The organism is Paenibacillus cremeus (assembly GCF_007786445.1).
Lineage (GTDB): Bacteria > Bacillota > Bacilli > Paenibacillales > NBRC-103111 > Paenibacillus_G > Paenibacillus_G cremeus.
Genome location: NZ_VNJI01000012.1, coordinates 1 through 57,671 on the forward strand (window position 1 = coordinate 1; position 57,671 = coordinate 57,671).

Annotated in this window: 46 protein-coding genes, 2 pseudogenes and 2 riboswitches (1 of these 50 running past the window's edge); of the genes and pseudogenes, 10 read left to right on the forward strand and 38 right to left on the reverse strand. The window is 55.6% G+C overall.

Annotation, left to right across the window (positions count from 1 at the left end; translation table 11 throughout):
• Nucleotides 1–195: 195 nt before the first annotated feature.
• The 7 genes from FPZ49_RS35675 to FPZ49_RS11520 all read right to left on the reverse strand — a co-directional run bounded on the left by FPZ49_RS35675 (nucleotide 196) and on the right by FPZ49_RS11520 (nucleotide 7,300).
• Nucleotides 196–363 (reverse strand): hypothetical protein, encoded by a 168-nt coding sequence (locus FPZ49_RS35675; RefSeq protein ID WP_186445776.1) that lies wholly within the window; start codon nucleotides 361–363, stop codon nucleotides 196–198.
• Nucleotides 364–385: 22 nt separating this feature from the next.
• Nucleotides 386–1,348 (reverse strand): ABC transporter permease, encoded by a 963-nt coding sequence (locus FPZ49_RS11495; protein ID WP_144846675.1) that lies wholly within the window; start codon nucleotides 1,346–1,348, stop codon nucleotides 386–388.
• A gap of 1 nt (nucleotide 1,349) precedes the next feature.
• Nucleotides 1,350–2,426, reverse strand: a complete 1,077-nt coding sequence (locus tag FPZ49_RS11500; RefSeq protein WP_144846677.1) for an ABC transporter permease — start codon at nucleotides 2,424–2,426, stop codon at nucleotides 1,350–1,352.
• A gap of 4 nt (nucleotides 2,427–2,430) precedes the next feature.
• Entirely contained in the window at nucleotides 2,431–3,969 is a 1,539-nt protein-coding gene (locus tag FPZ49_RS11505; protein ID WP_144846679.1) for an ABC transporter ATP-binding protein, read from the reverse strand.
• A gap of 93 nt (nucleotides 3,970–4,062) precedes the next feature.
• On the reverse strand, nucleotides 4,063–5,106 hold the full coding sequence (locus FPZ49_RS11510; RefSeq protein WP_144846681.1) for a BMP family lipoprotein: 1,044 nt from the start codon (nucleotides 5,104–5,106) through the stop codon (nucleotides 4,063–4,065).
• Nucleotides 5,107–5,452: 346 nt separating this feature from the next.
• Nucleotides 5,453–6,472, reverse strand: a complete 1,020-nt coding sequence (locus FPZ49_RS11515) for a Gfo/Idh/MocA family protein (RefSeq protein ID WP_144846683.1) — start codon at nucleotides 6,470–6,472, stop codon at nucleotides 5,453–5,455.
• A 51-nt stretch (nucleotides 6,473–6,523) separates the two neighbouring features.
• On the reverse strand, nucleotides 6,524–7,300 hold the full coding sequence (locus tag FPZ49_RS11520; protein ID WP_144846685.1) for a sugar phosphate isomerase/epimerase family protein: 777 nt from the start codon (nucleotides 7,298–7,300) through the stop codon (nucleotides 6,524–6,526).
• Nucleotides 7,301–7,443: 143 nt separating this feature from the next.
• Here FPZ49_RS11520 and FPZ49_RS11525 point away from each other — a divergent pair, with 143 nt between their 5' ends.
• Nucleotides 7,444–8,241 carry an AraC family transcriptional regulator gene (locus FPZ49_RS11525; RefSeq protein WP_144846687.1) on the forward strand — a complete coding sequence of 266 codons (798 nt, stop codon included), beginning with the start codon at nucleotides 7,444–7,446 and terminating at the stop codon, nucleotides 8,239–8,241.
• 56 nt (nucleotides 8,242–8,297) lie between these two features.
• On the opposite strand, the gene FPZ49_RS11530 is transcribed toward FPZ49_RS11525, so the two are convergent.
• The 17 genes from FPZ49_RS11530 to FPZ49_RS11605 form a co-directional block, all read right to left on the reverse strand.
• Entirely contained in the window at nucleotides 8,298–8,525 is a 228-nt protein-coding gene (locus tag FPZ49_RS11530; protein ID WP_144846689.1) for a 3-dehydroquinate dehydratase, read from the reverse strand.
• 132 nt (nucleotides 8,526–8,657) lie between these two features.
• The gene (locus FPZ49_RS11535) at nucleotides 8,658–10,022 is read right to left on the reverse strand and encodes a sensor histidine kinase (RefSeq protein WP_144846691.1); all 1,365 of its coding nucleotides are present in this window, start codon (nucleotides 10,020–10,022) and stop codon (nucleotides 8,658–8,660) included.
• Nucleotides 10,023–10,028: 6 nt separating this feature from the next.
• Nucleotides 10,029–10,739 carry a response regulator transcription factor gene (locus FPZ49_RS11540; protein WP_144846693.1) on the reverse strand — a complete coding sequence of 237 codons (711 nt, stop codon included), beginning with the start codon at nucleotides 10,737–10,739 and terminating at the stop codon, nucleotides 10,029–10,031.
• 137 nt (nucleotides 10,740–10,876) lie between these two features.
• Nucleotides 10,877–11,710: a carbohydrate ABC transporter permease gene (locus FPZ49_RS11545; protein WP_391563815.1), complete on the reverse strand. Its 834-nt coding sequence runs from the start codon at nucleotides 11,708–11,710 to the stop codon at nucleotides 10,877–10,879.
• Complete coding sequence (locus tag FPZ49_RS11550; protein WP_144846695.1) at nucleotides 11,707–12,585, reverse strand: carbohydrate ABC transporter permease; 879 nt, start codon at nucleotides 12,583–12,585, stop codon at nucleotides 11,707–11,709. The genes FPZ49_RS11545 and FPZ49_RS11550 overlap by 4 nt, the downstream gene beginning before the upstream one ends.
• Before the next feature lie 98 nt (nucleotides 12,586–12,683).
• On the reverse strand, nucleotides 12,684–13,997 hold the full coding sequence (locus FPZ49_RS11555) for an ABC transporter substrate-binding protein (protein WP_144846697.1): 1,314 nt from the start codon (nucleotides 13,995–13,997) through the stop codon (nucleotides 12,684–12,686).
• Nucleotides 13,998–14,097: 100 nt separating this feature from the next.
• On the reverse strand, nucleotides 14,098–15,663 hold the full coding sequence (locus FPZ49_RS11560) for a response regulator transcription factor (RefSeq protein WP_144846699.1): 1,566 nt from the start codon (nucleotides 15,661–15,663) through the stop codon (nucleotides 14,098–14,100).
• Nucleotides 15,660–17,435: a sensor histidine kinase gene (locus FPZ49_RS11565; RefSeq protein WP_186445777.1), complete on the reverse strand. Its 1,776-nt coding sequence runs from the start codon at nucleotides 17,433–17,435 to the stop codon at nucleotides 15,660–15,662. The genes FPZ49_RS11560 and FPZ49_RS11565 overlap by 4 nt, the downstream gene beginning before the upstream one ends.
• On the reverse strand, nucleotides 17,399–17,641 hold the full coding sequence (locus FPZ49_RS35680) for a hypothetical protein (RefSeq protein WP_186445778.1): 243 nt from the start codon (nucleotides 17,639–17,641) through the stop codon (nucleotides 17,399–17,401). The genes FPZ49_RS11565 and FPZ49_RS35680 overlap by 37 nt, the downstream gene beginning before the upstream one ends.
• Before the next feature lie 229 nt (nucleotides 17,642–17,870).
• Nucleotides 17,871–18,803, reverse strand: a complete 933-nt coding sequence (locus FPZ49_RS11570) for a carbohydrate ABC transporter permease (RefSeq protein ID WP_391563816.1) — start codon at nucleotides 18,801–18,803, stop codon at nucleotides 17,871–17,873.
• Nucleotides 18,804–18,855: 52 nt separating this feature from the next.
• Nucleotides 18,856–19,722, reverse strand: coding sequence for a carbohydrate ABC transporter permease (locus FPZ49_RS11575; protein WP_144846705.1), 867 nt, complete (start codon nucleotides 19,720–19,722; stop codon nucleotides 18,856–18,858).
• Nucleotides 19,719–22,052, reverse strand: a complete 2,334-nt coding sequence (locus FPZ49_RS11580; RefSeq protein ID WP_144846707.1) for a DUF5696 domain-containing protein — start codon at nucleotides 22,050–22,052, stop codon at nucleotides 19,719–19,721. Before FPZ49_RS11580 ends, FPZ49_RS11575 begins: the two co-directional genes overlap by 4 nt.
• The gene (locus FPZ49_RS11585) at nucleotides 22,049–24,172 is read right to left on the reverse strand and encodes an SMP-30/gluconolactonase/LRE family protein (protein ID WP_144846709.1); all 2,124 of its coding nucleotides are present in this window, start codon (nucleotides 24,170–24,172) and stop codon (nucleotides 22,049–22,051) included. The genes FPZ49_RS11580 and FPZ49_RS11585 overlap by 4 nt, the downstream gene beginning before the upstream one ends.
• 77 nt (nucleotides 24,173–24,249) lie before the next feature.
• Nucleotides 24,250–25,152 carry a carbohydrate ABC transporter permease gene (locus tag FPZ49_RS11590; protein ID WP_144846711.1) on the reverse strand — a complete coding sequence of 301 codons (903 nt, stop codon included), beginning with the start codon at nucleotides 25,150–25,152 and terminating at the stop codon, nucleotides 24,250–24,252.
• Nucleotides 25,152–26,138 (reverse strand): carbohydrate ABC transporter permease, encoded by a 987-nt coding sequence (locus FPZ49_RS11595; protein ID WP_144846713.1) that lies wholly within the window; start codon nucleotides 26,136–26,138, stop codon nucleotides 25,152–25,154. Before FPZ49_RS11595 ends, FPZ49_RS11590 begins: the two co-directional genes overlap by 1 nt.
• Nucleotides 26,128–29,130: an extracellular solute-binding protein gene (locus FPZ49_RS11600; protein ID WP_144846715.1), complete on the reverse strand. Its 3,003-nt coding sequence runs from the start codon at nucleotides 29,128–29,130 to the stop codon at nucleotides 26,128–26,130. The genes FPZ49_RS11595 and FPZ49_RS11600 overlap by 11 nt, the downstream gene beginning before the upstream one ends.
• Nucleotides 29,131–29,159: 29 nt before the next feature.
• Nucleotides 29,160–30,281 (reverse strand): ABC transporter ATP-binding protein, encoded by a 1,122-nt coding sequence (locus tag FPZ49_RS11605; RefSeq protein ID WP_144846717.1) that lies wholly within the window; start codon nucleotides 30,279–30,281, stop codon nucleotides 29,160–29,162.
• A 291-nt stretch (nucleotides 30,282–30,572) separates the two neighbouring features.
• On the opposite strand from FPZ49_RS11605, the gene FPZ49_RS11610 reads away from it, so the two are divergent.
• Together FPZ49_RS11610 and FPZ49_RS11615 are read left to right on the forward strand one after the other, a co-directional pair.
• Nucleotides 30,573–32,540 carry an ABC transporter ATP-binding protein gene (locus FPZ49_RS11610; RefSeq protein WP_144846719.1) on the forward strand — a complete coding sequence of 656 codons (1,968 nt, stop codon included), beginning with the start codon at nucleotides 30,573–30,575 and terminating at the stop codon, nucleotides 32,538–32,540.
• 48 nt (nucleotides 32,541–32,588) lie between these two features.
• A complete protein-coding gene (locus tag FPZ49_RS11615; RefSeq protein WP_144846721.1) occupies nucleotides 32,589–33,563 on the forward strand; it encodes an aldo/keto reductase in 975 nt (324 codons plus the stop codon).
• Nucleotides 33,564–33,729: 166 nt separating this feature from the next.
• On the opposite strand, the gene FPZ49_RS11620 is transcribed toward FPZ49_RS11615, so the two are convergent.
• Genes FPZ49_RS11620 through FPZ49_RS11640 form a run of 5 tightly spaced genes read right to left on the reverse strand, consistent with a single transcriptional unit; the run spans nucleotide 33,730 to nucleotide 37,835 of the window.
• Nucleotides 33,730–35,193: a sensor histidine kinase gene (locus tag FPZ49_RS11620; protein WP_144846723.1), complete on the reverse strand. Its 1,464-nt coding sequence runs from the start codon at nucleotides 35,191–35,193 to the stop codon at nucleotides 33,730–33,732.
• 3 nt (nucleotides 35,194–35,196) lie between these two features.
• On the reverse strand, nucleotides 35,197–35,880 hold the full coding sequence (locus FPZ49_RS11625; RefSeq protein WP_144846725.1) for a response regulator transcription factor: 684 nt from the start codon (nucleotides 35,878–35,880) through the stop codon (nucleotides 35,197–35,199).
• The gene (locus FPZ49_RS11630; protein ID WP_186445779.1) at nucleotides 35,855–36,433 is read right to left on the reverse strand and encodes a ferric reductase-like transmembrane domain-containing protein; all 579 of its coding nucleotides are present in this window, start codon (nucleotides 36,431–36,433) and stop codon (nucleotides 35,855–35,857) included. Before FPZ49_RS11630 ends, FPZ49_RS11625 begins: the two co-directional genes overlap by 26 nt.
• A gap of 20 nt (nucleotides 36,434–36,453) precedes the next feature.
• Complete coding sequence (locus FPZ49_RS11635; RefSeq protein WP_144846729.1) at nucleotides 36,454–37,449, reverse strand: FAD:protein FMN transferase; 996 nt, start codon at nucleotides 37,447–37,449, stop codon at nucleotides 36,454–36,456.
• Nucleotides 37,449–37,835: a hypothetical protein gene (locus FPZ49_RS11640; protein ID WP_144846732.1), complete on the reverse strand. Its 387-nt coding sequence runs from the start codon at nucleotides 37,833–37,835 to the stop codon at nucleotides 37,449–37,451. Before FPZ49_RS11640 ends, FPZ49_RS11635 begins: the two co-directional genes overlap by 1 nt.
• Nucleotides 37,836–38,030: 195 nt before the next feature.
• Between FPZ49_RS11640 and FPZ49_RS11645 the strand changes: the two genes are divergently transcribed.
• Nucleotides 38,031–39,416, forward strand: coding sequence for a dipeptidase (locus tag FPZ49_RS11645; protein ID WP_144846735.1), 1,386 nt, complete (start codon nucleotides 38,031–38,033; stop codon nucleotides 39,414–39,416).
• 28 nt (nucleotides 39,417–39,444) lie between these two features.
• Here FPZ49_RS11645 and FPZ49_RS11650 read toward each other — a convergent pair whose 3' ends face one another.
• Entirely contained in the window at nucleotides 39,445–41,325 is a 1,881-nt protein-coding gene (locus FPZ49_RS11650) for a PAS domain S-box protein (protein ID WP_222429903.1), read from the reverse strand.
• A gap of 159 nt (nucleotides 41,326–41,484) precedes the next feature.
• On the reverse strand, nucleotides 41,485–42,003 hold the full coding sequence (gene msrA / locus FPZ49_RS11655; protein ID WP_144847008.1) for a peptide-methionine (S)-S-oxide reductase MsrA: 519 nt from the start codon (nucleotides 42,001–42,003) through the stop codon (nucleotides 41,485–41,487).
• A 239-nt stretch (nucleotides 42,004–42,242) separates the two neighbouring features.
• Here msrA and FPZ49_RS11660 point away from each other — a divergent pair, with 239 nt between their 5' ends.
• Nucleotides 42,243–43,151 carry a GNAT family N-acetyltransferase gene (locus FPZ49_RS11660; RefSeq protein ID WP_144846740.1) on the forward strand — a complete coding sequence of 303 codons (909 nt, stop codon included), beginning with the start codon at nucleotides 42,243–42,245 and terminating at the stop codon, nucleotides 43,149–43,151.
• Nucleotides 43,152–43,530: 379 nt separating this feature from the next.
• Here the strand turns inward: FPZ49_RS11660 and pdaA are convergent, their stop codons facing one another.
• Entirely contained in the window at nucleotides 43,531–44,277 is a 747-nt protein-coding gene (pdaA, locus tag FPZ49_RS11670; RefSeq protein ID WP_144847010.1) for a delta-lactam-biosynthetic de-N-acetylase, read from the reverse strand.
• Nucleotides 44,278–44,438: 161 nt separating this feature from the next.
• Between pdaA and FPZ49_RS11675 the strand changes: the two genes are divergently transcribed.
• Nucleotides 44,439–45,191: a 3'-5' exonuclease gene (locus FPZ49_RS11675; RefSeq protein ID WP_144846744.1), complete on the forward strand. Its 753-nt coding sequence runs from the start codon at nucleotides 44,439–44,441 to the stop codon at nucleotides 45,189–45,191.
• A 98-nt stretch (nucleotides 45,192–45,289) separates the two neighbouring features.
• Nucleotides 45,290–46,519: an MFS transporter gene (locus FPZ49_RS11680; RefSeq protein ID WP_144846747.1), complete on the forward strand. Its 1,230-nt coding sequence runs from the start codon at nucleotides 45,290–45,292 to the stop codon at nucleotides 46,517–46,519.
• A gap of 59 nt (nucleotides 46,520–46,578) precedes the next feature.
• Here FPZ49_RS11680 and FPZ49_RS11685 read toward each other — a convergent pair.
• Nucleotides 46,579–47,146: pseudogene (locus FPZ49_RS11685) on the reverse strand (DNA alkylation repair protein).
• A gap of 170 nt (nucleotides 47,147–47,316) precedes the next feature.
• Between FPZ49_RS11685 and FPZ49_RS11690 the strand changes: the two are divergent.
• Complete coding sequence (locus FPZ49_RS11690) at nucleotides 47,317–47,499, forward strand: hypothetical protein (protein WP_144846750.1); 183 nt, start codon at nucleotides 47,317–47,319, stop codon at nucleotides 47,497–47,499.
• A 207-nt stretch (nucleotides 47,500–47,706) separates the two neighbouring features.
• On the opposite strand, the gene atzF is transcribed toward FPZ49_RS11690, so the two are convergent.
• The 4 genes from atzF to FPZ49_RS11710 are packed head-to-tail and all read right to left on the reverse strand — an operon-like array spanning nucleotide 47,707 to nucleotide 54,528.
• On the reverse strand, nucleotides 47,707–49,458 hold the full coding sequence (gene atzF / locus FPZ49_RS11695; protein WP_144846753.1) for an allophanate hydrolase: 1,752 nt from the start codon (nucleotides 49,456–49,458) through the stop codon (nucleotides 47,707–47,709).
• Nucleotides 49,418–53,095 (reverse strand): urea carboxylase, encoded by a 3,678-nt coding sequence (gene uca, locus FPZ49_RS11700; RefSeq protein ID WP_144846756.1) that lies wholly within the window; start codon nucleotides 53,093–53,095, stop codon nucleotides 49,418–49,420. The genes atzF and uca overlap by 41 nt, the downstream gene beginning before the upstream one ends.
• An 18-nt stretch (nucleotides 53,096–53,113) precedes the next feature.
• Nucleotides 53,114–53,764 (reverse strand): urea amidolyase associated protein UAAP2, encoded by a 651-nt coding sequence (locus FPZ49_RS11705; RefSeq protein WP_144846759.1) that lies wholly within the window; start codon nucleotides 53,762–53,764, stop codon nucleotides 53,114–53,116.
• Complete coding sequence (locus FPZ49_RS11710) at nucleotides 53,761–54,528, reverse strand: urea amidolyase associated protein UAAP1 (protein ID WP_144846762.1); 768 nt, start codon at nucleotides 54,526–54,528, stop codon at nucleotides 53,761–53,763. Before FPZ49_RS11710 ends, FPZ49_RS11705 begins: the two co-directional genes overlap by 4 nt.
• Before the next feature lie 73 nt (nucleotides 54,529–54,601).
• Nucleotides 54,602–54,726, reverse strand: a riboswitch (guanidine-I (ykkC/yxkD leader).
• Nucleotides 54,727–54,918: 192 nt separating this feature from the next.
• Nucleotides 54,919–55,024: riboswitch (guanidine-I (ykkC/yxkD leader) on the forward strand.
• A gap of 68 nt (nucleotides 55,025–55,092) precedes the next feature.
• Here FPZ49_RS11710 and FPZ49_RS11715 point away from each other — a divergent pair.
• Nucleotides 55,093–56,436 carry an APC family permease gene (locus tag FPZ49_RS11715; RefSeq protein ID WP_144846765.1) on the forward strand — a complete coding sequence of 448 codons (1,344 nt, stop codon included), beginning with the start codon at nucleotides 55,093–55,095 and terminating at the stop codon, nucleotides 56,434–56,436.
• A gap of 70 nt (nucleotides 56,437–56,506) precedes the next feature.
• Here the strand turns inward: FPZ49_RS11715 and FPZ49_RS11720 are convergent.
• Nucleotides 56,507–56,910: pseudogene (locus FPZ49_RS11720) on the reverse strand (phosphorylase family protein); the annotation flags it as partial.
• Between the two features lie 298 nt (nucleotides 56,911–57,208).
• On the opposite strand from FPZ49_RS11720, the gene FPZ49_RS11725 reads away from it, so the two are divergent.
• Nucleotides 57,209–57,671 carry the 5' portion of an HD-GYP domain-containing protein gene (locus FPZ49_RS11725; RefSeq protein WP_144846768.1) on the forward strand. The gene runs 620 nt beyond the window's last position, so 463 of the gene's 1,083 nt are visible here — the first part of the coding sequence; its start codon is at nucleotides 57,209–57,211; its stop codon lies off the right edge, out of view.

Consider the following 57,671-nt stretch of genomic DNA (forward strand, 5'->3'; position numbering starts at 1 on the left):
TTTTTTTATAACCGAAAGCGCTCCAACAGCACGATTGGCTACATGTCACCGGCGCGGTTCGAGGAGCAGTACTACAGGCGTGAGGCCTGAGTTACGGGTGTCCACTTTCTTGACAGAAGAGCATTTTCCGCTTTACGCGCTACCGCCTTAAACAAAAAAACGGCAGCCAGGTTTCACCCTAACTACCGTTTCTCCCTACCTTTTTCTCACCCCGAACGGCTTCGGCTGCCCGAACGTCGTCTTCTTGCGCCTAACGTCCGGCGTGCCTGGAGGCCGCCAGCGGTCATCGTCGTCGTCCAGATACTCCTCGTAATCCTCCAAGATCGTATCCGTACCGATCTGCTTCTCCTCATAGGCTTGCATGGCCGCACCTCACACTTGCATTTTACCGTTTGCCCGGATCATAGGGCTCGCCCAGCGAGGACGGTGGAACCGCTCGCCCTACGGCACCCGCTAATACAAGGATAGTCAAAATATAGGGCAGCATATACAGGAATTCGGCCGGCACGTTTTTGGAAAAATCGAACAGCTGCACGAAATTCCGCAGTGCCTGTGAGAGCCCGAAGAAAATCGCCGCCCCCAGCACGCCCACCGGATGCCATTTGCCGAAAATCATCGCCGCCAAAGCGATAAAGCCCTGCCCCGAAATCGTGTTGTGCGAAAAATTGCTCGTCGTCGTCAGCGTAATCGTCGCCCCGCCGAGGCCAGCGAGCGCACCGCTCAGCATGACCCCGATATACCGGTAACGCGACACGCGAATTCCCATTGTGGCCGCTGCACTAGGATGCTCACCCACCGAGCGCAGCCGAAGGCCGAAAGGCGTTTTGAACAATACATAATATGTTACCGCTACGAGAATGAGTGCCAGATACGTGGTAGGATAGGCCTTAAACAGTGCCTCTCCAAGGAATGGAATCGAAGACAGCACGGGAATTTCCACTTTGCTGAACACCGCGCCCAAGGTCTCCGTCTGACCGGAGCCGTCGTACAGCAGCTTGACCAAATACAACGTCATCCCCGCCGCCAAAAAGTTAATGACCACGCCGCTAACCACCTGATCCGCCTTGAACGTCACGGACGCCGCAGCGTGAATTAGCGAGAACAGCGTGCCGAAAATCATCGCCGCCAGCAGCCCGAGCCACGGCGCCAAGCCGGTTAGCCCCGCTTGCTCCGCTCCGTGTGTGGCCACCGCCGCAGCAAACGCACCCGAAACCATCAGCCCTTCGAGGCCGATGTTGACGACACCCGAACGCTCGGAGTAAATCCCGCCCAAAGCGGTAAAAATCAACGCAGTCGAGAACACCAGCGTCGTATTCACCAGCTCGCCCATTACGCGAAGAAAATCCATTTTAAGCCGCCTCCTCTTTCTTCCGCTTGGCATAGACCGGTTTCAGCACATACCTCACGATCCCGTGTGCCGCCACGAAGAAAATGACCGAGCCGATCACCACCCGGATAATTTCCGGAGGCACGTCGGCGGCAAAGCTCATTCCTGCCGAGCCGTAGGTAAGCGAACCGAACAGGATCGCAGCTAGCACGACGCCGATCGGATTGTTGCCGCCGAGCAGCGATACCGCGATGCCGTCGAAGCCATAGCCTGGAGAAGCAGCCATTACAACCTCATAATGGAACACGCCGAGCACCTCAACCACGCCCGCGAGACCCGCGAACACTCCGCCGATGAACATCGCTTTGATGACGCTGCCGCTGACATTCATGCCCGCATAGCGCGCCGCATCCGGATTAAGGCCGACGGCGCGGAGCTCGTAGCCTTGCTTTGTTTTCCACAGAATGATGTAAAATACCGCCGTAGCCGCCATCGCAATCAGCGTGCCCCAATGCATCCGAGCATTGCTCATGAGCTCCGACAGCCAGCCGATCGAGATCGAGGCTGAGTCATGGATCATGACCGAACGCTGCTGCCCCGGCTGAAGCAGGAATTGATTGAGAATATAATTAGATAAAAACAACGCGATCCAATTGAGCATGATCGTCGTAATCACCTCATTGACGCCCCGCTTCGCCTTCAAATAGCCGGCAAGCGCGCCCCACAGGCCGCCCAGCAGTGCTCCAACAACAATCGCAAGCGGTGCGTGAATGAACCACGGCAGATCCAGCTTGACCCCGATCAGGGTAGCCCCGGTCATTCCCGCAATGAACTGACCCTCCGCTCCGATATTGAACAGACCTGTCCGAAAGGCAAAAGCAACCGACAACCCCGTCAAAATGAGCGGCGTAATTTCCCGAATCGTCTCGCCGAAGTCGTAGGGGTTGCCGAACACTTTGCCGACCAGTGCGGTATAGGCCGTGATCGGGTTATAGCCGCCCGCGAGCATGACTAATGCCCCGAATAGCAGCCCCATCACAATCGCCGTAACAGGTACGAGCGCGGATTCTTTGGTCATGATTTTGATCAATTTATTCATGGATTTAGCTTTGCCCCCCTTTCCCTGCCCGTGCACTTCCGGCCATCAGCAGTCCGAGCTCTTCGTCGTTGGTATTTTCCGGCAGTACCTCGCCAACAATTTGCCCCTCATAGATGACCGCAATCCGGTCGGACACATTCCGAATTTCGTCCAGCTCGAAGGAGATGAGCAGCACCGCTTTCCCTTGGTCCCGGGCCTCGATCAGCTTTTTGTGCACGAACTCGATGGCTCCCACATCCAGCCCCCGCGTCGGCTGTGCCGCGATGAGCACGTCCGGAGCTTTATCCAGCTCGCGGGCAATGATCGCCTTCTGCTGATTCCCCCCGGACAGCGACCGGGCCTTGTTGTAAATGCTCGGCGTACGCACGTCGAACTCGCGAATCAGCTTCTCGGCATGCTTATCGATCGCCTCCGCGTTCAGGAACATCCCCTTGCTGAATTTCGGGTTGTAGTACGTCTCCAGCACCATATTTTCGCTCATCGTAAAATCCAGCACCAGCCCGTGCTTATGCCGGTCCTCCGGTATATGGGACAGGCCGCTTTCGGAAATGGCGCGCGGTGTCGCATTCGTGAGCTGGGTGCCGTTCAGCCGGATCTCCCCGCTTTGCACCTGCCGCAGGCCGGTCAGCGCCTCGATCAGCTCGCTTTGTCCATTGCCATCAACGCCGGCGAGTCCAAGAATTTCACCCTTGCGCACTTCAAGCGACAGTCCGTTCAGCGCCAGATTGCCGCGATTGCCCGTAGCAGTAAGCCCCTTCACGCTAAGCACGGCGCTGCCGGGCTCGGCCTTTTTCTTTGCCACCTCGAAAATGACGCTGCGGCCGACCATTTTCTCCGCCAGCTGCTGTGGATTCGTCTCCGCTACGCTGACCGTGTCGATGACTTTCCCGCGACGGATGATCGTGACCGTGTCGGCCAGCGCCATAATTTCCTTCAGCTTGTGGGTGATGAGGATGATCGATTTCCCTTCCCCCGCCAGCTTTCGCAAAATCTCCATCAGTTCCTGAATCTCCTGCGGCGTTAACACGGCGGTCGGCTCGTCGAAGATCAGGATGTCCGCGCCCCGATACAGCGTTTTCAAAATCTCCACCCGCTGCTGCATCCCCACCGAAATGTCCTGGATTTTCGCCTTCGGATCGACGCTGAGTCCGTACTGCTCCGACAGGCTGCTCACCTTGCTCTGTGCCGATTTATAATCGATGGCCGCGCCTTTGCGGGGCTCGCTGCCGAGAATAATATTTTCCGTCACGGTGAACGGTTGGACCAGCTTAAAATGCTGATGCACCATCCCGATCCCGAGCTCAATTGCTTTCTGCGGACTGGTGATTGCCTCCTTGCTGCCTTTGACCCAAATCTCGCCCTCATCCGGCTGATACAAGCCGAACAAAATGTTCATCAGCGTCGATTTACCCGCCCCATTCTCGCCGAGGAGCGCGTGGATCTCGCCTTTGGCCAGCTTGAAGCTGATCGCATCGTTGGCGGTAATGCCAGGAAACCGCTTGGTAATGCCGCGCAGTTCAACCATCGTTTCTGCTGAACGCATAACTCTCCCCCTTTAACACACAAACGACAAGGCCGGTCCATAACCAGCCTTGTCGGGTATTTGATCGCGCTATGTGGCAGCTACATCTGAAACTTATTTATCCGGAACCTTGATTTCGCCTTTAACGATCTTGTCCTTGTACTCTTGAACCTTCTTCAGCACGTCTGGAGCCACGTTCTTGCTGGAGGTTTCCGGCAAGCCTACGCCGTCTTCTTTGAGGCCCAAGGTTACGATTTTGCCTGCTTGGAATTTCCCGTCGATCGCATCGTTCGTTACACGGATCACCGCTTGGTCAACGCGCTTCATCATCGAGGTCAGCGTTACATCGTCACCGAACTCCAGCGATTGGTCTTTGTCGACGCCGATAACCCAAACCTTTTTGCCGGCTTTCAAACGGTCCTTCGCTTCGTTGAACACCCCGTTACCTGTTGCGCCCGCTGCGTGGAAAATGATATCCGCACCGTCGTTATAGATCGTAGCCGCCGCTACTTTACCCAGGTCCGGCTTATCGAAGGCGCCGGTGTAGTTGATCGTGACCTTAGCATTCGGGTTCACTGCAGCAACGCCCGCTTTGAAGCCTGCTTCAAAACGCTTGATAACTGGAATATCAAGACCGCCGACAAAACCGATTTTGTTTGTTTTGGTTGTCAGTCCCGCTACAACACCAGCCAGATACGAACCTTCGTGCTCAGCAAAAGTAACGGACTCTACGTTCGGTGCTTCTACTACGTTATCAATGATGGCAAATTGCGATTTTGGATTTTGAGCGGCTACGGTTTTGACCGCGTCGCCCATCAGAAAGCCGATGCCCCAAGTCAGGTTGTAGTTGTCCTTGACGAATTGGTTCAGGTTCGGAACGAAGTCGGCATCGCCTTTACTTTGCAAATATTTTACTTTTGCGCCGGTGTCCTTCTCGATTTGTTTCAGACCCTCCCATGCGCTTTGGTTAAACGACTTGTCGTTCACCCCGCCGATATCGGTAACCATCCCGATGTTGAACTTCTCGCCCTTCTTGCTGCTTGTTGCCGCCGCGCCGCCTGCGGCCGGCTTGGAATCCGTGCCCTTGCTGCCGCAGCCGGAAATAACCAGCGTCGCAGCCAGCATAAGACCCGCCGTTGCTTTGACCCATGTTTTCATTTGTATACGCCCCCTCGTGTTAGAAAATCATACATCTAATGTTATTCTAAAGTTATGTATGAAATGCACACTTATTATAAAGCCTTTTTTGACCAGCGTCCAGTTAAAATATTGTAAAGATTGGGAGGGCGCCAACTAGGGGAGATTTACCTCTCTCGCTGTGGAGTTCACGCGCCGCGGGCACTGGTGAGGTACATTTACTCCTCTTTCCGCCACAGCCACGCGCAACGACCACATGTGCGGGATATTCCCCGCTCTCCCGCCCGCTCCACCCACCGGCACCGCCCCGGCGCCACAACAAAAAAACAGCCCACCCGATAGCGGGTGGACTGTCTTAGCTCAAACCTTACAGTGCTATAACCTTGCCGGTAGCCTGGGACTCGAACGCAGCTAGGATCACCTGCAGCGAGCGAAGCCCCTCCTCGCCGGAGATGCTTGGCGGCGTGTTCGTGACGAGGCAGTTCACGAACTCGTTGATAACGCCGCTGTCCGTTTGCTTCTCGTTCGTCGCCATCGCGCCGACCTTGTAGGTCTCGACACTGCCGTTGCGCAGCTTCACTTCAACCTGATCGCCGGCGCCCGTACCAATCTCCATCACGCCGTTCTCGCACCACAGAACCGTGCTGTTGTCGCCGCCTTTGTATTGCGTCCAGCTAGCGACTAAGGTGCCGATCGCGCCGCTCTTCATTCGCAGGATGCACGTCGCGTTATCGTCGACATCCGTGCCTTCCTTATGGATCGTGCCGACGAATGCGGCAATGTCCGCCACTTCGTCATTCAGCAGGTAGCGAATAAAGTCGGACTTATGTACGCCCAGATCGCCCATCGCGCCCATAATCGCCTCTCCCTTGCGGAAGAACCAGCTGCCCTTCCCGTCTACGCTCCAGCCTTCCGGTCCTGGATGACCAAAGGAGGTGCGGAACGTGAGGACGCGACCGAGCTTGCCGCTGTCCAAAATCTCCTTCGCCTTCACATGCGGAGGCATCAAACGCTGGTTATGGCCAACCATCAGGTACACGCCATTGCGGCTAGCCGCTTCGATCATGGCGCGGCCTTCCTCAGCGGAGCCGGCCATCGGCTTCTCCACGAGCACGTGAGCGCCTGCATTCGCAGCAGCAATCGCAACCGCCGCGTGCAGCGCGTTCGGCGTGCAGACGCTAACTGCGTCTACTTTTTCCTTCGCCAGCAGCTCTTTATAGTCCGCGTAAGCCTTAGCACCATGCTTTTCGGCATACTTTTCCGCACGCTCAATCACTGGATCGCAGAAGGCTACCAGCTCGACGTTCGGGTTTTGCTCATATTCAGGAATGTGACGGCGCTGTGCGATTGCACCGCAGCCGATAACAGCTACTTTAATTTTGCTCATGGAAAAAAGAACCCCTCTTCTTTAGGTAATAAAAGATTTACGCTCTAAATATTAAGCCAGCTGGGACAAATAATTTTGCTTCACCCAGTTCAAGCTGTTCGATACGCTTTGCAGCGGCGGATTCTGGTAGCAGTGGTCCTGCTCCACGATCAGCCACTCCACACCTGCGTCGGATGCAGCTGCGATGACGCCCTGCAATTGCACGTCGCCTGTTCCCACCTCAAGTGTCTTCATTTTGCCTTCCTCATCCTTGGTGAAGTCCTTCAGATGAAGCAGCGGGAGACGGCCGGCATAGCGCGGGATGTATGCCAGCGGATCTTGTCCAGCAAATTGAACCCAGCACACGTCCATTTCCACTTGCACCGCTTCCGGTGTCGTCTGCGAATACATCGCGTCAAACACGAACTCGTCGCCTACATTCACTTCAAATTCAAACGCGTGGTTATGGTATGCGAATACTAGCCCTTGCTTTCTCGCTTCCGCCCCGATCTCTTGGAAGAATGGAAACAGGCGCTTCCAGCTCTCTACATCACGCTCTTCCACCGCCACGAACGGGCAGATCAGATACGTTCCGCCGATCGTTTTCAAATAATCGATCTCGCCTTGGAGATTCTCACGCAGGTTCTTCAAGCTGACATGCGCACCGATGGCCTTCAGGTTCAGCTCCTGCAGCAAAGCTTTGAGCTCCTCGGCTGCGAGTCCTCCGTAGCCTGCAAATTCCACGCCTTCATATCCGAGCTCAACGACTTGGCGAAGCGTCCCAGCGAAATCCGCGGCAGTTTCATTGCGAAGCGTATACATCTGCAAACCGATTCCCATTCTTCTCATCGACAAAAGCACTCCATTCATTGTTGGTTTTGATTTGTTGTATTTGATTCCATACTACCAGCAAATCGGCTAAAATGAACATATCCGATCTAATCACAACCTGTACAATTTGGCTATTATTTCGTGCTCAGGAGCGAACGGTCATGACGGCAAACCTACTCACCTGTGGTTACTCTTACCATAAAGAACGATTTTATAACCAGTTTAAAAGCGGCCTGCTCACCTACTTGTTCCGTCTGCAAACCGAGGGCTCAAGCGTCGCAGTCATCAACGGACAAACGCTCCAATTAGGCGTGGGCGATCTGCTGCTGCTGAGTCCCGGCGACAAATACGAGCTCACCGTGGAGGAGCGCGAGGTGACGGCCAAGGGCAACGTCATCGCCAGCGGCGACTACTATATCTTTTGCGAAGGCAGCTGGATTGATGAGTGGTGGAAACGAAATGGCAAGCGCTCCATGGTGCGAATTGACCCGGACGAACGGCTGCTGGCCCTATGGCGGCAGCTCGTGCTGGAGCAGCGGCGCCGGCAGCAGGAGAACAACGAGGAGCTGATCGGCTATTTGCTGCGCTCGCTGTGCCTGATGCTGGACCGCGCGGCCCAGGAAATATCGCCGGCTACCGGGCCCTCGTTTACCGCGGCGCGCCTGAAACGGTTTATCGAGGAGCATGCCACGCTCACGTTCAAGGTGGAAGATGCCGCTAAGCAAGCCGGACTGAGCGTCTCCCGCGCCGTGCACCTGTTCAAAGCCTGCTACGGCAAAACGATGATGGAGTACGCGCTCGACATCCGGCTCTCCACCGCGCTGGAACGGATGAAATATACTGCCATGACGCTGGAGCAGATCGCCGAGAGCTGCGGCTTCGGCAGCTATTCGTATTTTCACCGGGTGTTCAAGGAGCGGTACGGCGTCTCCCCCGGCAGCTATCGGAGCGACAGCTAGCAGCATAATGCAAAAAAGAACCTAGCGGCCGCTAGGTTCTTCATGTATAGATGGCCTTAGTACAACGACAGGGCCACCGAATCTCTTTCGTTCAAGGCATGCAAAATCGCTTCGCACCCAACCACTTCGATGCTGATCAGAGATTGCAGGGATTGCTTCATGACCTTACGGCCCTTCTCCACCTTTTTATCCAAGGCCGACTTCAGGAGTTTAAGCGTTTTTTTATTCAGGCTGTCGGCAAACACGGGAATTTGTTTATTTTGGATCGTGACAAAAGCTTTCATCCGAAACACCGTCCCTATATATCCATTTTTACTTTGTTGGTAGTCATATCCGTCTCTAATAGTTTAAATTACGATTATTAAAATAAGCTTAAAATAATATTACAATTTGTGAACAACTTTCGAAAAATAAGCTTAAAGATGGTTCATCGACTTGTATGTATTGGGAATCGTAACCCGGAACTGCGAGCCGATGCCCAGCTCACTATCCACCTCAATGACACCTTCGTGCGCCTCCACCAGCGCCTTGGCGATGCTGAGCCCGAGACCGACGCCGCCACTGAACCGCGAACGGGACTTGTCCACCCGGTATAATCGGTTGAATACATAAGGCAGATCCTGCGCCCCGATCCCAATGCCCGTGTCTTGGCAGTAAATAATCGTCGCCTCCGGCTGCCAATCGACGCCGACCGTGATCGTACCCCCATCGTTCGTATATTTGACCGCATTGGACACAATGTTGGACACGACCTGGATCAGCTTATCCCGATCCACTTCGGCATAGCAGGGCACGTTCGGGTTGTTGAACCGCAGCTTGATGCTCTTGCTCTTGGCCATCGGCAGGAAGTTTCGATACACCTGCTCCGCCAGCTGCACCATATTCTCCCGTTTGATGTGAATCGTAAACCGCGCCGCCTCCGCTTCCGAGAGCCGCTCCATGTCCGTCATGAGACGCGTCAACCGAATCAGCTCGTCGTACACCTGCTGCAGCCACTCCACGTTCACTTCATAGATGCCGTCGATCATCGCTTCCAGCTGCGACAGCATGGAGGTAAGCGGCGTCCGCAGCTCGTGGGTCAAATCCTCCATCAGCGCATGCCGCCAATCCTCCTGGATCTTGAGCTCGGCCGACAGCTCGTTGAGCGTGAGCGCCAACTGCCGCACCTCCTCGGGGCCTTTGATCGGCGCGCGCACTTGGCGGTCACCGGTCCGAATAAGGCCTGCGGTTTCCCTCAGCCGCTGCATATGTGCCGACAAGAGACGCGACACAGTAATGCTGACCACGATGGACAGCAGGGCCGCGATACTGTACAGCAGCGCCGAGCGCTCCTGCATCACCTTCTGGTAGGCGACATAGCTCGGATCGAGCTGATTCATTTGCTTGTTGAAGGCAATTTGCAGCAGCCCCCGATTTTGCCCCTTGGCCACGACCGGAAATTCTTGGATGTCGGCGTCTTTCATATTCGGGATGCTCCCGAACATGTCGAACCAAACCTCTTGCCGGTCCGCGCCGTACCGAATCAGCACGCCGTACAGCATCGCCCGACGGGTCAGCCACGCTTTTTGCTCAGGAGAATAAGGACCTACGCTGAGGTCCTCGTTACGGATATCGTCCATCATTTTGAAGGCGTTGACCTTAATTTGCTCCTCTTGGTAGCTCTGGAAAACGTCTTCCCAGTTGTAGTTATACCCGTAAGCGATGATCGTCAAGATGACGAGGAAACAGCCTTGCAGCGTTAAAAATAAAATGACGTTCGTTTTTCGCAAAAAGCGCAGCATCGTGCATTAATCCTTCTTCTGATCCGCTTCCGCGGTAAATTTATAGCCGGCCCCTACCATCGTTAAGATGTATCGCGGCTCTTTGGTGTCTTCTTCAATCTTCTTGCGCAGGTTCTTCACGTGCGTATCGATCGAGCGACTGTCCCCATGAAACCGATAGCCCAGCACCTGATGGGATAAGTCCATCCGGCTGAAGATTTTGCCCGGCTTCTCGGCGAACACGGACATCAGCTTAAATTCGGTCGAGGTCAGGTTCGCATGCAGACCGTTCACGAGCAGCGTCTTCGCCTCCAAATCCAGCACCAGCCGGCCTTTGTCGAACGTTTGTACCGCTGATTTTTGCGGCTCCGGCACGAACGCCTTGACCCGGCGAAGCAGCGCATGAATGCGCGCGATCACTTCCTTCACCCGGAATGGCTTATGGATGTAATCGTCCGCGCCCAGCTTCAGCCCTTCAATCGTATCGCTCTCCCGCGATTTGGAGGTCAGCATAATAATCGGCACGATCGACTTTTGGCGAATTTGGCGGCAAACCTCTTCCCCCGGCAGTCCTTCCAGCATGAGATCGAGAATGACCAGATCATAGGATCGGCTCGAGAACCACTCCACCGCCTCCAGCCCGTTCGGGGTACAATCGACCTCCCACCCCTCGTTGCGTAAGTAAGCGATTAACACCTCACGGATTTTCGGTTCGTCCTCCACTACTAAAATCTGCACATGTCTCACCCCCGGACGCCTTGCTCTATGGTACCATCATACCTTGTCCGCTGAGCTTGCTCAAGCTATTTTATAAGAAATGGAGCCGCATCAAAAGGACCCCCACGACTTCAATCGCGGAGGTCCTATTTTTACACTTACCCTTTGACTGCACCGGCTGTAATGCCCTGAATAATATACCGCTGCATCGAGAGGAAAAAGATAATGATCGGGATTATAGCCATCGTCAGCGCCGCCATCGCGAGGTGCCACTCGTTCGTATACTGCCCGAAATAAACGGAGGAGGCCAGTGGAATCGTTTGATTTTTTTTGGAGCTTAACGTAATGAGCGGCAGCAAGAAATCGTTCCAAATCCAAAGCGAGTTCAGAATCGCCACCGTGGTGGTAATCGGCTTTAGGAGTGGAAGTAAGATGCGGAAGTACACCCCTGCGGTTCCGCTGCCGTCGATCAAGGCCGCTTCCTCCAGCTCCCTTGGGACCGACTTGATAAAGCCGTGATACAAGAACAGCGCAAACGGTACGCCGAAGCCCCAATACATAATGATGATGCCGTACAGCGTATTGATCAGCTTGAGCTCCTGGGCGACCTTCACCAGCGGAATCATCATTGTCTGGAACGGGATGACAAGCGATGACAGGATGGCTAGAAAAATGATTTGACTGACCAGGCCGGGACGGCGCACCAGCTGAAAAGCGGCTGCCGAGCTGACAAACAAAATACCGGCCACGGATGTGACGGTAATGATCAGGGAATTCATGAACACCCCGAGAAAGTTGATTTGCTTCCATACGACCGCAAAATTTTTGAACTGGAACACCTGAGGCAGCGCCAAGGTGGAGGTCGCCACTTCGTTGTAGGTTTTAAACCCGTTAACAAAGGTGATATATAGAGGGACAAAGACCATCAAGGCAAGCACAATCATCAATATCTCAATTATGAGCTTGCCGGCGGAATAACGGCCGTGATTCACAGCTCCACCTCCCGGCGTTTCATCACAGCCACCTGCACCAGCGTAATGGAGGCCAGAACGAGGAAAAAGACGACGGACTTAGCTGCTGCATAGGTAAACAGGTTTTTCGTAAACGCGTCCAAATAAATGTGAAACGCCAGCGATTCGGTCGTCCCGAACGGTCCGCCTTTGGTGAGCGCGAAGTTGAGGTCGAAGCCTTTAAATCCGCTCGAGATCGCAAGGAACAGGTTGATGGTCATCGCAGGGCGGATGAGCGGCAGAACCACATGCCAAAACCGCTTGATGCGCCCCGCTCCGTCGATCTCCGCCGCTTCCAGCATATCCTTCGGCACGCCTTGAAGGGCCGCCAAATAGATGACCATGAAATAGCCGGCGGAATGCCACACCGTGACGAGCACGAGAGACCAGAAGGCTTGCTCGGGCAAGCTGAGCCAGTTTTTTTGAAACAAGAGCCAGCCGGTCGATTTGCCGATTTCCCCAAACAGCCGGACAATAATAAACTGCCAAATAAACCCGATAATGACCGACCCGATTACGTAGGGCAAAAAGAATACCGTACGCAGCATATTACGGGTTTTGAGCGACATGTTCAGCACCAGGGCAAGAAAAAGCCCGCAAACATTTAACGCGATCGTCGTCGCAATGACATACTTAAACGTAAATAAAAACGATTTCAAGAAGCCGGTGTCGTGGATGATTTTTTGGAAATTGCTCCATCCGGCCCAGCGGATATCGCTGCTGATCCCATTCCAATCCTGGAACGAAAATAGGATCGCCCGCAGAAACGGAACCAGGATGATCAGCGTGAAAAACAGCACGGCTGGAGCCACAAAAGCGGTATAAATCAGCCATTGCCGGGTTTTCATGGTCGTCATGGCTTGGCCTCTCCTTCCTTTCCTATTGGGAGCTGATAAACAATCGGTGCACGGCCTCCGATAAGGAAGCCCTGCACCGCGTCAGCTTTCGGATAAGGTTATTTTTTCACCCGGTCGGTCCAAATTTTTTGAACCTCCGTCAACGTCTGCTCTTTGTTCAATTGACCGCCTACATAGGCTTGCAGCGGCTTCGCAAACTCTTGATTGGAGCCGGACGGCCAGAGCGTGTGCGCCCATGGGATGGTTTGGTTTTTCTCTACATATTTGCTAAGGTCCTGCGCGAGCGGCCCGAGATCCGGCGATGTTTTCAAATCGGTGAAGGCCGGAATGAGCTTAAAGGAGTCGACCAAATATTTTTGCCCGTTATCATGGAGCCAAGTCAGGAACTTTTTAGCCTCCGCCAGGTTTTTCGAATTTTTGTTCAGCACGTAGTATCCCGGAACGCCTACTGGCAGCTTCGTATCGGCGGCATTATCGTTGAGCGGAATGGCAAACATGCCGATCTTGAGGTTCGGGTTAATTTTCACGATCGAATCGATCGTCCAGACGCCTTGCTGCATCATCGCCGTTTTGCCCGTTGAAAATTCGGACACCTGGTTGTCATAGCTGATGCCGACGGATTCTGCTCCTTTGCCGTATTTGACGGTCATATCAAGCACATCGAAAAACCCGTTCATGTTCGCTACGTTGTTGACTTTGGCTTCGCCCTTGTTGATTTTTTGGATCATTCCAACCGGGTCTTTCTCATAAGCGTAAGGCAGATTGAACAAGTGCTGGCCGAGCACCCACCATTCCTTATATCCTTCCGAGTAGGACAAGATGCCCGCAGCCTTCAGCTTCTCGTTCACCTGCTTCAGCTCCGTCAGCGTCGTCGGAACCTTGTCAATACCCGCCTTGGCAAACAAATCCTTATTGTAAATAAAGCCATAGCCTTCAAACGCTACCGGAAAGCCGAGCTTCTTGCCGTCCACCGTCATTCCCTCGACTGCCGCAGGAGCCACCTTGGACATCCACGGCTCGTTCGACAAATCCGCGATCTTATCCGACCAATCCTTAATATCCGTAAACGCCTTGGACATGAAAATATCCGGCGCATCCCCGGAGGCAAAGCGGGTTCTAACAAGCGTATCGTAGTCGGAGGTCGCTCCGCCTTCAATGATGACGTTCGGGTTCTGAGCCATGTAATCGGCAGCCATCGCTTTGACCTTGTCGGTAATTTCCACTTTAAACTGCAGCAGCTTGAGCGTCACTTTTTGTCCACTTGCGCCACCGCCCGATGCAGCTGCGCTGGATCCGGTATTGGAGCCGGACGCCGCTCCCGAGCTGCTCTTAGGCTCATCTCCGCCGGCGCAGCCGACGAGCGAAGTCAGCAGTAGTGCGGCAACGGTTAGCATGGAAAACTTTTTCTTCATTGTGCCTCATCCCCCTTATAGTGCTTCCAGTTCTTACAAATCTAAGTCTACAAGGCTGCCCGGAAGAACGTAAGAGAATATTTTCGCCAAAAAGAGGAATCTATGAATCTCGCCGCTGCTTCCGATATTGCAGCGGAGAAACGCCGGTCTGCTTTTTGAACACCTTGCTGAAGTAATTCTCGTCGGTGTATCCCAGGGTGCCAGCCATGACCGATATCGTCATATCTGTATGGAGGAGCAGCGATTTGGCTTTTTCCATTCGCAGCTCGGTCAAATAAGTCATGAGCGTTGTGTTGTACAGCTCTTTAAACCTTTTGGCGATGTACTGGGGACTGAAGCGAAACCGCTCGGACAGCGTCGATAAGGAAATATCCTCTTGAAAATGCCGATGGATATAATCGTAAATCGCTTGAATGCCGTGGATTCCGGAGCTTTCGCTCCCCTGCTCTTCGATCAGGATCCACCACTGCTGGATCAGCATTTTCTCCCACTCGTCCAAATCGCTCACCCAGAGCGGCATAAACGCATCTATCGCATCCTTCCCGGGCCCGTGCAGTCGGCTCGCTCGTTGCAGTAATAAATTGGCTTCCATTGTGTAGGCCTGCAAATCCTTCAGGCTGAGCGCACCCCATTCCCGCAGCCTTTGCGTAAAGGAGCGAATGATTTCAGCGGCGTACGCTTTGTTTTCGTTTTTCAGAGCGGCCTGGAGCAAGATTTGCTGGTCTGTCAATCGAGGAGCTTCCTTCCCTAAAGCAGCCGGGCTGCCGGAATGCAGCAGATTGCACTTCAGCAGCGCTGTACGCGCAGCACCGATAGCAGCGGGAAGTGTCTCCACTCTAGCTTCCGTCTCGCACAGGCCTACGAGTACGTCAAGCCCGAGCGTGCTTCGCCACGCCGCTTTCACTTTGTCCATATATCGGCGGTGCTCGTCTGCCGGTTTAATGCTTCCCTCCGCGGCGGTGATCAGCAGCCATTGATGCCCATCCAGCCGGCACAAGTAATGGGAGCTGTGCTGCTTCAAGGTTTCGTGGGCGATATTGTTGACGGCAAAAACAAACAGCTCGCCATCGCCGTAGAACCTGCGTTCTACGATCCCCATCCCGTTACGCGGAAGCACTAAAGCCACTCTCAGATGCTCCGTGGACAACCCGATTTTGAAAAACAAACTCCGGATCCCCTCGTGCAGCGCAGCCTCTCCTTTGAAATACCCGGCCAGCTTCTGCTCGTCCAAAAGCGCATCCGCCCGTCGCAGCCGGTATTCCGTTTCCCGCTCCTCCCGCAGACTGCTTTCCTTCGCCTGCCATGCCGCTATCGCCCGTGCAAGCGCTTGCTCCAAATCGCTTTTTCGAAACGGCTTAAGCAAATAATCCACCCCGTTCGCCCGAAGCGCTGCACGTGTATATGGAAAATCGTCATACCCGCTCACCACGATGACCTGTGTCTCCCAGCCCTCCTCGCGGAGCAGGCTCAGCAGCTCTGTCCCGCTCATGTTCGGCATGCTCATGTCGCAAAACAGCACCGCAGGATTATGCTGGCGGATCAATTCGATAGCTTGCTGCCCGTCTTCCGCCATCCATCGCTCGGTGACGCCGTATTTATCCCAATCGACGGCCAGCTCGATTCCTTCCCGTACATGCTCTTCATCATCCGCTATTAATACCTTCAACTTCCGAACGCCTCCTTGGCTAAGCTGTCGACGGGGATGCGCAGTGTAATCACCGTGGCCTCATAGGGAGTACTTTGAATATCCCAGTCGAATCCTTGATTGTAATGAAGACGCAGCCGTGTGAGCACATTGATTAGCCCAATCCCGCCTTCCTGTCCGGTATGAAATTGACGCTCGGCATACTCCTGCTGAATCCGTTTCACGGTCACCGCATCTATTCCTTTTCCGTTATCCATCACGCGGACGCAAAGTGTTTCATCGATCTCAATGCCGATATGTATGGCACCGGAGCCCCGCCCTTTTTCCAGACCGTGAATAATGCTGTTTTCCACTAACGGCTGCAGGATCAACTTGGGCACAGGCAGCTCCATCGCTTCGCTCGGACAAGACAGCGTGTAAGACAGCTTATTTTTAAACCGTCCCGTTTGCAGCGACAAGTAGTGCTCGATGTGCTGGATCTCCTTTTGCAGCGGCACGGTCTCCGTCTTCAAATCCATGCTGTAGCGCAAAATGGCTCCAAGCTCGGCGATTTTATCACTGATCTCTTCGGAGCCGTGGCGAAGGGCAAGCGTCCCGATTGACTGCAGTGTGTTGTATAGAAAATGCGGATTGATCTGGGCCTGCAGCATTTTTAACTGCGCCGTCGATAGCTCTAAGCGGTTCCGATACTCCCGGTTCATCAGGTCGTCCAAATTCCGAACCATCGTTTGAAACCGGTGCTCCAGTACGCCGAGCTCGTCCATCCGGCCGGTGGAAGGCTCCAGCTCAAAGTTGCCGGTCTCCACCCGGGCGATACTGCGAAGCAGCCGTTTAACCGGAGCAATGGTAAAGTAGGACAAAATGCCGGCAAGCACCAGCACAAACGCCACGGCGATGAATTGGATGACCAACGACCGGTTGAGCGTACGGTTAGCCGATTCATTCACGGCGGCTGTAGGCACGAATTTGACAATGGTGATCGGCAAATCGAGATACCGGTCCCGCACATAGATATAAATTCCGCTGCGCCCGTTCCATTTTCCGTTCACGGAGCCTCTGTCCCCCACAAGCTCCTTCGCCACTCTTTCCTGCGTTAGCTCGGCAGGCAGTTCTGCGGCAGAGGAATAGAGCAGCTTCATTTCGTTTTGGATGTACAAAAAGACATGCTCGCCATCATTAGGCGTGGACATCATTAAGGGACGCATCCTTCGCTCGATTTCGGTTAGTCCGGTATAAATCGAAACCGCCCCCAACACGGCCGATGACGGATAATCCACGATCGGCTTGTGGAAGGCCAGCGCAGGCTCTCCGCCTACCTTCGTGACCTCAAACCATCTGGTATTGTCCAGCGCCTCGTTCTCGCTTCGCGGGATCGTGATATTGGGGAGAACCATATTGATGCCGACCCGGGCGATATCCGCGTTGATAACCGTTTCCCCGGTCAAAGCGCTGATGTAACGCACCGCACGAAATTCGGGACGGCTGTTGTAAATGCTGGCTACTTGGCTTGTGAGGGCTAGCGTTTGCACCGGCTTAATTTCCTGCGATCTTAAATAGCGCATCAAGGTTTGATCATAGTAAAAAGAAACCGAAATATGGTTCAGCTCATCCAAATATCGCTTGATATTGTCCATTCCGCTGTCCATCGTATTCTGATTGAGCTCGATGACCTGACGCTCTACCGAACGCGATGTCGTTTTATACGAAATAATAATAGACAAGGTTAAAGGGATCACGGCCGAGATGAGCATACCGATCAATAATTTGGCAAATAAGCTCCTTTTAAACCACACTTGTAGCATCCTCCCTCACCTGCATCGTTCTGTTCCGCCATTGATGCTATTGCCATTTTAGCAACAAGCCCCTGACCCCACAACCATTTCAACCCTGCAGCCCCAAAAAATAGAACCGGAGGCGCCAGCATACCGCGAGGTCTATCGGAACTGGAATCCGTTATTTGCCCGCCAGACGCCATTTCAAGAAAATAACGGAACTCCATTCCGTTATTTCCCCCATTTCAGCCGATCTGGTCAAAAACAGCGCAATAGCGGAATACAGTTCCGTTATTCTCGTTGCGAGGCACATCTGGCTCAAATAGCGGAACGTAGTTCCGTTAGTTGGATTGAGTAAAGACGTGGTGACGCTGCAGTTGGCAGTCCTCCTCCCACTGCGCAGAAAAAAAAGCTGACCCGAGGGCCAGCTTCCTTGCATTGCCACGTTGGACACTACTACTCGACCAAACCCGTACGCTCGACGCCTTCGACGAACCAGCGCTGCGTAAACGTGTAAACGGCCAGCACCGGCATGATGATGAGGAACGACGCGGCCATTTTGATCGGCTCGGCGAAGATGCTCGGCCCCGATTGCTCGGCCTCGGCTGTCATGGCTGCCGCCAGACGCGACAAGCTGATGGACAGCGGCACTTCCTTCGATCCGAACATGTACATGGACGGATAGTAGAAGTCGTTCCAGTTCCATACGAAGGAGAACAGGAACACTACGATGATCGCCGAGGTCGAAATCGGCAGCATCACGCGGAAGAAGACGCGGAACACACTCGCGCCGTCGATCTTGGCCGCCTCCTCCAGCTCCTTAGGGAGCGTGGAGAAAAACTGGCGGAAGATGATGACGAACAAGGCACCCTTCAGACCATGCCCGAACAGGGCCGGAATGATCATAGGATAATACGTATTAATCCATCCGAAGCCCTTGAACAGCAGGATCGACGGCAAAATCGTCACCTGCGGCGGCATCACGAACGTGAAGATGAGGCAAACGAACCAAAACTTTTTCAGCGGGAATTCCAGTCTTGCAAAGGCATACCCCGCAATCGAGCAGGAGATGACCTGCAGGACGGCGACGGACAGCGACACGATCATACTGATCGTGAAGGCCGATGGATACTTCAGCAGCCTGAACGCTTCCTGCAGATGGCCCCAGTACAGGGACCGCGGTACCCAGATGACCGCAGGATCCAGCAGGTTGCCCGCATCCTTGACCATCGTCGTGATCATGTAGATGATCGGTTTAATATAAATGAACGCCGTGTCCACCAGAATCAGGTACATGAACAACCGGAAGATGAAGCCTTTGTCGGCTTCCTTGCCGATCAGACCGTTGCGGGTTTGCAGCAGCAGCTTCCGAACATTGAGGCCCTGCATGCGGCGCGCTCTAACGATTTGCGTAATACGCTCCATTCGTTTTCCCTCCCTTCTAACGTTTTTCTCCGGCGGCCTTCGCCACACGGCTGAAAATCCAAATGGCCAGACCCATGAATATTAGCACAATGATAAAGTAGATCCATGCCAAGGCGCTCGACAGCCCGTAGTTTTGCGTATTGACCTTCGAGATGATCGGGTTGGACGGGAAGGTGAACAAATCCACGACCGTGTAGATCAAATTCAGGAAGACGAAGGGCGCAAGACCTGGCAGCGTAATTTTCCAAAAGGTTTCCCAAGGCGCAGCACCGTCGATCCGAGCGGCTTCGTATACGGAAGCGGAGATCGTCTGACGACCGGCCAGGAAGATCAGGATTTGCACCCCGGAGTACCACAAGACCAAGACAAACGAGCTGATAATCTTCACGATCGGCGCCGACCAAGTCGCCGGCAAGTAAGTCGTAATGAGACGGCCTACGTCAAATTCCTGTACGAAAGCCAGCTGGCCCTCGCCCTGCGTGATGAACTCTTGAATGATTTGACCCGAAGAGAAGATCACCGGCATAAAGAAGATGACCCGGAAAAAGCCTCGGCCAAAAAACTTCTGGTTCAACAGGATCGCCACCATCAGCGAGAAGAAGACGATGACGGGAATCATGACTAGCGACTGCCTTAGGAAGGGCAGCAGGTCGTTATACAACAGCCCGCCGTCCGCCAGCAAAATTTCACGGTAATACTGCAGCCCGACCGGCGAATACTCGATGCCGCTGGCCGTTATTTTGACCCGCTGGAAGCTCATGTACAGTGAATAGCCTAGCGGGTACGCGATGAACGCCAGGAACCCGATCACCCAAGGCGCAATAAAGATCGAGCCTTCAACCTTGCGGAGGAGGACGGAATTCAGTCTCAATTTGCGGATCATGGCGTCTTCCCTCCTTGGACAACGATGAAGTCTTGCGCTGGAACCGTGAGGCTGCCGCTGGTGTACGGCTCGGCATTATAATTGACTACGATGCGCTTGCCACCCTCATACTCGGTCTCCATGACGTTCGAAGCGAGCTTGCGGTGACCGACAATCGCTTTGTTCTGCACATCGCCCAGAGCTTGGTTAAAGCGCTGGTACTCTTCCACCGCTTTGGCTTCCCAATCGCGGTAGTTCAAGCTGTAATACCAGATGGAGTAAGCCCCCTTCATATCGCCGGACTTCGCGCTGGTGAAGATGAAGGCCGGATAAGCGCCATACTCGATCGAGCGTAAAAATTCGCTTTGATACTGATCCCGCAGGTTCGACCAGTTGGACGAGTACGTCACCAGTCCATGCAGGGCGATCTGCGCGAATGGCACAGCTTCGTCGACGAACAAGTCGTACGAATAATCCGTGGCCAAGCGGTGCATATGATTTACGCTAGGCAAGCCGTAGAAGTTCGGACGTTCAACGCCGACGCCGCCGAGCGTGTCTTTCGTTTCTTTGAGCATCTCCTGCTGCAGCTTCATGACATCGGTCCGGTTAGCCGCATAGCGGTCGTTAAAATCACTATCCAGGAAGCGGCCTACGCCGTCTTCGAAATACAAGCCGTCCGCGCCGAGCGACTTGAAATTTTTCAAATCATCGGTCAGCACTTTGCTGGCATATTTCGGGCTGACGAGGGTTATCATGTCGTGATTGTTAAAGTTTTCGAACTCCTGCAAACGGCCTGCCAGGTTGCGCATCCCGTCGTATCTCGGGCTAAAGCCGCTGCCTCCGGTGTTATTGAACGAATACGTCGCCGTTAAATAAACCGGAACCTTCAAGGAGTGCGCGAACTCGATGAACTGCTTCATGCCCTCGTTACCGCCTAGTCGGGAATCCACCGGGAACAATTCGCCGAAGGAGCTGTAGCCGCCTCTTTGCCACCCGTTGTATTGGATCGCCATATTCTCAATGCCGAGCCCGTACAGGCGCTTGACCATCTCCATCGCTTCCGAGGTCGTTGTGCCCTTTAAATACTTATCCCAAAGCAAGCCAGGCTTCACATCCGCGCCGACGATATCGACATGGAACGGCACCTTATTTGACTCGGCCTTGAGCGGCTGAAGGCCTTTTTCCTTCATCAGGTATTCGCGGTATTTCAGCGCCATCCCTACGTAATCGCTTTTTGCTGGCTCTAGTATGTAGTACCGGACGGAGCGCTGCTCGACGGTGAACTTTTCTTTACTGTAGGTGAAGAAGCCTGCGGCTCCTTTTTGGCTCGTGTTCTGGAAAAACTTAATGCGGTACTGCCACTCCGGCGTCGCCCAGTTGTACGTACCGAAAGCGCCGGCAGGCGAAGCGAACAGCTTCGAATATTCCTCGCCGCCCGTCATGACCGCCACCATGCCTTGGGTACCGGATTTCAAGCCGAAGACCGGCATTGTAATCTTCTGTCTGGCCGTCCGTTCATTGAAGAAGGAGGAGTCGCTGCCGTACATGTTCTCGCGATAGACGGACTTGTCGTTCGTCCGGTTCGGCTTGTAGCGTACGAGCGCCCCCGAACCGTCCGGCAGCACCATGTAGCCGTCCTGTCCGAGGGAAGGCTCTGCTCCGAGCATCGGATAGAGCTTCAGGTTCAGCAGGCTCAGCTTCGCTTCCTTCAGATCCTTGTCGATGATCTTGGTCTCGATGTAATCGGTGGTCAGCTTCACCTCGACCGGAATTTTGAAGCCGGTTCCAGCGAAGCTAAACGTAACCTTGAAGCCGTCGGCCGTCTTTTGCATCCCTTCGAGCGTGCCTTTGTCCTCTGTCCAGCTGATAATCTTCGGCTGCGACTTGAAGTTGGCCATGTCGATGTATTCGAGCATGACCGGCGAACGGAGGTTGTTTCTCCACGTTCCCGTAATCGTCTCCCCGCTCCAGTATTGCGGGTCCGGATACGAGCGGAATACCTGACCGCTGCGCTTGTCTTCGACCTTGAAATGCGCCGTCGTGCTGTCTACCCAGAGCTTCAGGTTGGCGTTCTCCGCCATCACCTGAAACTTGCTCTCGTCCGGCAGCTCGTTCTTCGCATTCGCGGGAGCCGGAGCTTGCGCCGGCGCAGCTGGCTGGGCTGCAGGCGCTGCGGCCGGCTGCTGCTGAGCTGGCTGGCTCGCCGCCGGAGCCGGCGCAGCTGCCGCACCATTAGCCGGTGCGGGATTGTCCGCCGCGTTCAGCAGCGGACCGGCTTGAAACGTGACCAGCGTGGTGCCGACGACTACCGCGAGGGCAGTGAGCTTGAGTTTAGTGCTGATGCGTCTCATCGGATCGTCACCTCCTGGTACACGGAATAGAAGAAGTCCTTCAGCTCATTGCTGAGGCCAAATGTAATAAAGATGAGCACACCGAGAATCGTCATGGTCACGAGGGACAGGAAGATATTCATACCGGTCTCGCCGACACTATAGTTTTGCATCGCCTGCACCTTCCAGAAAAGGAGCAAAATCACCCAGATATACAGCCCATTTTCAAGGAAGTTATAGATCGAGCCCTCGCTCAGCGTCATCCCATTGGAGATCAGGGTCAGCGGCAAGCCGACGATAATGAATGGGAACATCGCGTACGAGCTGCCATACAATACGTCGCGGAAGCGCCCTTCCCCACGATAAATCGTACTGATCAAATAGTTCGAAACGACCCAGCCGATGAGCACTATCAGAAACTGCAGGAACACGGTAATCAAGTTAACATCAAGCACGATGGACGGGTTGAACGTAAAATCCGTCGCCGCCCGCATGACCCCAAAGGACACCATTGCGAAGAACAGGATAATCATGCTGCTCGCCATACTGCCTTTGCTTTCATAGCGAATGGCGGTAAAGCCATCGATCGGATGCTTCATGATGTAAAACACGTGCTTCAGCTGTACCACAAGCGGAACTCGGGAGCGCGGGCGCTCACGCCAGCGGCGTCTCCATTCGCTCTTGCGGGTAAATCGGTTAAACAGATAAATCAGCAGACCACCGATCACAATGACGTTCATCAGCAGGCCGAAATTTTTCTGGAACCACTGCAGCCGCACTTGCCAGAATGCATCGGAGTAGCCTTGAACGAAGCCAGCTTCTTTAAACAGCTCCTCCGCTTTGACGTACTCGCCTTTTTTGTAGGCGGCTTTCGCTAAGCCCAGGACCGCAGGTGTGTAGAACGCGTTGAGACGAAGCACTTCCTGCCAATACTTCTCACTGTCTTCATACCGGCCATCCTGCGTAAGCGCGTTAGCCTTGTGCACAAGCGCACCGAACTCGGACAGGCGGAACTCCTGCACCGCATTGTTTTCTTCATCGAGAATGAACAGCTCATTCTTGGAGTTGGAAGCGATCGCCGAAGGCGTCTTGACGACCCCCAGCTTGGTGGAGGAGGCCGATGCATCGCCACCCCAGAAGAAGAGGAGATTGCCGTTCCCGTCGTACTGATTCACATATTTGAGCGTCGAATCGATCGCCGTAATGTTTCCGTTCCGGTCTACCGTCAGGTCATTAAGCTGCGGCTTCGTTTTGTCCTTCGGAGGGAAGCGCATCTCACCAAAGACCCGATTGACAACGCTGTCGGAAAACTCATCCTTGGTCGCCAGCAAGTCTTTACCGGCAATGTTCAGCTTCTTGATCTGACCGCGCTCCACTTCCTTCGTCACGGTGTAGATCAGACCGCTCTTATCGATCGTCACACTGGCGACCGAGCCCGGCAGCTTGCTGATTTCACGAAGGTACATTTCCCGGGTATACACCACACGTTTGAAGGCGTCCATGACGGAAAAGTCCGTCTTGTTGGCGCCGAAGAAGCTTTGGAAATTGCCGTCCGGATCCAGCTGCAGCAGCCCTTGATAGCCGCCCAGCGTGGCGATATACAAGAATCCGCGCTTGTCTACGACCAGCTTGATCGGATCATACTTGAACGATTCCGGCAAAAACTTGGAGTCGGGCCGCTTGAATTCCTTGATCAGCTTGCCGTTCGAATCCAGGCGCACCACGCGTTTGTTTCCGGTGTCCGCCACGTAGATATCGCCTTTGCCGTCGATGAAAATGCCTTCCGGCTTCTTCAAAGGGCTCTCCTTGACATCCAGAATGCGAACCAGGTTGCCCTTCTCATCCAATTGGACGATCCGGCTGTTGCCCGTATCCGCGATGTAGATCTGATCGTTGTCATCGATGAACAAATCCTTTGGCTGCACGAGCGGAGAAAACACCTGCTTGCTCGGGTCCTTCGGATCCGGTATGTAAATCTCCCGGCCCAGGACGCCCACCGGATTGTAAGCCGATTGCGTCCAGACCAGCCGGTCAAAGCTGTCTTTATAGTTTGTATCATATGGAGTGAAAGCCCAAGCGCCTGCCGGCCATAAGGTACCGGCTAAGATGATCACCGCCAGGAGAAGACTGAGAATTCCCATGCCGGTCTTGCTCCGCAGTCGTCTCAGGAGAGAGGGCTTTCGCAATGGTTGAGTATGCAAATGGTTATCCCCCTTCCTTATTTAATCCCCGAATGCGCCATAGTAGCGATGACCTTGCCTTGGAAGAACAAGAAAATGAGCAGGTTCGGAATGAACATGACGAGCGCTGCCGCCGCTGCCGCCCCTTGACGGGCTACGCTGTTGGCTAGGCCGTTCGTTAAGGTGGACAAGAAGAACGGGAAGTTCTTCATCTCGTCATCCTGCATAAACAGTGTAGAGGTTTCCGTATTCCCCCAGGAATGCTGGAACGTCAGGATCGCAACCGTGGCTACGGCCGGCATACAGACCGGGATGACGATCCGCAGGAAGATCAAGAGCTCCCCTGCTCCGTCGATTCTCGCCGCTTCCAGCAGCTCGTTCGGCAGCTGGTCGATAAACTGCTTGAGCAGGAACACGCCGACAGGCATCGCGAGCAGCGGTAAAAGATGTCCGAAATACGTATTCATAATGCCGAGCTTGCTAACCACCAGATAACGCGGGATTTGTACCGCCTCCGGCGCAAACATGAGCGTCAGCAAAATGGTGGCGAAGAAAATTTTGTGCCCTGGGAACTTATGCTTCGAGATCGGGTACGCGCACATCGCGCTGACAATCGTAACGAGCACGACCGCCCCGCCCGAAATGATGAAACTATTGAACAAATAACGTGAAACCGGCACCGACGAGCTGGACGCTACGAGGAACAGCTCGACAAAGTTTTGAAACGACGGCTCTCTTACAAAGAAGTTCGGAGGATAAATAAACAACTCCTGATAAGGCTTCAGTGCATGGTTAAAAATGTAGACCAGCGGCAGCAGCATGAAAGCCGCCAGCACGACTAGCAGCACCGTAAGCACTTTCTGAAAGCCGTCCATTGAGTTCAGCCGCGATTTTTTGCCCCAGGGCAGAAGCCGTTTCCATTGGGTGAGCGCACGCTGCATTATTCATCCTCCTTCGAGCCGAACAAGCCCCAGCAAAATCGGTTAGACAAGTACATGAGAACCAATAGGAATACCGAGATGGCCGCGGCATAGCCCATTTCAAAGCGAATAAAGCCGTAATCGTCGATATGATTGATGATCAGATGACCGGCGTATTGCGGGGTCGGGTTCGTTCCCGACAGCTCCACTCCGATCGCTCCGGCCTTGAAGGTCGATACGATCGCCATGACAGCACCAAACAGCATTTGCGGCTTCATGGATGGTACGGTGATGTACCAAATTTCCTGCAGCCGGCTGCTCATGCCATCGATGCGGCCCGCCTCGTACAGCTCTTGGTTCACGTTCAGAATACCCGCCAGCATTGCAAGAAACCCGACGCCCATGCTGGACCAGAGCGTAACCACGATCATGGAGTTCATCAAATAAGCCTTATCCGTCACCCAGAGCTTAGGCACATCAATAATGCCCAGCTCCAGCAAGGTACTGTTCAAGTAACCGATCCGGTCCCCGGTGAGCAGCGGCAGCCATACGATACTCATGGCAATCCCCGCTGTGAGCGACGGAACATACATCGCCAGGGCGAGCCACTTCCGGCTGGCATTCGGAAGCTGCGAAATGAGCCACGCCAGAATGAACGCCGCGATATAACCGCCAGGACCGACGATAATCGCGAATTTGAACGTATTCGGAAGCGCATATTTCAGGAACGTCAAATCCTGCGAGATCAGGTTCTGGTAATTCGTCCAGCCAATAAAGCGCGGCGGCTCAATGGCATTGAAATAGGTAAAGCTGAGTCCGATCGCCGCAACGACCGGAATCACGATAAATGCAAGAAAGCAGAGCGTAAACGGCGCAATGAACAAATAGGATAACCGGTAGGCCCAAATCTCGGAAAGGAGTCGTTTGATCTTCTCTGTTACTGTCGGTTTAGAGGGCGCGACCCGCTCGCGAATCGCTCCCGCCGTGCTCGCCTGATTACTTAACATAGGGCTTCACTCCTTCCCAAGGTTTGTCTACCACCGGTAAATCCATGGATTTGACGACTTTGCCTTCGGCATCGACGAAGCCGAACTCCTGCTGCTTCCGTCGAAGCTCCCTGTTGATCTCCATGACGGAAAGCTCCAGCGCGTTGCGGTAGTTCATGCCGTCGACCACGGCACGGTTCCATGCGTTACCGATTTCCCGCGGGAGGAAGTATCCGCCCGGCAAGTTCGGCATGTCTTTGTACCACTGCCATTGATTCAGGATGACGTTCGCATCCTCCTTCTTCCAAGGCAGCTTCGTGAAGGCTTCCAGATTCGACGTGTTCCAGCGGAACGAGATGCCGTTAAACGACTCCAGATCGGAGCCATAGCGCTCTTGCACTTCAGCGGAGTTCCACCACTTCAGGAACGTCCATGCTTGATCCTGCTTCTTCGATGCTTTGAAAATGACGCCGGTCGTCTGACCGCCGCCCGCCCAGCGGGCAATCGTTCCGTCAGGCTGCTTCGTTCCCGGCAGCATCGCAATTCCCCAGCGCCCGTTCAGCTCCGGAGCTGCAGCGGCCAGCTGGATGTACATATTGTAGTCGGCGATGCCCATCGGCATATCGCCTTTGCGGAAATGCTGATAGAAGCTTGGTACCTCGCGCTCCATCGCATAAATGTTGAACATATCGGTCCACTGGCGGAACGCCTTGAAGCCCTCCGGCGTATCGATCGCGGTAGCGGATCCTTCCTTGTTAAAGAAATCCGCATGGTTCTGATAGAAGAACATCATATATTCCTGCGGCTTTACATAGAAGTTCATGTAATTTTGCTGCAGCGTCGGCAAAATGTCATACACATCATCCCAAGTTTGCGGGATGGCGATGTTCATTTTGCTCAAAATATCTTTCCGGTAGAACAGCAGCTGGAACGACTGCGTTTCCGGCATGGCATAGTAGCCTTTATTATAGTAGAACGGCAGCCAGGAGCCCGGGCTATAGCGCTTGTAAATCTCGTTGAAATCCGGGAACTTCGAGATGTCGACGATACTGTTCCGAATCGCGTAATCGACCGGCAGATCCTGCGACAAGCCGAGCGCAACATCCGGCTGAATGCCTGCAGCATTGGATAGTACCAGCAGCTGGGTATTCGGGAGCAGGTTCACCTTCACTTTTATGCCGGTTTCCGGCGTAAACATCTCATCGGCCAGCTCCTGCAGCTGCGTGACATAGTCGCGTCCGCGGTGTACCCAGACGTTCAGCTCGGTATCTTTCATTGCCTTCAAGCTGTTTCTCGTATTGAAGGTGTAGAAGAAGTTAACGACCATCCCTTTCAGCTTGGCTGCGAAGGAGGCCTCCATGTCGGGCCATTTCTTTTCCACCGGCGCGATGTAGATTTCATCCAGCTGGAGCGGCTGCTGCATCAGCGTATCGATGAACTTGCTGATTTTGTCCTGCATCGAGACGATCTGATCATCGTGGTATGGAATATCGTCTACCTTTTGCAGGAGCTTGTCGATATCCTTCGCCGACGATTCGAAGCCTTGGCTGATATTGTCCGTCCGGCCGTTGACTTGCTCCGTTAGCTTAGATAAGTCATTAAGCTTCTTCGCTGCATCCTGTAGTCGTTTCGGCAAATCCGGCAAATCCTTCTCGATGTGCCATGTCCGGTTCTTATCGTCCACGTTACCGGTGAGCGACTTGAGATCCTGATCGACGGTCTTCAGCACATCCGTAAGGCTTTCGATGCCGAGAATAATCGGTTTGAACGGCGCATGCGTCACCTGCATCGCCAGCGTGTGCTTGCCTTTTTCCAAATAAAACTCATACGGCTTGCCGGCAGAGTCCTGCAGCTGTGTACCCCTCCAACCGGTGTCATACGGGAAACGGTAGGTTAAAAACTCCTGGAACGGTACTTTGCCGTCAATCTTGATGGTGCGGAACGACGACTTTTGCGAAATCGTATTTTGCAGCGCACGTGTGGCGATCTTGTATTTGCCGGATTCCGGCACCTCGAACGACCACGTTAGCTCCTGATTCTGATTCCACCACTTTTTGCCGCCGATGCTGTTAAAGGTAATACGGCCCTTCGCCAGCGGAACCGAGCGCTGATCCGTGTCCGAGGTCACCTGAATGGCGGAATCGCTCTTGACCGCCGGACTTTCCGCTTGAAGCGTGAGCACATCGGCTTGCACCGGCTTCGATTGCGGATACGCTTTGCTGACGTCTCCGTATGGCTTCAGCACTTGAGGCGGCGTCAGCTTGATCGATTCGAGCGCCACCGGCTCGGAGCCTGAGATCCGAATCGTGTGGCTGCCTTTCGAGAAATACCATTGCAGCGGTCCGGCATAAGCGCCTCCGGAATCCATCAGTGGCGCTACGCTCCACGCTGTAATTTCTTCTGTCTTCGGACGGATGTCGTCGCCTTCCTCATCTTTCTTGATCGAAGACGCATCCTTCCATTGACGGTACAAGGTAATAGAGGAGGACTCACGGAACGGCCGTTTGCCGTCGAGGGTCACATCCCAAACGACTGGACGGCGAAGCCCTTTGCCTGTCACTGGGCGGTAGGAGACGTTCATCTCGTACAGTCCGTCCGCCGGAACGTCGATCCGATATTCCACGAAGCCGTCGCCCGAGCCCGAGCCGTTCCATACAAGCACGTTGTTCTTGCCCTCGTAATTGCCGACGGCGATGTTCTGATCCTGCGACTTCGCCGACGAGTTCGCCGCGTTAATTTCAATCGGAGCCGCACCGGCTTTGATTCCTTTGTCCTGCCAGCCCTTGAGCATATCTGCGTAATAGGGCTCGATATCCGACATGGAGATGATGTTGTTGGCCGGAGCTTTAGCGGCAGGAGCAGAGGCCGGCGCTGCATCCTTCTTCGGATCCGTATCCGCCGCTTTCGCCGTTGGAAGGCCTTGCGGTATCAGACCTGACACGCCCAGCGCTCCCGCCAGGCTTAACACGAGTAACCGCTTCCACGGTTGTTTGTTTGGTTGAACGAAAGCCAATCGTTTCACTCCTTTCCGTACCCGATGGGTTATTCCATAAACCGTTCGCCGGTTTCGTAGTTAAAGAACAGCGCCTTGGACATATCCAGTGCCACTCTCACTTTGTCATCCTCTTCAAAGCGGTACCGCGGATTCACACGCGCCACCAGCATCCGATTTTGTCCGATGTCCAGATGGAGGAAACGGTCGGCTCCCATCAATTCATCGAGCTTATAAATTCCCGGCACGACAGCGTTCGGGAACGCTTGGAACACGATTTCTTCCAAGCTGACGTTCTCCGGACGAATACCGAGGGTCACCGTCTTGTTAATTTGCTTATTCTTGATCAGCGCGTGCGTCTTGCCTTCCGGAATCTCAACGGCAAACCGCGGCGTATGGAATTCGAGCTTGCCTGGCGCCGTCTCTTGAATGCGGCCATCCACGAAGTTCATCGGCGGAGAGCCGATAAAGCTGGCTACGAACGTATTGTTCGGCGTCGTGTAAATCACTTCCGGCGTATCCACCTGCTGGATGATGCCGTCCTTCATAACCACGATCCGGTCGCCCATCGTCATCGCTTCGATCTGATCGTGCGTCACGTAAATCATGGTCACGCCCAGCGTCTTATGCAGCTTAATAATCTCCGTGCGCATCTGTACGCGCAGCTTCGCATCCAGGTTGGACAGCGGCTCGTCCATAAGGAACACTTGCGGGTTCCGCACGATCGCTCTTCCGAGAGCCACCCGCTGACGCTGACCGCCGGAGAGGTTTCTCGGCTTGCGGTCCAGGTACTGCTCGATCTCGAGCACGCGGGCCGCCCGTTTGACCGCGAGGTCAATTTCATGCTTCGGCAGCTTGCGCAGCCGTAAGCCGAAGGCAATATTTTCATACACGCTCATGTTCGGATACAGCGCATAGTTCTGGAACACCATCGCGATATCCCGATCCTTCGGAGGCAAATCGTTCACCAGCGTGTCGCCGATGTAAATTTCCCCTTCGGAAATATCCTCGAGCCCTGCGATCATCCGCAGCGTCGTCGACTTCCCACAGCCGGATGGCCCGACGAAAACCAGGAATTCTTTGTCTTGAATTTCCAGATGGAAGTCTTTAACTACCGGGAGCTTATCTTTCCCGTAACGTTTGTATAAGTGATTGATCAATATTCTGGCCATGTAATCGCCTCCACGCGCAATTTACACTATTTTGAAAATATCGTACCGCATTTCGTGTGAAGATGGTGTGAAGGAATTAAGGGGCGTAATCATTAAGCAGGTTAAAGAGTGGAAGTAACCGCTTTCAAGTTAGCCCGCTTCATCCTTTATGGAGTTAATCGTCCTTGCCATTAAAAAATTTTACAAGCAAAATTATCCATGTTTATTGAGGACATCGTTCATTCATATTTTCGCCCGATTATGTTAATTTTTGTGAAGCGCAACAAGACCACACCCTTAGGAGGGATCCCCATGGCTACAGAGGCGGCATCCGGATCCGACACTAGGAAGCCGGACGCGGCATCGGCCGCTACCAAGAAGAAGCTGTTTCAGCGCTATCTCCTGTTTCTGAAGCCCTATCGCTTGAGGCTGCTTGCGATTATCGGTCTGGGCATGCTGAATTTTGCCTCCCCGATGATTACGCCCTGGATGACCAAAATCCTGATTGACCAAGTTCTCCCGGGCAAACTAGGATTTTGGACACTAGGCCGTGTCATTGCGGTGCTCGGCGGGGTGTATTTGTTCGGCATTTGGATTACTTTTTTACGGAGCACCACGACTTATCGACTGGGCAACCGGATGGTGTACGATATTCGCCACCAGCTCTATCGGCATATGCAGCAGCTCTCTCAGCGCTTCTATGATAACCGCCAGGTCGGCAGCATCGTGTCGCGCATTATCAACGACGTCAACGGGGCCCAAAATATCGTCAGCGGCGGCGTCATCAACCTGGTCATCGACTTGTTTCTCGTCCTGTTCGCGGGGTTCATGCTGTTCACGATTCACTGGCAGCTGGCGCTGCTCTCGCTTTGGCTGCTGCCGCTGTATTATTTGACGTTTACGAACATGAACGTGCGGATTCGCTTCACTTGGCGGACGGTGCACCGGCAGATGGAGCGCATTCACGGCGTGCTGGTGGAGCGAATCAGCGGCATGAAGGTGGTGCAGTCGTTCAATCAGGAAGTCAAGGAGATGGAGCGGTTCGAAAAGCAGGCTAAGCACCACATCGGCTTCGCCAATCAGGCGCAAATGCTTGCAGCCTCGCTCGGACGGCTCAGCCAGATGTTCACGCAGGCGGGCAACCTCATCATCTGGTTTGCCGGCGGGACGCTGGTGCTCAAGGGGCATCTGACGATCGGCTCGCTTGTCGCCTTTCAGGCCTACCTTTCGCAGCTGTACAACCCGATTCAACGCTTCGCTGAGGCGAACGCCACGATTCAGAACTCTCTGAGCAACATCGAGCGCATCTTCGAGGTGTTCGACATCGAGCCCGAGGTGAAGATCAAGGACAATGCGCTGCCGCTGACTGCCTGCAGAGGTGCAATCGTGTTCGACCGGGTCTCGTTCACCTACGTGATGGAACGGCCGGAGCGGCCGACCCGGGACAGCACGGGCAAGCCCGCCGATCCCGATCTGGTGGAGCTGATTCGACCCGCCAAGAAGTTTTATCTCGTGCCGCCCAAAACGAAGCTGGATCCGCCGCCGATGGTGCAGGAATCCCGTGTAGCGTTGACGAATATCAGCTTTGAGGCGCGTCCTGGTGACGTCATTGCGCTCGTCGGTCCCAGCGGTGCGGGGAAGACAACGCTCGTCAACTTCATCCCCCGCTTCTACGATCCCGACGAGGGGGCGGTGCGGCTCGACGGCGTCGATCTGCGGGAGTACAACCTGTACGATCTTCGGCGGCAGATTGCCGTGGTGCTGCAGGACAACGTGCTGTTCTCCGGTACGCTGTTTGAGAACATCGCCTACGGCAATCCCGACGCGACGGAAGCCGAAGTCCGCGAGGCGGCCAAGGCCGCCAATGCCCATGAGTTCATCCTGGACATGGAGCAGGGCTACGGCACGATCGTCGGCGAACGCGGCGTCCGGCTGTCCGGCGGGCAGAAGCAGCGCATCGCCATCGCCCGTGCGCTGCTCAAGAAGCCGCGCATCCTGATCCTCGACGAAGCGACATCGGCGCTCGACGCCGAATCCGAGTCGCTGGTGACGGAAGCGCTGGAGCGGCTGATGAAGGATCGCACGACCTTCGTCATCGCCCATCGCCTCGCGACGGTTGTCCGTGCGAACCAGATTCTCGTGCTTGACCACGGCCGCATCGTTGAGCGCGGCAGCCATCGCGAGCTGCTGGCCGCCGGCGGCTTGTATCGCGACCTGTACGCGAAGCAGCTCAAGGCAATGAATCCCGAGGAGATGCTGCGGCACCATTCATTGGGGTAACAGATTGGCGTCTTATCTAACCACTACTTTATTTTGGAGGAATCGGACATGCGCTATCGGAGTTTGGGAACCAGTGGATTACAAGTTTCGGTGTTAGGCTTAGGGACGAATGCGTTTGGCGGACGCGCCGACAAGGAAACGTCGATCCGCGTGCTGCATCATGCCGTGGACAGCGGCATTACGTTCATTGATACCGCCAATATTTACACCGGAACCAAATCGGAGGAAATTATCGGTGAAGCCTTCGAGGGACGGCGGCAGGACGTGATTCTGGCGACCAAAGCCGGCATGAAGCGCGGCGACGGCCCGAACGATAAGGGCTCCTCGCGCTATCATATTATCCGCGAGCTGGAAGGCAGTCTTCGCCGGCTGCGGACCGACTATATCGATTTGTACCAAATTCATGCGTTCGATCCGCTCACTCCGCTCGAGGAAACGCTCCGCGCATTAGACGACCTGGTGAGCTCCGGCAAAGTGAGATACGTAGGTGCGTCCAACTATTCCGCTTGGCAAATGATGAAATCGCTCGCCATCAGCCAAAGCCAAGGGCTGACCTCGTACGTGACGGTCCAGCCCGGGTATTCGCTCGCGGACCGCGGCGTGGAACGGGAGCTGGTGCCGTTCTGCGTGGATCAGGGCATCGGACTGATCCCTTACTTCCCGTTGGCCGGCGGCATTCTGACCGGCAAATATTCCGGCGGCTCGGTGCCGAGCGGCTCGCAGTTGGATAAGAATCCGAACTTCGCGCAGCGGATGGATTCGGAGCGCTTGGCCCTGGGCGAGCAAGTGGCGAAGATCGCCGCCGAGCTTGGCACGACAGCGACGGCGCTGTCGCTGGCATGGCTGATGCACCAGCCGGCCGTGTGCACGGTCATCGCCGGCGCGACCCGCGAAGCGCAGATCGACGACAACGTTCGCGCGGTCGAGCTGCAGCTCTCCGAGGACGTGCTGCAGGCGCTTCATGAGGCGAGCGAGGCCTTCATCTACGGCCGCCCGTTCGGCCAGGTGGCGAGACGTAAGTAGCTTAATGGAAAAACAAAAAGAAACCGTCTCATGTGAAATGGATGTCACGCTGACCCATTTCGCAAGGAGGCGGTTTCTTTGCATAAAACGCCGCGTGTCCAGTCAGGGGGGAGCCTACGCAAGTGAGGGAAATGTACTCCTCCTTCACTGGTCAAAGGGCCAGCGCTCATTTCTCCCCGGGCAGCTCGACTGTGAACCGGCTCCCCTTCCCGAGCTCGCTCTCGACGCTGATCTTGCCGCCATGGGCGTCGACGATCCACTTGGCGATCGACAGGCCGAGGCCAGCGCCTCCCTCCTGCCGAGAACGCGCCTTGTCGCTGCGGAAGAAGCGCTCAAAAATGTGCTGCTTCTGCTCCGACGGGATGCCGATGCCGGTATCCTCGACGGCAATCCGGCAGCCCCCTGCAGCATCGTCCTGCTCCAGAGCAAGCGAAACCGCCCCGCCCTCCGGCGTGTACTTGATCGCGTTGTCCAGCAAAATCACGAGCAGCTGACGGATTCGCTCCTGATCCACCAGCACCGTAGGCGCTGCTTCGGCCAACGAAGTAGAGGAGGAGGCTTCGCCCGTATCCAGCCGGAGCGTGATGCTCTTGCGCCCCGCTAGCGGCCGCATTTTCTCCATCGCGTCCGACGCCAGCTCTAGCAGATTGGCCGGCTCGCGGTTGAGCTCCTCCGCCCCCGAATCGCTTCGGGACAGCGTCAGCAGTGATTCGGTCAGCCGAATCATCCGGGATACCTCGTCTCCCATGTTCGTCAGCACCGTTCGATGAAAAGGCGGTAGCGACGACTTCTCCTCCTCCAAAATTTCCAAGGAGGAATGAAGCACGCTGAGCGGCGTACGCAGCTCATGAGAAGCATCCGCGGTGAAATCCTGCTGCCGTTGAAACGAGCGTGCGATCGGTACCATGGCCCGCCCCGAGAGAATATAGCCGGCCACCGTGGCCACCAGCAGCAGGCAGCCCGCAAACCCGAGCAGTACAAGCCGCATTTGTCCGATCAGCTTCTGGTCCTCGGTAATATCGGCGGCGATCCACAGATGACCGTTCGCTTCGCTCCAATCATATACCTTCAGGGCATAGGTTCGCCCGTCCTTCTCTACGTCGTAGCGCTTGCCCAGAACCGCTTGCCCGCCGTCGACCGCCGCTCTAGCCGTCTCCATCAGCTCGCGCGTGCCTGGAGTTTGCGACAGCACGTAGACGGTAGCCTCGGAATCATCCGTCAGCGCCATATACTGCGTCGACTGCAAAAAATTCCAGTCGGCCCCGTTCGGCCGCCGCTCCTCGGGGACTCGCCGCTCCGGCGACTGCCCCGGACGAGGCTCCTGCTCTTGTCCCTGACCGGGACTTGCACCCGACCCCGGATTCGCCGCTGTGCCCGGGGTCGGACTCGGGCTCAGCCCCGTACGGAGCTGCGGCGGCTGCCGAAACCCCGGACCGCGCGGCACAAACTCCCGCTTCCTCCGGTCCCAAGACACATTCGCTTTATCGTACAAGCTGTTCAGCACAGCATTCTCGTTGCGTTTTAGGCTAGTGGACAGCACAAAATAAAACAGCACCGTCATCACCAGCAAAATCAAGACCAGCATCAAGCTGAAAAACACGGTCAGCTGACGGCGGGTTTTCTCAAACATGGCTCACTCCCCCAGAGACAGCCGGTATCCGAAGCCGCGGACGCTGTGAATGAGTTTATCCGGAAACGGATCGTCCACCTTTTTACGCAGCAGCTTGATCGTGGCGTCGACCGAGTTGGGCGTCACCTCTGCGTCCATGCCCCAGATTTGATCCATGATTCGCTCCCGCGAAATGACCTGGCCGCTGTACTGCAGCAGCAGCGCGAGCAGCTGAAACTCACGGCGAGTCAAAGACAGCACGCTGCCGCTGCGCACCACATCATGAGTATCGCGGTTGAGCACCAGCACATCGTCCCCCAAGCGGAGCACATCATCGCTCCACTCCGCCGCGCCGCGGCGGCTCATGGCGTGAACCCGCGCACTCAGCTCCTCAAACGCAAACGGCTTGACCAAATAATCGTCCGCTCCGGACCGCAGCCCTTTGACCCGATCCGGCACCGCATCGCGCGCGGTCAGCATCAGAATCGGCGTACGGTCCCCCTTAGCTCGCAGATCGGCGCACAGCTCGACCCCGCTTTTTCCCGGCACCATCCAATCCAAAATATAGGCGTCATAGCTGCCCACCTGAATATATTGCTCTGCCGTCTCCGAGTCCCGCACCCATTCCACATTGTGAAACTCTTGGCTCAGCTTATATTGAATCAGCATGCCGAGCTTCTCGTCATCTTCCATCAGCAAGATGCGCATCTCGCTTCCCTCCCGCCTTATTCAACCCGATCCATACCCGAATTCCGGTCCATACTACTATAGTAACACATGTGAAGACATAAAATCCGAGGATCCACGGCACCTTCGAATCCGTCCCCGCCCCAAGACCGTGCAGCATCGCCGCAAGGAATACCGGATAGGATAAGAGATGAAAGACCCTCCAAGCCTTGGAGTTCAAAATCGCTTTAAAATCCGTCGTGAACAGCACCAGCAGCAGACCGTACAAAGAGAGGGTGCCCAGTCCGTTCCAAACCGGGTTCTTCGCCGCGTGAAACGGAATCAGAAGCTCCTGCCAAGTAAAGGGCGAGTACGTATCAATCAGTAAAAATAGCACATGAGCCACCGCCAGCAGCAGTCCTCCATTCGTACACAGCATATGCCAGCGGTACACGGAGGATTTGGCCTGCCCCTTGAGCGCAGGCATGCTGTACGTAATACCAAGCATCACACCAATATATAAAAGAGCATAAGCACCCAGCCCTGCAATTCGAATAATCCACCATGACGGAAGGGTAAGCAGCAGTTGTGTCATCCCCATCAACCTCCCTAATTTTAAAAATGCAAGGAGTCAGGCGTCAGCCCGCTCCAGTGCGACTCCAGTTTTTCTTTCGTTCCTATATAGTGTGTAGCCCCAGCCTCGGTCACGAACACCGCCTCCAAGGTTCCACTCGCGTCGATCTTTTTGAGCCAATCCGGTCCGCTCAAGTTCCCGAGCAGACAGATGGCCTTCGCGTAGATTTCGCTCTCGCACACGCTCGAGCCCACCACCGTGCATTGAACGATGTCGGATCGGGCCGGCTCCATGGTCTGCGGGTCGATCAGATGATGCATGCCCCCTTTACCGGTGTCCCATCGACGTCCGAGCGTGCTCGAGGTGGCGACGGAGCCCTTGGCAAGCTGCACCGTGCCCAGCTGCCCGCCTGACGGAGCCTCGATATCGATCTCCCACGGCGCTTGGTCATGCCTCACATCTCCCCAGACGCACAAGTCGCCTCCGGCGTTCACCATCCCTGATCGGACGCCTCTCTCGGACAGTCTGGCGGAGATGCGATCCACCGCCCAGCCCTTGACGATGCCTCCCAAATCGAGTCGACCGCCACCCAGAAGACGCGCCGAGCGCATTCCTGGATTCAGTTGAAGCATCGACTGATGAGCCTTCTGCTGCCCCTCAGCCGACGCCCCCGACAGCGGTGCTGCACCGATGTGCTCAAAGCTGACGTCGTAGCCGGCCCGCTCCAGGGCGGGCAGCACGAAAGGATCAAACTTGCCGCCTGTACGGCGACGGTATTCAGCGGTCCTCTGCAGCACTTCCATCATCGTGTCCGAGATCAGCATCGGCCGTCCCTCGGACCGGTTCAGGCGGCAAAGCTCACTCTCCGGAAGGAACCGGCTGAACGTCGCTTCCGCATACGCAAACCAGCGCCGCACTTCCTCAAGCCACCCTTGAACCTCCAACTCATCCGCTGCCTCTTCGGCCAGAGCAAGGTCAATCGTCGTATTCATCGCCCAGAACCGGTCCACCCGATACATGGCTGCGGCCGCCATCATTAGGAATGCCTCGTGGTGGCTCTGGGCTGCGTTTGGGTGGATCCGGAAGGTGCAGACACATCTGGCGAAGATGGGGTGATCGACCGGCTGGAGCCTGAAGATTGGCCCCCCTGTGTTGAACCGCTCTCCCCGGCAAAATTACGCGAGCCTCGGCCCCTCTGCCGCCCTTGCGAGCGTGCCTGCCCCTGCTGATGCTGATCAAACTCCTTCATAACCTGATCCTGTGAAGCTACAGCCTTCGAATCGTTCGTTCCAGCGGCCGCCTCTTTCTTCGCGACGGCAAACGCCGGACTAGCCTGTATTTGATGAAATAAAAGAGCTGCGGATAAGGTGCAGCCCGCACCCAGGCTCCATTTTTTCAGTTTTGCTTTCGTGTGTGGACGCATTCGAGCCAACCTCCTGAACTTGAATCATTTATCCTAAGGACATCATAAGGGTCCAATCTGAAACCCACATGAAAACATCCATAGGTGCTGCGAACCGCGCTGCCACCGGCATTGAAGCATGCGTATTTTAAATATGCTACACTAAGGACATAGAGGTGCATCTCGATGAATCGTCCTTCGAAAAGGAGACCCGCCATGACAGATCAAGAGCAAGTCAAACGATATTTAGAGCAAGAGCGCGAGCGGCATTTGGAGGAAGTAATGGCGTTTGTGCGCATTCCCAGCATCAGCTCCAGCAGCGAGCATAAGGCGCACATGCAGGAAGCGGCCGAGTGGCTTGCCAGCTCGCTGCGCACCGCAGGACTCGAGCACGTAGAAGTCATGCAGACCGCAGGCCATCCCGTAGTGTACGGAGACTGGCTGCATGCCCCAGGTCAGCCGACGGCGCTCATCTACGGCCATTACGACGTCCAGCCGGTCGAGCCGCTCAGCGAGTGGCAGACGCCGCCGTTCGAGCCGGTCATCCGCGACGGCAAGCTGTACGGCCGCGGAGCGACGGACGACAAGGCGCAGATGTACACGCACATCAAGACCGTCGAAGCGTTCCTCCAGACCGTGGGGAAGCTGCCGGTCAACGTGAAGTTTTGCCTGGAGGGCGAGGAGGAAATCGCCAGCCCCAACCTCTCGCCGTTTCTGCAGGCACAGGCAGAGAAGCTGGCTGCCGATCTGATCGTCATCTCCGACGGGCCGATGCACGATGAGGGCATGCCGTCCATTTGTTACGGGCTTCGCGGCTTGTGCGGCTTTGAGATCCATGTGAAGGGGCCGAAGAATGATCTGCATTCGGGGCTGTACGGAGGAGGCGTCACTAACCCGGTTACCGCGCTGGTCGAGCTGCTCGGCTCGATGAAGGACGCCGACGGGCGTGTGACGATTGAGGGATTTTACGACAAGGTGCATCCGCTGACGGACGCAGACCGGGAAGCTTCGCACCCCCTTCAGCTGGATGAGGCGAAAATCGCCCGCGAGCTGAACGTGCCTGCGCTGTCCGGCGAGAAGGGCTACACCTTCCTGGAGCGGACGTCCGCTAGACCGACCTTGGAGATTAACGGGATCTACGGCGGTCACCAAGGCGAAGGCTTAAAGCCCATCGTGCCGTCCTCCGCTGGAGCAAAGGTCTCCTGCCGCCTAGTCGACGAGCAGGACCCGGATGAAATTATGGCCCAGATTAGGGCGCATATCGACCGGCATACACCGGCTGGAGTCACCGTCTCGGTGCAGCAAACCCACCGCGGCAAGCCCTTCTACATCTCGCCGGAGCATGCCTTTATCCGAGCGGCGGCCACCGCCTACACCGACGGCTTTGGCAAGGCGCCGGTGTTCATTCGCAGCGGCGGCTCGATTCCGATCGTGGAGACGTTCGCCAAGCTGCTGCACGCTCCGGTGGTCATGATGGATTTCGGCCTGCCGGGCGAGAATATGCATGGTCCGAACGAGCATTTTCATCTCGAAAACTTCGATCGAGGCATTGCAACTCTGTGCAGATACTGGCGCGAACTGGCGTCTGTGTCAACGCAATAACGTAAAAAAGGACCTGCGGCTATCGTCGTCAATACGAAGCCAAAGGTCTTTTGGTATGCTGCGAGCCTTGAAGCACCGGGAACGTCACGTCAATGACCGTTCCTTGACCTACCTCACTAGCAATCTGAATGGTGCCGCCGTGATTATGTATAATGTTGAAGCTGACCATCAGCCCGAGTCCCGTTCCGCTCGACTTGGTCGTGAAGAACGGCTCGCCCAGCTTGTCCAGCTGATCCTTCGGTATGCCGTGGCCCTGATCGGTCAAACGAATCTTCACCCGGTCCACCCCGCACCCTGGCACCGACTCGAGGCCAACCGCATCCAGCGTAATCGTCCCCCCGCGCGGCATGGCTTCCATGGCATTTTTGAAAAAATTCAGGTACACCTGCTTAATCTGGTTCGGATCACACGATAAGAGCGGCAGCTCCGAATCAAATCGGCTTGTAATCTCGATATTACCAATCAGCGCTTGAGCCCCGACTAACGCGATAACCTCGCTCAAAATTTGCTCCAGACGGGCGGGCACGAACGTGGACAGCTGAGGCTTGGAGACCGTGAGCAGCTCATTAATAATCGTCTCGATCCGAATCAGCTCTTCCGTAATAATGTCCAGATACGTGCTGTTGTAGGATTGGTGTCCCCGCATCAGCTGGACAAAGCCTTTGATTGCTGTTAATGGGTTGCGGATCTCATGGGCGATGCCCGCCGACAGCTGCCCGACGATCGACAGCTTCTCCGCCTTGCGAATCAGCTCCTCGGAAAGCTTCCGTTCCGTCATATCCTTCAAGAGAATGTTATAACCGACCACTTGGTCTTGAATGACAATGGGGGCCGGCGTGGCAATCACATCGATAAGACGACCGTCCTTATGCCGAAGCGTGTAAGGCATACTGCCTTTCAGCGCACTGTTGAAAAAATCAAAGCCACTCCGCCGATTTTGGGGCAGCTCTTCGGAATGGATGAGCTCGTCCAGCCGCATCTCCTCTGAGACCAGCTCCTCGAAGGTGTAACCCAGCAGCTGCTCTGCGGCCGGATTTACACCGGAAATCCGCCCCTGCATATCAAAGGTAAAAATGCCGTCAGGATTGTACATCTTCAGCGAATGGTACCGCTGCAGCGTCTCCTCCAGCTGCCGCTCGGTGAGGACCCGCTTCGTGATGTCCTGCACGGTTCCCACCATTTTGACCGGTGTGCCTTTGTGATCGTAATACATCTTCCCCATAATATGGACATGGCGAATATCTTGATCACCCTCACCGACGATCCGGCAGCGCAAGTCGTAATCCTCACCTTTGAACGCCGCTGCAACCGCTTGCTCGAACCGGGAACGGTCCTCCGGATGAACATATTCGACCAGCAGATTGAATTTGCCCGAATACTGCTCCGGCCGCAGATCGAAAATACGGTGCATCTCCGCTGACCAATACACCTCATCCTCGCCGACATCCCACTCCCAGCTGCCGATCTGAGCAATGCGCTGAGCTTCCTCCAGACTTCCCTTCGCTTTGCGAAGCTCCAGGTTGGTCAGCTTTCGTTCCGTAATATCCATCAGATGAACGACAAATTGCAGCGGCCTCCCCTGCTCATCGAGCACTAGCGAAACCGTAAGCCAGCCCCACACAAAATAGCCGTCCCGATGAAGGATTCGTTTCTCCCCCTGGTTGTGCAGCTGCTTTTGGTCGATCATAGCGTTCATTTTGTGCAAATCGTGAATCCGGTCCTCCTCGGAGGTGAGATCCAAGAAGGACTTCCCCAGAAGCTCCGCTTCAGAATAGCCGGTCATTTGGCAAAACGAAGGATTCACTCTCAGCCATCGTCCCTCAAGCGTGGCGATGCCGATCCCGATCGGTGCATGATGAAAAGCACTTGCAAAAGGCGATGGGCTTTCACTTGTGTAATCGAGATTCATTAAGCGCGGTCCTCGTTTCATTGTAGTCCCTTTATTATGACAGGTATTCAGCGTCTTTCCAATAACTTGCTTCTTAAAAACTGCATAAAGAAAAAAGAAAAGACGAGCCTGTTTTAACAACAGACCCGTCTTGGTCATTCTGTTTGTCCTACTTGCTCCTTATTCCGACCAATGCTTCTCGAGGAAAGCATCGCGGCCGGATTTCTCGCGGTCCTCTTTGTAGTGTGCCGGGTTTTTCCGGTGATAGTTCTGATGGTACTCCTCGGCAGGATAGAATGGACCGGCCGCCGTAATTTCGGTGACGATCGGCTTATCGAACCTTCCGCTGGCCGCCAGTGCCTGCTTGGACTGCTCCGCCAGCTCCCGCTGCCGCTCTGTATGATAAAAGATTTCCGTCCGGTACGACGCGCCCCGGTCATGAAACTGACCTCCGGCGTCCGTCGGATCGATCTGCTGCCAGAACAGCTCCAGCAGCCGCTCATATGGGAATACCGTAGGATCAAACGTAATCTGCACCACTTCGGTGTGGCCGGTTCGCCCTGCCTTCACATCCTCGTAGGTAGGGTTGACCTCGGGACCGCCGGAGTAGCCGGAGACGATACCCTTAATGCCCGGCAGCTCCTCGAACGGGGTTACCATGCACCAAAAGCAGCCCCCCGCGAATGTCGCAAGCTCCACTTGATTTGCCATCTTCGTTGTGCCTCCTTTAGTTGTGAGCCTGGCTCAGCTTGCTCTACTTGCTTTCTCTTACAAGATACCATGTCCTCGGCGCCAGTCCAACTTCTCGGGTCACGCCGCCGACTTGTGTCTCTGCTGCTAGTGATAGACCGCCTTAAGGCTTTAGGATATAATCCGGGTTATTGCCATAATTTAGAAACCATCTGGAACCTAGCTCGTAAAAAGGAGACGTGTGACACATGGAGACGGCGGTGCGGATCAAACGGCTTGCGGAGTGCGCTTTAACCGAGGCTGTGGAGGCCTGGAATAAAGGCTTCGAGGATTATTACGTGAAGGCGGAGACGAACCCGGACGCGTTTATCGCGCGGATGACGATGGAGGGGCTGTCCCCCACGCTGTCTCTAGTGGCTTACTTTGGGTCGCAGCCAGTGGGACTTCTGCTGAGCGGCATTCGGACCCTCGGCGGCCAAACCGTTTCATGGAACGGGGGAACCGCGGTGGCGGCGGCGTTTCGCCGGCACGGCATTGCCAAGCAGCTGCTGCTCGAGGCACATCGCATCTATCGGGAAGAGGGCGTACATACGGCCACGCTGGAAGCGATCGCACAGAACGAACGCGCCATCCGTTTGTACGAGCAGCTAGGCTATGGGATCACGGACCGCGTAGCGATCATGGAGTCGTCCTCTCCGTCGCCGTGGAGCCCTTGCACTGTCGGGTCGTCTGCAGCCGAAGCGATCACGTTCACGAAGGCTCGCCCGCAGGAGGTGTCGCTTCTCGCCATGTACAATGCGGGCGCGGCTTGGCAGACGCAATGGCTTAGCGTGAGAGACGGCGAGGCTGTAATCGCCCGGGATGCGCAAGGCGAGCCGATGGGCTACGCGCTCTTCCGGCGTGCATTTGACGCTGTGGGGAAGCACGTGTCGACGACGCTCTTTCAATGCGAGACGCATCCTCAAGCGGAGGACCGCCGCGGGCTGACAGAGCTGCTGCTCAATCATGTCTTCGAGCCGGGCTCGACCGTCCGCAAGCGGACGTTTAACATTTCCACTGCTGGCGAATGTGCAGCTCTGCTCCAAGCGGCCGGCTTTGAGACGATGACAGAGCAGGTACGGATGCAGCTGGTGTTGGCAGAGGCGCCGAGCGTGTAGTAGTGTTTTGGAAAAACGGAGGAAGCTCCAGAAACATAGCTAGCTGAAAAAAAGCGGCAGCCCGGGACTTTTTTCGCGTCCTGAGCTGCCGCTTTTTACACCTTAATATTGCTAAGCCGTCATTTGGTCCAAGCTTTTAAATGTGCAATGCTTGTGAAGGGGCGGCGGAACGGACCGGCTCGCAGCGCGGGTTTTCCGCCTTGGAGCCCTTCAGCAGTGCACGGACCGACTCGCAGCGCGGGTTTTCCGCCCTGGAGCCCTTCAGTTGTGCACGAACCGGATCGCAGCGCGGGTTTTCCGCCTTGGAGCCCTTCGGCAGCGCCCTACCCGGCTGCAGCGCAGAAAAGCCGCTTTAGAGCATTAAATCGCTCCGCTTGCCTCAATATTGCTTAGCCGTCATTTGGTCCAAGCTTTTGAATTCGTAGCCCTTCGCTCGGGCATCGTCAATGATGCGGCCGAGCGCCTCGGTATTGTCCTTCGACACCGAATGCAGCAAAATGACCGCCCCCGGGTGCAGCTGACCCATCACCTGCTCGTACGCATAGCCCCCGCCCCGCTGCGCCTTAGTGTCCCAATCCTTATAGGCCACCGACCAGAACACATTCGTGTAGCCGAGATCCCCGCTGACCTGGAGCACTCGCTCACTGAAAATGCCGCGCGGCGGACGCAAATACCGCACTTCCTTTTGCCCCGTAATCTGAATGACCTGCTCCTTCACCTTATCCAGCTCGTCCTTCATCTTGGCGGCAGGGATTTGACTCATATCCGGATGGCTCCACGAGTGATTGCCGATCAGATGCCCCTCTGCAACCATGCGCTTCAGCAGCTCCGGCTGCTCTTTAATGTAATGTCCGGTCACGAAGAAAATTGCAGGCACCTGCTTCGCTTTTAAAGTATCGAGAATCCTAGCCGTATAGCCGTTCTCGTACCCATTATCGAAGGTGAGATACAGCTCCTGCTTCGACGTATCCCCCATGAAGATCGCCCCGTGCTTCTGCACGATCCCCTTGAAGCCCTCCTCATTGATAGAGGCTACCTGGCCGTTCTTGCTTTTTTTAAACCCGAAGTGGTAGGGCCGTCCCCCATCCTCCGCTACCGCGCTCCATGGGGAGCTAAAAGCCACCATAGCCGTGAGCAAACCTACAATCCATACCCTGTGTTGACGCTTCACTTGTTGCTGACTCCTTCCATGCCTGATGTCCGAATTGCGAAAATCACATCCGTGCCAATGAGCCACTATATGAAATTGGGCTCCTATTGTGGTATTGTTGTACAAGGGGTGAGACTATGAACTATATCGTGATTGATCTGGAATTCAATGGCCGTAAGCATTACGATATCCGTCCCATGGAAATTATCGAGATCGGTGCGGTCAAGCTGAACGAGCGGCTGGAGACCGTGGACACGTTCCAAAGCTACATTCGGCCCAAATTTACCGTAAACCGGTTCGCCCTGCAGTTCTGCGGCATTTCCAAAGACACCTTGATGCAAAGCGATTCCTTCGATAAAGTGCTTCGTCGATTCCTCGAGTTTTGCGGCGACGAATTTACGCTGCTCGCTTGGGGCGGCAGTGATTTTTTCCACTTTTTCGTGGATTGCAAAATCAACAAGCTCAGCTCCACGTGGCTAAGCCGGATGTTGGACTTGACCCGATTTTTCGAGGGCGGATTGCAGCAAGCGCTGGTGCAGCATGAGCTGGAACCGATCGGCCAGCACCATTCAGCCTTGGATGACGCCCTGAATGCAGCGCAGCTAGTGCGGCTGAAGCCGGAGCTCGTCGAATCTGATCAATATTTTGTGCCCGATCCGTTCAAACTATGTACAGGCGGGATCAAAAAATTGGTCTCCATCTGCCTCGACGAAGCGATTGCCAGCGAGACGCAGCTGACGTGGGAGCAGTTCAAAGAGAACGAAAAGACCAAATCGTACATCCAAATCATGCGCCTGAACGCAATTGAAGTGCAGATGGTCGAAGCGCTGTTTACCCAATTCACCAAAATAAAGTACGGCCGAAAATGGAAAAAGCCGCAGCCTACCTAAGGTTTCATTAGGAGCTGCGGTTTTTGTTTTTATACGTCGCTGCCAAACGTGTTATGATACGAAAGGACATCATTACATCATAAGGAAGTGCTTCAAGCGTGGGATTTTCCTGGAAGCGAAATTTGTTCGTGTTGTGGATCGGGACCTTTTTGGTGGGAACGGCGTACTCGGTTTCGATGCCGTTTATGCCGATTTTTTTGCAGGAGGATTTGGGAGTAACGAATCATCTGGAGGCGTGGACCGGCTGTATTCTCGCGGTTACCTTTCTGGCCAGCTCGCTCATCGCGCCCTTCTGGGGGTCGCTCGCGGATAAGTACGGCCGCAGGCCGATGATGCTGCGCGCAGGGATTTGCCTCTCGCTGGCCTATTTTTTGTATTTTTTGGTGCAGAATCCGTATGAGCTGATCTTGGCGCGCATTTTGGAAGGGCTGCTCGCGGGCTATATTCCGTCGGCTATTACGCTGGTCGCTACCCAAACCCCGGAGAAGCATACCGGCTACGCCCTCGGAATCATCTCGACAGCCACGGCGGCTTCTTCGATCCTCGGCCCGCTGGCCGGCGGCGTCATCAGTCATTGGATCGGGACGCGCCCTACCTTTTTCATCGCAGGGGTCATGGTGTTTAACGCCTTCTTGATCGCGTTCTTCTGGGTCAAGGAGCCGCTGTTCAAAAAGTCGGATGCAAAGCGGTCCAGTGTGCTGCAGGATCTCAAGGAAGCTGCCGCTAACCGGAACCTGGTGCGGATTCTGCTGCTGATCTTCATCACCTCCACTTCGATCATGCTGGTGGAGCCGCTGCTGACGATCTACGTGCTGAAGCTCGGGGCGGATCAGTCTTCGGCGTCGCTGCATTCCGGCATCATCTTCTCTGCCGTCGGGATTGCCACGTTGATTGCCGCCCCGCGCTGGGGATCGATCGGAGGCCGGATCGGCTACGGAAAGGTGCTCTTCATCGGCCTGCTGGGCGGAGGCATCGGCAATTTGCTCCAGCTGGCGTTCAGCCACTTGCTGGGCTTCGGTCTGCTGCGCTTTGGCTATGGGTTGTTCTTTGCGGGTGTGTTCCCGGCGCTTAACGCCTCGATCGTGCGCAATACCGATCCGGATTTTCGCGGGCGCGCCTTCAGCTTGAACCAGATGGCCAATCAGCTCGGAATCATGGTCGGACCGATCGTCGGCGGAATACTGGCCGCTCAATTTTCCATCCCTATCGTGTTTATGATTAACGGCTTGCTGCTTTTAATGGTAGCGCTGCTGCTTCGAACGCCGAACTTTTCCTTTTTTCACTTTCGCGCTCATCAGCAAACCGAGTCGACGCCCTCTGAAGGGTAAACCGGATCCCCACATATGTGTGCTGTAGTTTAAGCGCAGTATGCGGGGATTTTTGGTGTCTAGCCAATGCAAGTCTTCCGCTTTAAGCCGATGCGCCCCATATTCCATCGCCATAGGCACCTTGCAAGCCGTGTCGCCGACATCGGTATGAATTGTTCCAATGGCTTCGGCCACGGCCATCGCTTGTGGCAGCTCCAATCGGTCGTCTGGTGTGATGGACAAGTAGTTCGTGTACGTTGCTCCAGCCGCATGCGGCGATCGACTCTATGGGCGATGCAATCCATTCGGCGATGAATTCCATGGCATGCAGACTTTCCGCCGCCACCCCCGCCACCGTACACTCCGACAGCGTATAGGCATAGGCCTTCTCCACCCAAGCTTGAACTAGTGGCTTCGTCATCGCAGCCGGATTCACGGTGATCCCCGCCAAATACATAGCATCGTAATTCCCTGTTGTATAAAGGGCCAATGGCAGCTCCGGTCCTTTTTCACTTCCTTGACCAGCTTTTTTAAGTCACCGCTCTTCACGCCGAATACCGGTCCCCTGGCACCGTGCCGCATGTACGTTTTCTTCGTCTGCTCCGTTCCTAGCGCTTCGAGCTTTGCCATCACTTCCTCGAGCGTCATCCGCTCACCTGCTTACTGCTGGATTGTTACCTTCCTAATTATTTACGACCTATAATCGTTTATTTAGTGGGGGTAAATGATTTTTGGGGTTAAGGGTGGCTGGTGAGGGAGGCAAACAAGCTTAGGCAGCATGCGAAGGAGAGCGGCAAGGACGATGGGGCATCAGCGGGATGAGCGGAAATCGGATCATGGCAGATGTACGGGATTTTTCCCGTTCTTGTGGTACGTCGGGTGAGCTTAGTGCGCAGGTAGTGGATATTTCCCGTTCTTGCGACGCGCTGGCGAGGTGGGGGCGCATGTGCGGGAAATTTCCCATTCTTGCGGCGAGGAACGACGGTCTTGGAGGGATGTGACGGACTTTTACCTCTCTTACTGTGTAGACCGGCGAGGCTGGGGCGCATGTGAAACATTTTCACCTCTCCTGTAGCGAAAATCGACGAGATCGTCGCAATGTGAGGCCGTTTTGCCTCTCTTGTGGCGGGATTGATGGGATTCGCACCCAAGCGAAAAAAAACAGCTGCCCCCTTACGGGAAGCAGCCATAGCCGTAGCCGTCCAATCCTAGCCCAAAAACGCTCTCCAGCCGCCGAACGCGGTAATATCCTCTGCCCCCGCATCCGCTGCTGCATAGGCTTCGCACACAAACCCGGGGACCTCCGTGCCGTCCTCCAGCTCCACCTTGCCTATGCCCAGCGGGGCTGGAATCGAGGCCGCGAAGCCGCCGAAAGCCGCGAGCGGCAGCTCCCACACCTCCAGCTGAATCGACGCCCCGCCGGCCGGCTGCTTGATCATGCCCGGCTTCGCCGGCACGGTCGGCAGCTTCACCAGCCGATACTTGGCCGCCGAAGCAGCCTCGCGAACAAACCGGGCGCCGCACGCCTGCATCTGCTTCTCCAGTGGGAGCCCGCGCATGTGCAGGCCGCACACGGCGACAAGCGTCGTCAGCACCGGCTCAGCTGCACCACGACGCACGAACAGCTCTGCTGTACCGCAGATCAAATCCTCGGCGTCCGCCAGTGCAAACAGCGTGATGCCGAACGGCGTCTCAGCCAGCGCATCGCCAGCCGGGACCGCTACCGCGCTCAGGTCGAGCAGGTTGCAATGGTTCGTGTATCGCCCCATATCCCGGTTCGTACCGACCGGATCCTGGCGCACCTCGTCTCGCGTCCACGTACCGCCGGCTGTCGGCATGACCAGCACAGCGTCCCGCAGCAGCTTTCGCGCCTGCAGCTTCAGCGCTTGCAGCTTATGCATCGCATGAAACACCGACGCCGCCGTGTACGACTCAGCTGCACCGGAGCGCAGGATGCGTTCCGTTACCGGGAACGCGGTCTCCGGGTTCGCCTCGATGAACCCGCCCAGTGCTGCCCACCGCTCGGCCACCCACGGGCCTTCGTACAAAATCGCCGCCGCTTCGGAGAACAGCTCCACGTCGACATACTCGACCGCGATGCCTAGCCCCTTAAGCTTCTGCACAGCCGCCTCCCAAGCGGAGGCGTACTCCGAAGCATAAGGGCCATAAAACCCGAGCGGGCCGCTGGGCAGGCACAGTCGGCGAGGAAGACGAGGCTGCGGCTGAGGCAGAGGGCGCGACCAAGGGTCGGCCTCATGCGCGCCACGCGCCACCGCATCCACCGTCAGCGCATCCTCCAGGCTGTGCGCAAACACCGTGACGCAGTCCAGGCTCGCGCAGGCCGGCACGACGCCTTTGGTCGGCCACGCGCCGAGGCTCGGCTTGTAGCCGACGAGCCGGTTGAGCGCCGCCGGTACGCGGCCCGACCCGGCCGTATCCGTGCCGAGGGAGAAGGCCGCCTGACCGCGGGCCACCGCCACCGCCGAGCCGGAGCTGGAGCCGCCGCTGATCAGCTCCTCGCGCAGGGCGTTATGCGTCTCGCCATACGGGCTGCGCGTACCGACTAGACCGGTGGCAAACTGGTCGAGGTTCGTTTTGCCAAGGGGAATCGCCCCAGCGGCCACTAAGCGCTCCACAACCGCAGCGTGTTCCACAGGTGTGTAGGCAAACTCCACGCACCCGGCGGTAGTAGGGACCCCAGCCAGATCAATATTGTCCTTGATCGCAAATGGAATGCCCCAAAGCGGCAAGCTGGCAGGATCGACCGAGGCTAGCCGGTCCAGATAGGGCTTGATACGCTCCATCGCGGGCGGCGTGATCCAGATGTTCCATCCGGCGTCCGCCTCCGCGCGGTCGATGATTTCAAGAATGACCATCTCTGGGGTTAGTGTTTTGCGCAAATACTGCTCCTTGAGCCAGTTAACCGACAAGCTGCCCGGAAGTTCCACGGCTGTTTTCATGCGCACTCTCCTCCTCGTTGAACCCTTTTTTCACAATCCCGGCAATCAGCTGCCCCGCATGGACGGAATCCCCCGGCTCCACGTAGATTGAAGTCACCCAACCGTCGCACGGCGCTTTTTGCGGGAATTCCATCTTCATGCTTTCCTCGATCAAAAGCACATCGCCCTTCTGTACCTGCTGTCCAGCTGTCGCGAGCACCTTCCACACACTGCCCGGCATCGTGCAGCGCACCGCCATCGCGCCTTCCGGCAGCTCATCCTCCTGCGACGCCTTGGCAGGCTCCTGCTCCGACACGTACTCGGCTAAGCCCAGCGCCTTCCATTGCTCCCGCTCTGCTTTGAACGCCGCCTGCTGCCGCTCGCGGAACGCCTCCGCGCTGTCTTCGATCGAGTCGAGGAACCGCAAATACTCGCCCAAATCGAAAGTCGTTTCCACAATATCCGCCTCATAGCGCCCCCGCAAAAAGTCCTCGCGAAGCTGCAGCAGCTCATCGGCCTCAACCGGATAAAATTGAATTTGGTCAAAAAACCGCAGCAGCCATGGTTTCCCCGGCTTGAAGCTGTCGGTGGAGCGCAGACGGTTCCACATTTGAATCGTACGGCCGACGAACTGGTAGCCCCCAGGGCCCTCCATTCCGTAGACGCACATATAGGCGCCGCCAATTCCTACCGCGTTCTCCGGCGTCCAAGTGCGCGCAGGATTGTACTTCGTCGTCACCAGCCGATGTCTCGGGTCGATCGGCGTGGCCACCGGAGCGCCCAAGTACACATCGCCCAAGCCGAGCACCAAATAGCTGGCGTCAAATACGATCCGCTTCACCTCATCCTCGCTGTCCAATCCGTTGATACGGCGAATAAACTCAATGTTGCTCGGGCACCAAGGCGCATCCGGGCGAACTGTTTGCTGGTAGCGCTGAATGGCCAGCTGCGTCGCCGGGTCATCCCATGACAGCGGAAGACGGACGATCCTCGACGGCACTTGAATGGACTCGAGCGGCGGCAGCTGGCGATCGATCTCCAGCACTAGCCGACTGGCTTCGGTCACAGTCATTTGCAGCGGATCGATATGAATTTGCAGGGACCGGATCCCCGGCGTCAAATCGAGCATCGGAATGTCGCCGCGCTCCTGAATCGCATACATCAGGGCATGCACTTGGAAGCGAAGCAGCAGGTTCAGCTCCATCGCCCCGAATTCGACCAGCAGGTTCTGGTCACCGGAGCAGCGGATGGTGATCGGGAACTTCCGGCCCGCCTCTTCACGCACCAGCACCGGATAATCCGGCGTCAGCTTCGTCGCCGGCTGCGGTAACGCAATCGGAATCAAATCCGCCCGCTCGCCTTCGCCGATCGCTTGCAGGTTCTCCTCCTGTGCGAAGCGCAGCCCTTCTGCCTCCTCGAGCGTCAGCAGCTGGAAGCGAACGGTGTCACCCGGATGCAGCTGTCCGAGCTTCCAGAACTCGCCCGAAGCGGTCGTGACAGGACAAACGAAGCCCCCGAGACTAGGGCCGTCCGGACCGAGCAGAATCGGCATATCCCCGGTCAGGTCCAGCGCGCCGATCGCATAGGCATTATCGTGAATATTGGAGGGATGAAGTCCAGCCTCTCCGCCGTCTTCACGGGTCCATAGCGGTGCAGGACCGATCAAGCGCACCCCGGTGCGGGAGCTGTTGAAGTGAACCTCCCACTTCGTCTCCGTCAGCTGCGGCAAGTAAGCCGGGAGCAAAAACTCCTCCGTACAATGCGGCCCGGGAATGACGCCGATCGTCCACTCGCGGGTCATCACTGGCCGGTGCGCCGCCTCCAGCTCACCTAACACTGCAGGCCGTCCCCCCGCACTGACCCGCAGCACGTCTCCCGTACGCAAAGCACGACCGCCGTGCCCGCCGAAGCCACCGAGGGTGAATGTCGAGGCGCTGCCGAGAATCCGCGGCATGTCAAACCCGCCCGCGATCAGCAAATACGTGCGCATCCCCGCTTCCGCCTCGCCAAAGCTGAGCACCTGCCCACGCTCCGCCTTCACCGGAGTATACATCGGCACAGGCACCTCGTCGAGCGTCGCCTGCATCTCCGCACCGGTCACGCAGAACCACATCGCGTCGCGGAAGCTGTAGGACCCACCGCGCAGCGTCATTTCCAGGCCGCACGCCGTGTCGTCGTTGCCGAGCAGCCGATTGCCGATCCGGAAGGAGAAAGGGTCCATCGGTCCGCAAGGCGGAACCCCGACATCCCAGTGTCCGGTCCGGCCAGGCCAATCCTGCACGGTCGTCTGCACGCCGCCGTCCAGCACCTCGAGCGCGACCTCCGCAGGCTCGAAGCCGTTCAGCATTTGCGTGTACACTTGGCCGTCGATAAAATCCGGATTCCCCAGAAGCGCCTCAATATATTGCAGGTTGCTCGTCAGCCCGTACAGCCGGGTCTCCCTCAAAGCGAGGCCGAGCTTGCGAATCGCATCCAGCCGGTCTTCGCCGTGCACAATGATTTTGGCCAGCATCGGGTCGTACAGCGTCGTCACCGTAATGCCGTCCCGTACCCACGTTTCGATGCGCGCTCGGTCCGTAAATACCGCCTGATCCAGCTGCCCTGCACTTGGCCGGAACTGCTGGAGGCAGTCCTCGGCATAAATCCGCGCCTGGATGCTGTGCCCAACCGGTGCCCGATACAACGATTCCAAACCGCGAAGCTCGTCAGCTGCCTCCCGCACCATCCATTCCACCAAATCCAGGCCCAGCACCTCTTCGGTCACCCCGTGCTCCACCTGAAGCCGGGTATTTACCTCGAGAAAATAAAACTGAAGCGTCGCCGGATCGTACAAATATTCCACCGTCCCCGCGCTGCGGTAGCCGACTTCAGCAGCCAGCCGTTTGGCCGACGTAAGCATCTCCTCCCGCACGTGCACAGGCAGCACAGGAGCCGGGCTTTCTTCAATGACCTTCTGATTGCGCCGCTGCACGGAGCAATCCCGCTCGCCCAGCGCGACCACTTCACCAAATTGGTTGCCGAAAATTTGCACCTCGACATGGCGCGCCTTCGCGATGTATTTTTCCAGAAACACGCCGCCATTCTTAAAATTCGCTTCCGCCAAGTGGCGCACCGCATCAAATGCGACACGCAGTGCCTCCTCGTCGGCGCAAACCCGCATCCCGATGCCGCCGCCGCCTGCCGTGCTCTTCAGAATGACCGGGTAGCCGATCCGCGCTGCTTCATCCACCGCCACTTCGAGCTCGGTGATCAGCGCCGTCCCCGGCAGCATCGGCACCCCCGCACGCTCCGCAATGGCTCTGGCGGAATGCTTCAGACCGAACATTTCCATCTGCTCGGGCGTCGGTCCGATGAAGGTGATGCCACGCTCACGGCAGGCACGGGCGAAGTCCGCATTTTCGCTCAAGAAGCCGTAGCCCGGATGAATCGCCTGCGCGCCAGTATCCAGGGCCGTCTGCAGAATCAGCTCCGCGTTCAAATAGCTTTCTTTGGCCACTCCTTCCCCAATCAACACCGCTTCATCCGCTTGGTCGACATGGAGACTATCTTGGTCAGCCGCTGTATAGACAGCCACCGAAGCAATGCCGAGCTTGCGCAGCGTTCGTTCAATGCGCACCGCAATGGCGCCCCGGTTGGCGATTAAAACTTTTGTAAACATGCTTACCACTCCCTTGTATTAGTTCTCCCAAATCAGCAGCCGGATCGGGGTTGGATTATAGGCGTTGCAAGGGTTGTTCAGCTGCGGGCAGTTGCTGATCAGCACCATTGTGCGGCACAGCGACTGCAGCTCGACATAGCAGCCTGGAGCGGAGACGCCGTCGGCGAATTGCAGCCCGCCATCCGATGTCACCGGCACGTTCATGAAAAAGTTCACGTTAGGCGCCAAATCCCGCTTCGTATACCCGCCGTCATGCTTTGCCAGCTGCAGCATGAAGGTGTCACGGCAATTGTGCATGTGCAGCTTCTCGTGAGCGTAGCGCACCGTGTTGCTCTGCGCCGAGCAGGAGCCTCCGAGCGTATCGTGCCTGCCGCACGTATCGGCTACGATGGAGAGCAGCGGCTTGCCGGATTCGGCCCGCAGGATCGAGCCCGCCGTCAGGTAGATGTTGCCTTGACCGGCGATCGTCTGCACCGCGCTGTAATGGTCCTCTGCATTGTCGGCATCGAAGAACAGCGTATCGGCGGCCTGGTTGCCGTCGAGATCGACGATGCGAAGCACCTGACCAGGCTGCAGCTCGTGCATCCAGCCGTCCCCTGCAGCAATCGTTTGATCATAAATCGCATCTTCCGCGCGTCGTGCGCTTTCCACTCGATTAAATACCGTCATATTGACCCCTCCTTGTTGCAATTTACACAGGATTGAACGCTGTAATTCGTCAACTTTAACGTGTAGTACTCCCATGTATTTTCAAAAGCACGGCGGTTTTCCGGCCGATAATTGACACAATAATCAAGCGCATCTACCGGAGCGGCTGGGAGAAGCTCCAGCTGAACCGGGACCGACGGATAAGCCGTGCGGGGATCAAGCGGATTCGGCGTATTGGACAGCACCAGCAGCACATCCATCTCCGTCCGCAGCGTGACGGTGGCTCCTGCCTGACAATGCGTTTTACTGTAATGCATCTGTCCCTCTTCGTCGCAGAACACTTTGGAGAACAGGTTGACGACCGGCGCCATATCGCGCAGCCCTAGGCCATTTCGCACCAGCTCGACGGCCATATTTTCATGACCGCTCCGCAGCCAGTCATTGCGTAGCTCTTGATAGGTCGTCGTTCCATATTTGGCATCGGTAGCCTCACGGGATGTAATGCCGCAGATCGGATCGTGCCAGCCAAGGCTATCCTCGACGAAGCTGGCCAGCACCCGGCCGTTGTCGCTCATCAGCACGTGGCCCTTCGTCAGATGGGAGGTATGCTGTGCCTTCAGCGTATCCGGCATATTGTAGCGCTCCGTCAAATCGCTCGCGTTATACATCATAAGCGCGAGATTCGCGCCCTCCCCCAGTGCCGTAAACCGAAGCAGCTTGCCTCGTCCGATCGTCCCCGACCATTTGCCGCCAGGCTGAAGCGTCGTTCCCCAAATGATATCCATCCTGTTTCCCTCCAATGGTTGAGTTCTGTAGTTAAACAAAAAGGAGACATCACAAGACAGGCGTCTTGATGATATCTCCCAGGTTTTTATCCTTCCGTGTCGAACTCTGCCCTACCTCAATGTCAGGTATTATATCAGAGAACGGTTTACTCTCGGACCAGGCCCGGCAGCACCGGCGGAACCCTAGTAAACGAATTATTCAGTTGTGTTAATAAACATAACACCACAATAGGGTACTGTCAACGATTTTCGTTTAATATGATTTCCACACCTATGAAATAAGCGCACAAAATATGACACCCATTATTGAAAGCACGCTTTTTTTCCAAAATCATCTTTTCAAAACCAAATTAACATGTTATATTAACTGACATGCAATAACAGCATAGTTTAATCGTCTTCTAGGGTTCCGCGGTGGTGCAAATCATCATCGGTCCGGTCCGAGAGAAGACGCACAGCGCAGCTGTGTACACGGAGGGATAAAAGCCCGGGAGGATATCGGAATCGGATATCTCCCTCGCTTTTTTTTATTTTCAGCCTAACCGTCTAAGGGAGTGTCGGAGCATGAGTTCTAAAGTATCGCTGAAGCAAACGTTAACGCTATTTCAAGTCGTCTATTTGGGGTTGGCCTGGATGACTCCCATGATTTATTTCTCCATCTATGGGATCGCCTACCAAACCTCGGAAGGGATGCTGACACAGTCATACCTCCTGGCCTTTGTTGCGATCTTCTTCACCGCCTACAGCTATGGCATCATGTCCAAAACCTTCTCTGCATCCGGCTCCGCCTACACGTATGTCAAACAAAGCATGCATCCATATCTCGGCTTTCTGGTCGGCTGGGCGCTGCTGCTGGACTATTTGTTTTCCCCGCTCATCGCCTGCTTAACCTTCGGGATCTTCATCCACGCGCAGTTCCCGTCCATTCCCGCCGCCGTTCCGATTTTGCTGCTCAATGGGGTGCTCGCCATCATCGCGATCATTGGCATCAACTTCTCGGCGCAAATCAGCAAAGTGGTCATCTGGGCGCAAATGATTTTTATCGGCGCGTTCTGCCTATTCCTGTTCCGCAACCTTGCCGGCGGCTTGCCCGACCATCTGCACCTGCTCCAGCCGCTAGTTCAAACCGATGTGCCGTTCTCCACGATCGTAGCCGGCGCTTCGATCATTTGCTTTTCCTTTCTAGGCTTCGACTCTGTGACCACCATGGCAGAAGAAACCATACAGCCCGAGAAAACGATCCCCCGTGCCATTATGATCATCATCATCGTAGCCAGTATCCTCTACATCACGCCATCGTATCTCACTCAGCTGGCACTTCCGCAGGTCACCTTTATCGATATCGATTCAGCCGGCTTTGAAATCGTCAAGCTCGTCGGGGGGGCCGCACTCAGCGCCGTGTTTATCACCGTACTGATCATGGCGATTTTCACGCAGGGTTTGTCCTCGGTTACTACCGTCTCTCGTCTGCTGTTCGTCATGGGCCGGGACGCCACCCTGCCCCCGCGCGTGTTCGGGCATTTGCATCCGAAGTTCAAAACCCCGACCATGAACATCATTCTGGTCAGCCTATTCTCCCTGCTGGCGCTCGTCATCAGTCTCGATACGGCGGTCAAATTTGTCAATTTCGGCGCGCTGTCCGCCTTTACCTTCGTGAACCTGTCCGTGATCGCCCAGCGGTATATCAAAGACCGGCAGCGCTCGCTGAAGCAAACATTCCTGTACCTGGTCTTTCCGCTGACAGGCGCCGGATTTATCGGCTGGCTGCTGTCCTTGCTCGATCATACCGCGCTCTATACGGGCCTCATCTGGGTACTTCTCGGCGCGGCGTACCATTATTTGAAAACCCGCACACCCCAACTGGCGAAGCTCAAGCCGATGCGCCAAGCCGACTCTACACGCACATAATCGCATCAAAAAAGGAACCGCCCGGACCTTTGGCCCAAACGGTTCCTTTCTCATTCACACATCCCTACCCTCCCGCCCGAACGCCTCGCAGCGCTGCGATCACGAAGAGCGCCGCAATTTCCATCTCCACGGCGAGCACGCCCGCTTTTTGATACTTCTTATGCGGAAGTTCCTCAACCCCAGTGAAGAAAGCGTCCAGCGTCAGCGTAATTCCCTTCGCTACCGGAGCCTGCTGCTCCAGCGCCTCTTGATAGAGGGCGTCCGCCACTTCGACAACGTCTTGACGCCCGCCCGGATCAGCTCCTCAAAGCACACCGTCGCTCCCGGCGAGCCTACACCGTGACTGACCACGGCCATCGCCACGCCGTTTTTTTCGCCTACGAACGTACGGTACCCCCGGCTGAGCGCCAGCTCTCTGGCCCCGTCCAGCTTGGCCGCAATGGCCTCCGCCCGCTTCGGGTCTCCGCACACAATCGCGTATAGTCAACGCTTTTTCGACATTTTTCTTACATGGGAATAGGTTCCATTCGACACTGTTCAACAACTCGGATTCCTTGATGTGACAATGATTCTCAGCATTTTTCTAAAGTATATTTATAATAAAGAATTCCTTAGGCGATACGACAAATTTCTACAAGAGATCAGGTTTACAAGTAGGACTTTTGTTATATATCATATCGTAGTATGAATAATACTAAATTTTAGTAAAGTTTTAACTACTCGGTTCCATAAGTCTGAAGGATTCGGCAGGGACAGCAGCGAGGGGAACGTCATGAGAAAAGTACACATCAGCTCCGCTAGATCCGGGGATGTCCTCGGCAAGCCCATCTGGTCGGCGAACGGCACCATCCTGCTCGGCGTCGGCGTCAAGCTTAGCGATCGATATATCGAGCTTTTAAAAAGCTATGGTATTGATTACCTCTACCTGGAGGACCAGTTCACATCGGATATTATCCCTGAAAATATCATTCGAGACGAAACTCGAAAAAAAGCGGTCGAAACCGTTTACAAAACGATGGTCGACCTAACGAAGGCTCCGCAGATGAAAAGCAAGGCATCCAATCCCATGATGGGACAAACCTTCGATAAAATTTTCAGTGAAATTATGATTGATATCGCCAGCAGGAAGGATATGCTGATTAGCCTTTCCAACCTGCATTTAAAAGAGGGCTATTTATTTCACCATTCCGTGAACGTTGCGATTTTGGCGGGCATTTTGGGGGTAGCGAAGGGCT

Excerpts from the sequence above, each read along its gene's own strand:
- FPZ49_RS35675 (WP_186445776.1), bottom strand. The coding sequence starts at position 363 with ATGCAAGCCTATGAGGAGAAGCAGATCGGTACGGATACGATCTTGGAG.
- FPZ49_RS11495 (WP_144846675.1), bottom strand. The coding sequence starts at position 1,348 with ATGGATTTTCTTCGCGTAATGGGCGAGCTGGTGAATACGACGCTGGTG.
- FPZ49_RS11500 (WP_144846677.1), bottom strand. The coding sequence starts at position 2,426 with ATGAATAAATTGATCAAAATCATGACCAAAGAATCCGCGCTCGTACCT.
- FPZ49_RS11505 (WP_144846679.1), bottom strand. The coding sequence starts at position 3,969 with ATGCGTTCAGCAGAAACGATGGTTGAACTGCGCGGCATTACCAAGCGG.
- FPZ49_RS11510 (WP_144846681.1), bottom strand. The coding sequence starts at position 5,106 with ATGAAAACATGGGTCAAAGCAACGGCGGGTCTTATGCTGGCTGCGACG.
- FPZ49_RS11515 (WP_144846683.1), bottom strand. The coding sequence starts at position 6,472 with ATGAGCAAAATTAAAGTAGCTGTTATCGGCTGCGGTGCAATCGCACAG.
- FPZ49_RS11520 (WP_144846685.1), bottom strand. The coding sequence starts at position 7,300 with ATGAGAAGAATGGGAATCGGTTTGCAGATGTATACGCTTCGCAATGAA.
- FPZ49_RS11525 (WP_144846687.1), top strand. The coding sequence starts at position 7,444 with ATGACGGCAAACCTACTCACCTGTGGTTACTCTTACCATAAAGAACGA.
- FPZ49_RS11530 (WP_144846689.1), bottom strand. The coding sequence starts at position 8,525 with ATGAAAGCTTTTGTCACGATCCAAAATAAACAAATTCCCGTGTTTGCC.
- FPZ49_RS11535 (WP_144846691.1), bottom strand. The coding sequence starts at position 10,022 with ATGCTGCGCTTTTTGCGAAAAACGAACGTCATTTTATTTTTAACGCTG.
- FPZ49_RS11550 (WP_144846695.1), bottom strand. The coding sequence starts at position 12,585 with ATGACGACCATGAAAACCCGGCAATGGCTGATTTATACCGCTTTTGTG.
- FPZ49_RS11555 (WP_144846697.1), bottom strand. The coding sequence starts at position 13,997 with ATGAAGAAAAAGTTTTCCATGCTAACCGTTGCCGCACTACTGCTGACT.
- FPZ49_RS35680 (WP_186445778.1), bottom strand. The coding sequence starts at position 17,641 with ATGGAGTTCCGTTATTTTCTTGAAATGGCGTCTGGCGGGCAAATAACG.
- FPZ49_RS11570 (WP_391563816.1), bottom strand. The coding sequence starts at position 18,803 with ATGCAGGGCCTCAATGTTCGGAAGCTGCTGCTGCAAACCCGCAACGGT.
- FPZ49_RS11575 (WP_144846705.1), bottom strand. The coding sequence starts at position 19,722 with ATGATCCGCAAATTGAGACTGAATTCCGTCCTCCTCCGCAAGGTTGAA.
- FPZ49_RS11580 (WP_144846707.1), bottom strand. The coding sequence starts at position 22,052 with ATGAGACGCATCAGCACTAAACTCAAGCTCACTGCCCTCGCGGTAGTC.
- FPZ49_RS11585 (WP_144846709.1), bottom strand. The coding sequence starts at position 24,172 with ATGGGAATTCTCAGTCTTCTCCTGGCGGTGATCATCTTAGCCGGTACC.
- FPZ49_RS11590 (WP_144846711.1), bottom strand. The coding sequence starts at position 25,152 with ATGCAGCGTGCGCTCACCCAATGGAAACGGCTTCTGCCCTGGGGCAAA.
- FPZ49_RS11595 (WP_144846713.1), bottom strand. The coding sequence starts at position 26,138 with ATGTTAAGTAATCAGGCGAGCACGGCGGGAGCGATTCGCGAGCGGGTC.
- FPZ49_RS11605 (WP_144846717.1), bottom strand. The coding sequence starts at position 30,281 with ATGGCCAGAATATTGATCAATCACTTATACAAACGTTACGGGAAAGAT.
- FPZ49_RS11610 (WP_144846719.1), top strand. The coding sequence starts at position 30,573 with ATGGCTACAGAGGCGGCATCCGGATCCGACACTAGGAAGCCGGACGCG.
- FPZ49_RS11615 (WP_144846721.1), top strand. The coding sequence starts at position 32,589 with ATGCGCTATCGGAGTTTGGGAACCAGTGGATTACAAGTTTCGGTGTTA.
- FPZ49_RS11620 (WP_144846723.1), bottom strand. The coding sequence starts at position 35,193 with ATGTTTGAGAAAACCCGCCGTCAGCTGACCGTGTTTTTCAGCTTGATG.
- FPZ49_RS11625 (WP_144846725.1), bottom strand. The coding sequence starts at position 35,880 with ATGCGCATCTTGCTGATGGAAGATGACGAGAAGCTCGGCATGCTGATT.
- FPZ49_RS11630 (WP_186445779.1), bottom strand. The coding sequence starts at position 36,433 with ATGACACAACTGCTGCTTACCCTTCCGTCATGGTGGATTATTCGAATT.
- FPZ49_RS11635 (WP_144846729.1), bottom strand. The coding sequence starts at position 37,449 with ATGATGGCGGCCGCAGCCATGTATCGGGTGGACCGGTTCTGGGCGATG.
- FPZ49_RS11640 (WP_144846732.1), bottom strand. The coding sequence starts at position 37,835 with ATGCGTCCACACACGAAAGCAAAACTGAAAAAATGGAGCCTGGGTGCG.
- FPZ49_RS11645 (WP_144846735.1), top strand. The coding sequence starts at position 38,031 with ATGACAGATCAAGAGCAAGTCAAACGATATTTAGAGCAAGAGCGCGAG.
- FPZ49_RS11650 (WP_222429903.1), bottom strand. The coding sequence starts at position 41,325 with ATGAATCTCGATTACACAAGTGAAAGCCCATCGCCTTTTGCAAGTGCT.
- FPZ49_RS11660 (WP_144846740.1), top strand. The coding sequence starts at position 42,243 with ATGGAGACGGCGGTGCGGATCAAACGGCTTGCGGAGTGCGCTTTAACC.
- pdaA (WP_144847010.1), bottom strand. The coding sequence starts at position 44,277 with ATGGTGGCTTTTAGCTCCCCATGGAGCGCGGTAGCGGAGGATGGGGGA.
- FPZ49_RS11675 (WP_144846744.1), top strand. The coding sequence starts at position 44,439 with ATGAACTATATCGTGATTGATCTGGAATTCAATGGCCGTAAGCATTAC.
- FPZ49_RS11690 (WP_144846750.1), top strand. The coding sequence starts at position 47,317 with ATGAGCGGAAATCGGATCATGGCAGATGTACGGGATTTTTCCCGTTCT.
- atzF (WP_144846753.1), bottom strand. The coding sequence starts at position 49,458 with ATGAAAACAGCCGTGGAACTTCCGGGCAGCTTGTCGGTTAACTGGCTC.
- uca (WP_144846756.1), bottom strand. The coding sequence starts at position 53,095 with ATGTTTACAAAAGTTTTAATCGCCAACCGGGGCGCCATTGCGGTGCGC.
- FPZ49_RS11705 (WP_144846759.1), bottom strand. The coding sequence starts at position 53,764 with ATGACGGTATTTAATCGAGTGGAAAGCGCACGACGCGCGGAAGATGCG.
- FPZ49_RS11710 (WP_144846762.1), bottom strand. The coding sequence starts at position 54,528 with ATGGATATCATTTGGGGAACGACGCTTCAGCCTGGCGGCAAATGGTCG.
- FPZ49_RS11715 (WP_144846765.1), top strand. The coding sequence starts at position 55,093 with ATGAGTTCTAAAGTATCGCTGAAGCAAACGTTAACGCTATTTCAAGTC.